Below are 55,126 nucleotides of genomic sequence, written 5' to 3' on the forward strand. Positions count from 1 at the left end.
GTGTAGAAGGGGGTGGGGTCGGGATCGAGGGTGGCGGTCGTGATCAGGGTGGCCAGGTAGGGGTCGCCGTTCTGGGTGAGGGTGGCCTGGGTGACCGTGGTCGTACGGCCGGATTTGAGCGGGGTCAGGTGCACGAGGGCGGGGCCGGGGCGGGCGGAGCGCAGGAACTGGACGCTCGTGGAGACCGGATGCGGGTGCGGGGACGCGTCCACGACCGCGCGGAGCAGGGTGGCCATCAGGTAGCCGCCGTGGAGTGGACCACCGATTAAGTAGCCGTCATCCAGGCACACCTCGTAGGTCGTCGCGTCGACACGCGTGGCCTTCGTCGCCTCGTCGAACCGCGTCATATACCCCCCTCACCGAATGTTGTTCTGGCGGATACCTTAGGCCATATGCCTTCTTGGCCGGGCCATTAGCCATCTGATCAGGGAAAACACGGCATCCACGGGCAGACTCCCATTGGGGGGATGATCTATGTTGGGTGCCCGGGACCTGATCGGCCAATCGGTGTGGGATTCGCGCGGGATCTGGGTCGGCCATGTCGTCGACGTGAAGATGATCCGCGAACGCAGGGGCTGGTTCCGCAAGCCGGAAGAGCCGGAATCGGCGGGATTGCTCGTCTCGCGCAACCGCGCGCCCTTCCTGCTGAGCGTGTACCGCGACGCCAACGGCAAGCTCACCGGCGCCCTCCAGAACTTCACCCGCCTGCTGTACGTCCACAGCAAGGTAGTCCCCTGGGACCTCATCGAATCCAGCCATACCGGCGAAATCCACCTCAAAGGACCAGTCACAGATCTCAAACGGGACTAACATCAAGCACACTGCAAGCGAATCGCAGGCAATGTGGCATATTTTCAAGCTCGCCGAGATAAACCCTCTGATGTGAGTTGAGAAGATGCCTGCCGAGAACCCCCCCGGTTTCCCGTTCCCCGAGAACCAGGACCCGGATCGGACCGTCCACTACCGCACCCCTCAGCCGTCGTACGGGCCCTACGGTCAACCGGAGAGCGACCAGCCGACGCGCATGGCGTACCCCGGACCGGCAGGACAGGATGATCACCCGACCCGGGTGCAGTACCCCAGCCAGGTCCAGCAGCCGCCGTACCCCCAGCAGCAGCCGTATCCCCAGCAGCAGCAGCCGTATGGCGACCAGACCCGGATGGACTACCCCCCGAGCCCCCAGCAGTACCAGCAGTGGCAGCAGCCTGAGGAGCTCGCCTACGGCCTGCCCCCCGTCCAGCTCGGCCCCGAGCCGAGGCGCGGCGGCGGTGGCATCGGCCGCGGCTGGATCATCGCGCTGATCGCGGCCGTGCTCGCCGGCGTCGTCGGCGGTGGCGGTTTCTACCTGGTGAACGCGCTGAGCGGCGGCGGCACCCAGCCGCACGAGGTGCTGCCCGCGAGCGCGTTCGCCTACGTCCGCCTTGACCTCGACCCCGCCGCCAACCAGAAGCTGGCGCTGTTCACCATCGCCCGCAAGTTCAACGCCACCAAGGACGTCTTCAGCGGCGACGACCCGCGCAAGGCGCTGTTCGACTCGCTCCGGGAGAGCAGCCCGAACTTCAAGGACATCGACTACGCCAAGGACGTCGAGCCGTGGCTCGGCAGCCGCGTCGGCGTGGCGTTCTCCCAGCCCGCCAAGGCGAGCGGCGGCGACCCGCAGGCCGCCGTGGGCATCGCGGTCGCCATCCAGACCAGCAACGAGGAGGCCACCCGCGCCTTCATCGACAAGATGGACGCCACGGAGAAGCAGCAGAAGACCGGCTACGTGTTCCGCGACGGCTACGTGATCCTCGCGGAGACCCAGGGCGAGGCCGACAAGTACGCCGCCGCCCCCACGCTGGCCGAGAACGCCGACTTCGCCGGAGACATGGAGGCACTGGGCGAGCCCGGCGTGATGTCCTTCTGGGCCAGCGCCAAGAGCCTGCTGGGCTCGGGGCTCGAGGGCAGCGTGGACAAGGCCCTGGTCGACAAGATCAAGGATGGCCGGTTCGCCGGCGCCCTCCGCTTCGACGGCGACTACGCCGAGATCGCCGGCATCACCCGCGGCGTGGATACCACCATCACCGGCGACCTGGAGCCCACCAGGATCGGCGAGCTGCCGGACAGCACCGCCGCCGCGTTCTCGATCTCCGGCCTGGGCGACGTGCTCAGCGAGCAGTGGAGCGAGATCCTGAAGACGGCGGGCGCCGCGGGCACCGAGGGCGCCTCGTTCAACCAGTTCGTGACCCAGGCCCAGCAGCAGTTCGGCCTGACCCTGCCGGACGACCTGGCCGTGGTCCTCGGCAAGAGCATCACCCTCGCGCTGGACGAGAACGGCCTGGACGGCAACCTGCCCAACGCCGGCACGGTCCTGTCCACCGACCCGGCGAAGGCCCAGCAGGTGCTGGAGAAGGTGGAGCTCGCGCTCGCCAACACCGGCACCCCGCTCCAGCTGATCAAGAAGGCCGGTGACGACAAGCTCGTCGTCGCCACCACCGAGGAGTACGCGGCCAAGCTCGCCGAAACCGGCTCGCTCAAGGACAGCGAGACCTTCCAGCTCGCGATCCCGAACGCGGCCGACGCCAACTTCGCCCTCTATGCCGACCTGGACAAGATCGAGAAGCTCTACCTGGACTCGCTCCAGGGTGAGGAGCGCGCCAACCTGGAGGCCCTGCGCGCGGTCGGCCTGAGCGCCAACTACTCGGGCGCCGAAGCCAGCTTCAGCCTCCGCGTCCTGTTCAACTAACGACCATCCGCGGTGCCCGGCCGGGACACCCACCCATAGACGCCCGGCCGGGCATCATAAGAAACGCCCGTCTCCCCTGAGAGTTGGAGACGGGCGTTTCGTTCGACACTCTACTTACGCCCAAAGCTGACCTTCCAGCCGGTCCTCGGCTTCGCCCAGCGTCCCCTCGTACGCGCCCGTGGACAGATATTTCCACCCGCCGTCCGCGACGATGAATACGATGTCGGCCCGCTCTCCCGCCTGTACGGCCTTGCGTGCCATCCCCAAAGCCGCATGCAGCGCGCACCCGGTGGAGATCCCCGCGAAGATGCCCTCGGCGGCCAGCAGCTCGCGGGTGCGGGCCAGCGCGTCCGCCGACGTCACCGAGTATCGGGTGGTCAGCACGGAGGCGTCGTAAAGCTCGGGGATGAACCCTTCGTCGACGTTGCGCAGCCCGTACACCAGCTCGCCGTACCGCGGCTCGGCGGCCACGATCTGCACGCCGGGAACCCGCTCCCGCAGGAACCGCCCGACGCCCATCAGCGTCCCGGTGGTGCCGAGCCCCGCCACGAAATGCGTGACCGTGGGCAGATCCTCCAGGATCTCCGGCGCGGTGGATTCGTAGTGGGAACGCCAGTTGGCCGGATTCCCGTACTGATAAAGCATGATCCAGTCGGGATGCTCCGCGGCCAGCCCCTTCGCGACCCGGACCGCCTCGTTGGAGCCGCCCGCCGCCGGGGAGGAGATGATCTCGGCACCCCACATGCGCAGCAGCTGCCGCCGCTCCTCCGAGGTGTTCTCCGGCATCACGCAGATCAGCCGATACCCCTTGAGCCGCGCCGACATAGCCAGCGAAATCCCGGTATTTCCGGACGTCGGCTCCAGGATCGTGCAGCCCGGGCGGAGCAGCCCGTCCTTCTCCGCCTGCTCGATCATCCACAGCGCGGGCCGGTCCTTGATCGAACCGGTCGGGTTACGATCCTCCAGCTTGGCCCAGATCCGCACCTCATCCGAGGGCGACAATCTGGGCAATCCCACCAGGGGCGTACGGCCGACCGAATGGATCAGCGAGTCGAAGCGCATCTGCGGTCAGCCACCGGCGACGGCGGGCAGCACGGTCACCGTGTCGCCGTCGGCCACCGGGGTGCCGAGGCCGCCAAGGAAGCGCACGTCCTCGTCGTTGAGGTAGACGTTGACGAAGCGGCGCAGCTTGCCCTCGTCGACCAGGCGGGCCCGCAGCCCCGGATGCCGGGATTCCAGGTCGCCGATCAGCTCCTCCAGCGTGCCGCCGGAGGCGTCGACGGCCTTGGCGCCGTCGGTGTAGGTGCGCAGGATGGTCGGAATGCGAACCTCGATGGCCATCTCGGTCAATCTCCTTGATCAGTTGTCGTACTTAGGAACACAGGGACACGTGCGCGGATTCCTGTGTCAGCGACAGTCGTAGAGGACGACCGATCGAGAATGCGCGAAGAGGAACTTCTGCACCGCCGAGAACATGGCCCCAGTTTAACCGTTCGACTCCAGGATCTTGACTTCCTCCTCCTCGATGACACCGTCCACGATCCGGAAAGACCGGAACTGGTCGAACTCGGTGGAGTAAAGCACGTAGTGCGCGTAGGGCTCGGAGGCGTAACTGACGTCGGTGCGCGACGGGTAGGCCTCGGTGGCGGTGTGCGAGTGGTAGATCACCACCGGCTCCTCGTCCCGATCGTCCATGTCCCGCCAGACCCGGAACTGCTCCATCGAGTCGAATCGGTAGAAGGTCGGCGAGCGTTCCGCGTTCTCCATCCGGACGAAACGCTCCGGCACCCCGTCCCGCCCGGCGATCACGCCGCAGGCTTCGTCCGGGTGGTCCTCGCGGGCGTGCGCCACGATCTGGTCGACCAGCTCCCGTGAGATCGTCAACATGCTGGAGAAGCTACCAAAGGGCGCGAACGAGCGTGTCCTGGAGGTAGGTCAGCCAGTCGTAGGTCACGAACGCGGGGTAGCGCGGATCCTCCTCCGACATGCCCGCGATCTCCTCGTGCACCTCCTCGGTCACCTCCAGCCGCACCCCGAGCATGAGGCGGACGTCGTTCAACGCCCGCATCCAGGCTTCCGCCTGCTCGGTCGTGAGCTCCACCTTGCCGCCGGCGGCGGTGTCGATCAGCGTGACCGCGTCGGCCCGCTTGGCGTCCCGCAGCGTCGCCTCGGTGTAGCGGCGGAACTCCCCCGCGTCCTTCTCGTCCTCATACGCCGAGGGGAACAGCCGGGCGAGGACCGGATCGGTGGGGACCTCGGCCGCGCCGATGCCGAGCGCGCGTTCCAGCGGGTCGTCGCCGGTGGCGCCCGGCTCGACCAGGCCGAGCACGAGCCCGACCAGAGACCGCAAAATCGACGCCTCAGCCGCGTCGAGGCGGATGGAGACGCCGGTTTTACTTGGTTTGAACCCGGTGCTCATCACGAATCCCGCTGGACGGTGGCCCACAGGCCATACGAGTGGAGGATCTGCACGTCGCGTTCCATCTCCTCGCGGGTGCCGCTGGATACCACGGCGCGGCCCTTGTGGTGCACGTCCAGCATGAGCTTCTCGGCCTTCTCCCGGGTGAAACCGAACACGCTCTGGAAGACGTAGGTCACATAGGACATCAGGTTGACCGGGTCATTCCAGACGATGGTCAGCCATGGCAGATCGGGTCGCACGTCGATTGCCGGACGCTCGACCTCCATTGGAGCGGTGCTACCCACATCCCCAATCCTGCCCTACCGCGGTCGTACTCTCGACTCGTGAAGATGACCATGAGCACCGCATTGCTTACGGACCACTACGAGTTGACCATGTTGCAAGCCGCGCTGGCCAGCGGAGCGGCCCATCGGCGCGCGGTTTTCGAGGTTTTCGCGCGGCGGCTGCCCGCCGGGCGGCGTTACGGCATGGTCGCGGGGACCGAACGCATCCTTGACGCAATCCAGAACTTCCAGTTCGGAGACCGGGAGCTGGAGTTTCTCCGCGATGTGATCGACCGTCCCACGCATGACTTCCTCGCTAGATTCCGGTTTTCTGGGGATATATACGGCTATCGGGAGGGTGAGACGTACTATCCGGGGTCGCCGATCCTGGTGGTCGAGGGGCGGTTCGCCGAAGCCGTGCTGCTGGAGACGATCGTCCTGTCGATCCTCAACCACGACTGCGCGATCGCCTCTGCGGCCGCGCGCATGGTGCACGCGGCGGGCGAGCGCCCGATCATCGAAATGGGCACCCGCCGCACCCACGAACGCTCCGCCGTGGCCGCCGCCCGCGCCGCCTACCTGTGCGGATTCGGCTCCACCTCCAACCTCATGGCCGGTCTGGAGTACGGCATCCCCACCGCCGGCACCGCCGCCCACGCCTTCACCCTGCTGCACGACTCCGAGGAAGCCGCCTTCCAGGCTCAGCTCGCGTCTCTGGGCACCGGGACGACCCTGCTCGTGGACACCTACGAAGTGGCGAAAGCCGTACAGACCGCGGTTGACCTGGCCGGACCCGCGCTGGGCGCGGTCCGCATCGACTCCGGCGACCTGGCGACCGCGGCGATCGAGGTACGGCGGCTGCTCGACGACCTGGGCGCCCGCCAGACCCGCATCGTCGTCACCAGCGACCTCGACGAGTTCGCCATCGCCGCCCTGGCCGCCGCCCCCGTGGACGGCTACGGGGTCGGCACCTGCCTGGTCACCGGCTCGGGCGCGCCCACCGCCAACCTGGTCTACAAGCTCGTCACCCGGGAGGACGCCGCAGGCACGCTCAGCCCCGTGGCCAAGAAGTCCGTCGGCAAACCCAGCCGGGGCGGCCGCAAATGGGCCTACCGGGCGCTCCGCGACGGAACCGCCACCGCCGAGATCGTCACCCGCGCCCCCGCCGAGGAGGTGGGCCGCCCCCTGCTCGCCCCGCTCATCCGCGACGGCGAGATCATCGGCCGTGAACCCCTCGCCACGGCCCGCGCCCGGGCACGTGCCTCGATGACAGAACTACCGCCAATCGCGCACAGCCTCTCGCCCGGAGACCCCGCGATACCTACTATCTTTAACTGGTCGTGGGAGACCGGCGCATGAGGACGACGCCGGTCTCCCACGATCTCTTAGGCTGAAACCATGCCTACCGCGCTGGTCATCGTGGACGTGCAGAACGACTTCTGCGAGGGGGGCAGCCTGCCCGTCTCAGGCGGCGCCGAGGTGGCCGCGGCCATCACCGAGCACCTGCGAACCCACCCCTACGACCACGTCGTCGCCACCCGCGACTACCACATCGATCCCGGCCCGCACTTCGCCGCCGTCCCCGACTACGTCAACACCTGGCCGGCCCACTGCGTGGCCGACACCCCCGGCGCCGACTTCCACCCCGCCTTCGACACCACAAAAGTCGAACAAATCTTCAGCAAAGGCGCCCACACCGCCGCCTACAGCGGCTTCGAAGGCGCCACCCCCACCGGCGACACCCTCGACTCCTGGCTCCGCTCCCACGCGATAACCCACCTCGACATCGTCGGCATCGCCACCGACCACTGCATCCGCGCCACCGCCCTGGACGCCCTCCGCCACAACTTCCACACCCACGTCCTGCTCGACCTCACCGCGGGCGTGGCCCAGGTGACGACCACCGCCGCCCTGGCCCAGCTATCCGACGCCGGCGCACACCTCACCGGCGCCCCCATCCTCCGCACCTGACATCAAACGCCATCCGGCCGCTCCCGCGAAGAAAGCGATTCATCCCATTCCCGAAAACGCCCGCGAAGCCGATCGATCTCGCTCTCGGAAAGGCCGTGATAAGCGATTGCCTGATCGGGGATACGGTCCAACGCGGAGAGCGCGACCGAGAACATACCGGTGTCGAACCCCGGATCGGCATTGGCCGCAAGCCTGGTCAGATCATCCGCCGAATAGCGGCCACTCCGTAGCACAGCGTTGACATCGACGAAGTCGCGAACCTCAGCTCTGCTGTACAAGGCGGCGACCTTGTTCCCCACGGTGTCATCCGGATGGAGCACCGGACCGATCTCCAGTGTGACCGGCGGATGGGCGCGCCAATCCACCCCCATCTCGACCCTGACGGAGTGACCGTCCGCGTCGGTGAGGAGCAGACGAGCGAAGCCCGGATTGACCATCGTCGTTTCGGCTGTCAAACCCGCTTGGCGATACGCTTCCAGGGCTGCCACGACCGCCGCGTCAAAGTCTCCGCCGGTCGATGTGAAGAGATCCACATCCTCGGACCGGCGTGTGAGGAAGCCATGAGCTTGCACGGCGTATCCGCCGGCCAACGCGAACCCGAAACGTTGAGTCGCGGCCAGTCCGATCTTGACGGCCTGTTCGTGCAATGGGTCCATTGGTCTTAAGCCGCTCGTGTAAGGGCTCGGAATCGCGCTTCCCACACTTGCCTAGCTTGAATCGGAAGGTACAGCCGACCCCATAGGCGGCAAAGCGTGGCCGCGTTCAGGTAGACACGCAAGTCATCGACGCTGGCGGCTTCACGGATGACACGCTCATACATCAGCCCGGTTTGCCTGTCGTCCGCTAGGTCATAAATACCCTGCTCAGACCAATCAAGGTGAATCGGAAGTTTCACGATCCCTTCCGAAGGTCCTGTCAACTCAGACAAATCATCAGGCGTCAGATATTTCCGGGCAGTCGCATATCGCGAACGAGTATCCATGCTTCGCTCCCTGTAGCTATCCATTCTTCAAGGGTGCGGCCCCCAAAGGAGCCTTGGACTTCCAGCTCGACGAGATCATGACTTCGAACCTGACGATGCAACCCTTCTGAGTGGCTCCGATCTGGCCGCGCGCCGCCCCGTCGAGGACTAGCGCAGTCGCGAGCCCTACCGACGGCGATCAGGGCTCGCCTACAACGATAAGGATCCTTCCCACATTTCAAGATCCGACCAGAGCAACCGTTACTTTCGTTGGCTGGCCCAGCGGCGGATCATGGTGATGCGGTCGCGGATCTGGTCGGCGGAGGCCTGGGCGATGGGAGGGCCGCCGCAGGAGCGGCGGAGGTCGGCGTGGATGACGCCGTGGGGTTGGCCGGTGCGGTGGTTCCAGGCGCCGACGAGGCCGTTGAGTTCCTTGCGGAGTTCGTGGATGACCTCGTGGGGGGCGAGCTGTTCGGGTTCGGGTTTGGGCTGGCGGCGTTTGGCCGCCTGCTGGTCGGCCTGGCGTTTGCGGAGCAGGGAGGCCACCTGGTCGGGCTCCAGGAGGCCGGGCAGGCCCAGGAAGTCCTCTTCCTCGGGGGAGCCCGCCGCGGCGGAGGTGCCGAACTCGCCGCCGTCGAACAGGACTCGGTCGAAGGTGGCGGAGGCTTCCAGGGTCTGGAAGGGGAGCTCGTCGCCCAGGGCGTCGGGGCTCTTCTGCTCGCGCTGGGCCTGTTCGAGGAGGAGGTCGTCCAGCCCGTCCTCATCGCGTTTGCGGTTGAGGACGTGGTCGCGCTCGGTTTCCATCTCCGCGGCGAAGCTCAGGAGTAACGGGACCGAGGGGACGAAGACGGAGGCGGTTTCGCCGCGTTTGCGCATGCGGACGAAGCGGCCGATGGCCTGGGCGAAGAAGAGCGGGGTGGAGATGCTGGTGGCGTAGATGCCGACGGCCAGGCGCGGGATGTCGACGCCTTCGGAGACCATGCGGACGGCGACCAGCCAGCGCTGGGTGGAGGCGCCGAACTCCTTGATCTTCTTGGAGGCGCCGGGGTCGTCGGAGAGCACGACCGTCGCGCCCTCGCCGGTGACCGTGCGCAGGTGCTTGGCGTAGGCGCGGGCGGACTCGTGGTCGGTGGCGATGATCAGGCCGCCCGCGTCGGGCATGCCCCGGCGGACCTCGGTGAGGCGGCGGTCGGCGGCGGTGATGACCTGGCGGATCCAGTCGCCCTTGGGGTCGAGGGCGGCGCGCCAGGCCTGGCCGAGCTGGTCCTTGGTGAGCGGGGTGCCGAGGGTGGCGGTGATCTCGTCACCCGCCCGGGTGCGCCACTTCATCTCGCCGGAGTAGGCCAGGAAGATGACCGGCCGCACCACGCCGTCGGCCAGGGCCGGGCCATAGCCGTAGGAGTAGTCGGAGACGCTGCGCAGGGCGCCGTCCCCGTCCTCGGTGTAGCCGACGAAAGGGATCGGGTTGTCGTCGGAGCGGAACGGCGTGCCGGTGAGCTGGAGCCGCCGGGTGGCCGGTTCGAAGGCCTCGCGGACCCCGTCGCCCCAGGATTTGGCGTCGCCCGCGTGGTGGATCTCGTCGAAGATGACCAGCGTCTTGCGCGCCTCGGTGCGCGCCCGGTGCAGCGCCGGGTGCATGGCGACCTGCGCGTAGGTGATGGCGACCCCGATGTAGTCGCGCGAGGTCGCGCCCTGGCTGTTCTTGAACTCGGGGTCGATGCTGATGCCCACCCGGCCCGCCGCGTCGGCCCACTGCCGTTTGAGGTGCTCGGTGGGCGTGACGACGGTGATCGCCCGGATCACCCCGCGGTTGAGCAGCTCGCTGGCGATGCGCAGCGCGTAGGTGGTCTTCCCGGCCCCGGGCGTCGCCACGGTCAGGAAGTCACGCGGCTCCCGCTGAAAATAGAGGTCGAACGCGTCCTGCTGCCAGGCTCGCAGCTTGGGCGCGGTCCCCCAGGCTGCCCGGTCCGGATAGGACGGCGACAGGTGAGACGCCGCGGACACGCTCATCGCGCCACCGCTTCTCGCTGATCAGCTGAGCGACCGCCGCCATGGCGGTGGATTCGCGTGCTCACCCGGCCTCCCCCGTTCAGTTGTCCACCCGACACATCCCGGCCAGAGTAGCCGCCCCCACCGACAAACACGCCGACCACCGCGGATCCCGTCCCCGAGTCAGCGCACTCCCGCCATGATCAGATCGAGGTCGGCGCGCGAGCGCGGGTCGTCCGGGTGGGCGACGCCGAGCACGACCACGGTCCCGCCGGACGCCGTGGAGAGCAGGGTGACCCGCAGGAAAGCGGGCTGATTCACGACATCTCGATACTCGGCGTGCAACGCGCGGGTATGACCGCTCCGGCCGTTCGTCGTGATCGCTTTGTCCTCGACCACGTCGACCTTGTCCCCGTGCAGGAGCAGCCGAGAATACAGCTCGGTGAGCTCCAGCAGGGCCGGGCGCAGCGCGGCGGGCTCGACCTGCTCGCCGGGGCGGATCATGACGATGGCCAGGTCCTGCTTGGTGGCCACCGAGGTGAAGCCGGTGACCGGCGCCAGGACGCCCTGCCGCCAGCCGGGCGGCAGCGGATAGCTGACCCCCGCGAGGCCGTCGCTGACGGCAACCGTCTCGGGCGGCTCGTCCGGGCCGCCCAGGACCGTCAGGACGACCACGGTGACCACCGCTCCGGCCGTCAGCAGGGCCAGCACGGCGATCAGCAAGGTGAGCGCCCATCGCGGCAACCGGCGTGGAGGCGCGGTCGGCGTGCCGTACCAGCGGGCGGAGGGGGGCAAATCCTGGTCGGGCTCGCCCCGATCGGTGGGCGGCCAGACCCTCCCATCGTCCATTTGAGGAGTAATTCACGCCCGGGCGCCGAAGGTCAATCCGGGTCAGGCTTTTGGTATGCGGTACGCCGTCCACATTTGCCGCATCCGCTCCGCCTGGCCTGCGGTGAACTCGGACATGCAGGTGTCAAAGGAGTAGTCCATGAAATTGTGGACCGAGTCCACGCCGGGGGCGGGGCACGTGTCCTTGACGGCCGTCGGGCAGCCTTCGGTGGGGTGGCCCTGGGGTGGCGTGTCCTCCACCGAGTCGCCGGGCGCCTCGCAGCCGTTCTCGAAGGGGTGCAGCAGGCCGAGCCAGTGGCCGATCTCGTGGACCCCGGTGAAGCCGCGGTTGAAGTTGCGCAACGCTCCGCCGGGCAGGCTGCGCCAGTCGATGACCACGCCGTCGTACCCGGGGGCGTCCTTGTACCAGTGCGGATACGTGGAGTAGCCCAGCACCAGCTGGCTGAGCTGGCCGATGAACAGGTTGAGGGTGTTCGCGCCGCCGCGCCGGAGCTTGGTCTTCATGGGCTGCTCGTAGCTGAGCGGGTCACGGAACCAGTCCGCGTTGCGGGTCCTGGTGATCCCCAGCAGGACGAACCTGATTCCGGTGTCGGCGCCGCCGAACTTGCCGCCGTAGGCCGAGTTAAGGGTCGCGACCTGGCTTTTGACGGCGGCGTCCGGCGCGCCGCGCTGGCCGTCGGTGAGCACGTGCACCCACATCGGCACCTTGATCTCGGCCGCCACCGTGCGGGAGGCCAGCCGTTCCCGCAGCTCCACGTTGACGCGCGCGATCTCGGCGGGATCCGGATCGCCTCCCCTGGCCGCCCCCGCGCGGCAGTCACGATCAGCGAAGGCGATCCCGGGAACCAGGCCCTGCGTGAACAGGCATGCCAAAAAAACGGCGAGTGTACGCCGGGCCATTCGTTTCCCCCGATACGACTGGTCGGTCCAGCCTCCACACGCTAGCCGGATCGGGAACGATCAGCGGGGATCGACACTCAGGCGTCGGGCTCGCCCGGGGGAAGACCGTCGTAGATCTCCTTGCACTCCGGGCAGACCGGATATTTCTTCGGGTCCCGGCTCGGCGTCCAGACCTTGCCGCAGAGCGCGCGCACCGGGATGCCGGTCACATAGCTCTCGGTGATCTTGTTGGCGTCCGCGTAGTGCGAGAACCGCTCGTGATCGCCGTCCCCGTGCGAGAGGTTCGGCGTGACTTCGCTCTCGGGAAGAATCTTCGTACTGCTCATCGCACCGAGTTTAGTCCCCACCACGACGTACGGCTCCCGCCCGCGAAGGCGAGAGCCGTACCCCGAAGAGAGCTCAGCCAATGTGCACCGCGGCGCCCTCGGTCTTGCGGCCGGCCTTGACCAGCAGGGCCAGGACGGCGGCCAGGATCGCCACGCCCATGCTCACCACGAAGCCCAGGTGCAGGCCGTCCATGAAGGACAGGTGGGAGGCGTTGGTGATGACCCCGGCCACCTGTTCCGGCAGTCCGGGCGGGGCCATGCCGACCGAGGCCAGGCCCTTGAGGCCCTCGATCTGGTCCGGCGGGATGGCGGCCGCGGCGGGGCCGAGGTAGCCGACGTACACATCGGAGACCTTGGCGGCCACGACGGCGCCCAGGATGGCGGTGCCGAGGGCGCCGCCGACCTGCATGGCCGAGTTCTGCACGCCGCCGGCGACCCCGGCGAGGGACGGCGGCGCGTTGCCCACGATGATCTCGGTCGCGCCCACGAACACGGGGGACAGGCCGAAGGCGAGCAGGGCGAACGGGATGGCGCTGTCGACGAACTCGGCTTCGATGCTCAACCGGGACATCAGGAACATGGCCGTCGCGGTGATGAGCATGCCGCCCGCGATCGGGATCCGCGGGCCGATCTTGCCGATCAGCAGACCGGCCAGCGGGGACGCGACGATCATGCCCGCGCTCATCGGCAGCATCCGGAGGCCCGACTCCAGCGGGGTGAGCCCGTGCACGCCCTGGAAGAAGAACGTGAGGAAGAACATCGCGCCGAACATGGAGAAGGCCATCAGGATCATCAGGCCGGTGCCGATCGAGAACGACACGTTCCGGAACAGGGTGAGCGGGAGCAGCGGCTCCTTGGCGCGGCTCTGCCAGAACAGGAACGCCGCGCCGACGACCACGGTGACCCCCAGGGAGAGCAGCGTGCCGGTGTCGCCCCAGCCCCATTCGGGCGCCTTGATGATCGCCCAGACCAGCGAGAACATGGTGATCGACAGCAGCACCACGCCCGGCCAGTCGACCCGGGCCAGCAGCTTCGACCGGTTCTCCCGCAGCGCCCACAGGCCCATCGCCAGCGCCACCGCGCCGACGGGCACGTTGATGAAGAACACCGACTGCCAGCTCACGTTCTCCACCAGCAGGCCGCCGACGATCGGCCCGGCCGCGCTGGACAGGCCGATGATGCCACCCCAGGCGCCCATCGCCATGTTCAGCTTGTCACCGGGGAAGGCCAGCCGGAGCAGCGCCAGCGCGGCGGGCTGCAGCAACGCGCCGAACAGGCCCTGCAGCACGCGGAACGCGATCAGGGCCTCGATCGAGGAGGTCAGGCCGATGGCGAGCGAGGTGAGCGCGAAACCGGCCACGCCGATGAGGAAGACCCGCTTGTGCCCGAACAGGTCGCCGAGCTTGCCGGCGGTGATGAGGAAGACCGCCAGGGCCAGCAGGTAACCACTGGTGACCCACTGCAGGTCGGCCAGGCTGGCGTTCAGCTCCTGGCCGATGACCGGGTTGGCGATGGCGACGACGGTGCCGTCCAGCATCACCATGATCACACCGAGCGACACCGCGAGGAGCGTCAGCCAGGGATGTACCTGGCCGGGTTTCTCCGGTGCCTCGGATGGTGCGGCGAGCGCTTGGGCCATGTCGGGATTCCCCCCTGTAGAAGTCAATGCGTCGTAATTTATGTCAGTGAGTGACAGATGACAAATCCTTTTATCCGACATAAGGTGACATCTGGCAGGACGTGAACTTTGGGTTTCAGGGAGGTGACAGGGATGGGTCTGCGCGAGCGCAAGAAGCAGAAGACGCGGCTGGCGTTGATCGACGCGGCCCTCGATCTCTTCCACGATCAGGGGTATGAGGCCACGACCATTGATCAGATCGCGGCGAGCGTCGACGTCTCGCCGCGGACGTTCTTCCGATATTTCGGTTCGAAGGAGGACGTCGCGCTGGCGCTGCCAGCGGATTCCCTGGACATATTTCTAGCGGAGCTGTCCGACCGTCCCGAATCCGAGTCCCCCTTTGTGGCGATGTCGCAGGCCATGCGGCTGACGCTGGGGGCCATGGGCCAGCGCGACGAAGCTGATCATGAGCGGTTCGTGAAGACGCGCAAGCTGCTGGATAACAATCCCGCGTTCATGGCGGGGCAGATGCGCCTGCTGATGGCCAGCGAGCAGCGCCTGCTGGCGGAGATCAGCCGCCGCCGGGGCACCGACGACCTGCACTCGCACTTCGTGCTCGCGCTGTTCACGGCGGTCGCGCGGGTCGGCTTCGAGTACTGCCAGCCCGACGAGGTACGCGATGCGGACGCCTTGGCCAGAAGACTGGACGAGACTCTCGCCATCGCCGAACAGTCACTAGTCCCGGGGTGGGACAAGTAGGACCCTGGCGGGTCGCGGGTCAGTTGAGCTTGGGGTCGTCCGGATATGTCGCGACCAAGGCGAGTTCGCCCGGCTGACGCCTTAACACCGAGCGCCAGAGCGTGGACGGATCCGGATGAAACGTGTCCCCGGGTTCGGAGTCGACGACATACCAGGCGCCCTCCCGGACCTCGTTCTCCAGCTGGCCGCTGGTCCAGCCCGCGTACCCGGCGAAGATCCGCATCTGGGAAATCTCCCCCGCCAGGATCTCGGGGGGCGCGTCGAGGTCGACCGTACCGAGCCGGGAGACGGCCGGGCGGCCGGAGTGCAGGCGCCGCCAGCCCAGCGGTTCCTCACCGCTGAGCACGGCGGCCAGCGCCAGCGCGCTGTCGGTCTGGACCGGGCCGCCCTCGAACAGCACCGAGGGACCGGAGACCAGCGCGTCCCAGACCGGCAGCACCTGGGTGACGGTGATATCGCTCGGCCGGTTGAGCACCACGCCGAGAGTGCCGCCGTCGTCATCGTGCTCCAGGACGAGCACGACACTACGCCGGAAGTTCGGGTCGTCGAGCAGTGGCGTCGCAACGAGCAACCCGCCGACGTAGATCGCGTCCGCCATACCTTCCATCATGGGGCAGGAAGGACTAATCGCGCACGTCACCCAGACTCGATAATCTTCAGGCGCCGATCAGGCCTCGGTGAACCCGCGAACCTTTCCCCCGGCGGACTCGCGCACGGCCGCCGCCACCGCGTTGGCCACGTCGGGATGGAACACGCTGGGCACGATGTAGTTGGGCCCGAGCTCCTCCCCCGTGACCACGGCGGCCAGCGCCCGGGCGGCGGCCAGCAGCATGTCCTGGGTGACCCCGTCGGCCTGCGCGTCCAGCAGCCCGCGGAACACCCCGGGGAAGGCCAGCACGTTGTTGATCTGGTTCGGATAGTCGGACCGCCCGGTCGCGACCACGGCCGCGTGCTCGCGCGCGTCGTCGGGCGACACCTCCGGCTCCGGGTTGGCCAGCGCGAAGACCACCGAGTCCGGCGCCATCGTCGCGATGTCATCGCCAGTGAGGATGCCGGGCGCGGACACCCCGATGAACACGTCGGCGCCCTTCACCGCCCCGCGCAGATCCCCGGAATACCCCTCGGCGTTGGTGTGCTCGGCGATCCACCGCAACGAATCGTCGAGGTCGTCCCGCCCCAGGTGCACCGCGCCCAGGTAGTCACAGACCACCACGTGCCGTGCCCCGGCCGCGAGCAGTAACCGCAGCACGGCGGTTCCGGCCGCGCCCGCGCCCGCCAGCGCGATCCGCACGTCGGCGAGCTCCTTGCGCACCACCCGCAGCGCGTTGGTGAGCGCCGCCAGCACCACGATCGCGGTCCCGTGCTGGTCGTCGTGGAAGACCGGAATGTCCAGCAGCTCACGCAGCCGCCGCTCCACTTCGAAGCAGCGCGGCGCGGAGATGTCCTCCAGGTTGATGCCGCCGAACCCGGGCGCGATGGCCCGCACGATCGTGACGATCTCGTCCACGTCCTGGGTGTCCAGGCAGAGCGGCCAGGCGTCGATCCCGGCGAACCGCTTGAACAGCGCGGCCTTGCCCTCCATCACCGGCAGCGCGGCGGCGGGCCCGATGTTGCCGAGCCCGAGCACGGCCGACCCGTCGGTGACCACGGCCACCGAGTTCCGCTTGATAGTCAGCCGCCGCGCGTCCTCGGGGTTGCGCGCGATGGCCATGCTCACCCGGGCCACACCCGGCGTGTACGCCATGGACAGCTCGTCCCGGTTCCGCAACGGCACCTTCGACTGCATCTCGATCTTGCCGCCGAGGTGCATGAGGAAGGTCCGGTCGGACACCTTGTGGATGACCACGCCCTCGATCGCGCCGAGCCCGTCCACGATCGCCTGCGCGTGGTCGGTGTCGCGGGCCGCGCAGGTCACGTCGATGCGCAGCTTCTCGTGACCGGCGTTGGTCACGTCGAGAGCGGTGACGATCCCGCCGGCGTTCTCCACCGCGTGGGTGAGCAGGCTCACGGCCTTACCCCCGGCGGGCACCTCGAGTCGGACGGTGATCGAATAAGAAACACTTGGCACGGTGGCCACGTCAATCCGCTCCTTTGCGCATTGGGTGTGGACCTATCGTGCCACCTTCAGCAGGGTGCATCAGGCCGAAATATGGAGAGAAGCAGTGTGAAACGCGCCCTATGAGCGCTTTGCCCATCAGGTTTCCGGCCTCCCGGTCAGACCGACGGCGGCGAGACGGCTCTCCAAGAGGACCGGAAGCCGTGACCTACGCCCCAGCGCCCGTCAGAAGAGAGCCGAAGCCAGCCCTCTGCGCGCCTTGGCCACCGCCGGGTCGTCGGCGGGCAGGGTGTCGAAGAGGCCGAGCAGGTGGAGCCGGGTTTTGTCCCGGTCCTCCCCCGCCGTGCGGCGCACCAGGGCGATGAGCCGGGAGAAGGCGGCGTCCACGTCGCCCGCGAGCATCTCCACGTCGGCCGCCTGCGTCTGGGTCTTGACGTCGGCGGGCGCGTCCGCGGCGCGGCGCAGCACCTCCGACGGGTTGAGCCCGGTCGTCCGGCGGACCAGGCCGACCCCGGCGAGCCCGATCTTGGCTTCCTCATCGCCAGGCGAACGGGCCAGCAGGCGGCCGAAGGCGGCCTCGGCCGCGTCCAGGTCACCGTCCTCGATCGCCATGTCGGCGGCCAGCAGGTCGGGGTCGACGGGAGGTTCGGCGGGGCCTTCCTCCCCCGGCGCGGCGGGCGCGCCCAGTTCCACGCCGAGCTGCTCGAACACCTGGGTGAGCGCCTGGCGCAGCTGGGCTTCCGGCAGCGGGCCCTCGAACAGCGGCATCAGCTGCCCCTGCACCGCCAGGTAGACGGTCGGCACCGCGCGCATCCGCAGCGCCTGAGCCAGCTCCGGGTTGGCCTCGACGTCGACCCTGGCCAGCAGCCAGGACCCGCCCGCCTCAGCGGCCAGCTTCTCCATCGCGAGGCTGAACTGCTGGACCTGCTCGGCCCGCGGCACGGTCGCCTCGACGATGATCGGAACGCTCATCGAGCGCTCCACCACATCGGCGGTGAACGTCGCCGCGGTCGGTTCGATGAGCTCGGGGGTCCCGGGCGGCGCGGGGTTCTTGGCCGCGGCCTCGCGCCGCGCCTGCGCCTCCAGGGCCTGCTTGCGCGCGCCGAGATCCACGGCGCCGTAGAGCGATCCAGGTCGAGAGAAGTCCGCTGCCATACTCCTAATCCTGCCGCATCCCCGGAGGGCACTGTTCCATCCCCTCCGGAATTGGCTTGGCCGCGACTGTGTCTGGACTGAGGAACGCAGGTCGCGAAGCGGCCGGAGTGACGAGGGAAGACACAGGCTGAAGGCGGCCAAGCCCGCCGATCCGGAGGATCGGCCATAAACACGGTCAGAATCGCGGCGGTTCTGTGTATGTGCCCCATTCTTCGCGGAGCACATCGCAGATTTCACCCAGCGTCGCCTCGGCCCGGGCGGCCACCAGCATCGGTTCGATCATGTTCTGGTCGGTACGCGCCGCATCCACCAGAACGGCCAGCGCCGCGTCCACCGCGCTCTGATCCCGCTTGGCCCGGCGTTCGGCCAGCACCCGCCGCTGCTCGGCCTCCACCTCGTGGCTGACCCGCAGGATCTCCAGCGGCTGCTCGGTGGTCCCGGTGTGACAGTTCACCCCCACCACGCGCTTGTCGCCCTTCTCCAGCTGCCGCTGGTAGTCGAAGGCGGCTTCGGCGATCTCGGCCATGAACCAGCCGTCCTCGATGCCGCGCAGCAGCCCGGAGGTGATGTCACCGGTCCCCATCTCCCGGATCTTCGCGAAGATCTCCTCCGCCTCGGCCTCCAGCCGGTCCGTGAGCGCCTCCACATACCAGGAGCCGCCGAGCGGGTCGACGACGTTGACCACCTCGGTCTCCTCCATGATCACCTGCTGGGTGCGCAGCGCGATCTCGGCGGCCTTCTCCGACGGCAGCGCCAGCACCTCGTCCAGCGCGTTGGTGTGCAGCGACTGGGTGCCGCCCAGCACCGCGGCCAGCGCTTCCACGGCGGTTCTGACGATGTTGTTGTCGGGCTGCTGGGCGGTGAGCGAGACCCCGGCGGTCTGGGTGTGAAAGCGCAGCCACTGCGCCTTCTCGGTGCGCGCGCCGTACACCTCGCGCATCCAGCGGGCCCAGATGCGGCGGGCGGCGCGGAACTTGGCGATCTCCTCGAAGAAGTCGATGTGCGCGTCGAAGAAGAAGGACAGGCCGGGGGCGAAGACGTCCACGTCCAGGCCGCGGGACAGGCCCAGCTCGACGTAGCCGAAGCCGTCGGCGAGGGTGAAGGCCAGCTCCTGGGCGGCCGTGGAGCCGGCCTCCCTGATGTGGTAGCCGGAGACCGACAGCGGCTTGTAGGCGGGCACCTCGGCGGCGCAGAACTCCATCAGGTCGCCGATCAACCGCAGATGCGGCTCGGGCGCGAACAGCCACTCCTTCTGCGCGATGTACTCCTTGAAGATGTCGGTCTGCAACGTCCCGTTCAAAGCCCGCAGCGGTACGCCCTGACGCTCAGCCGCCACCACGTACATACAGAAGATCGGCACCGCGGGTCCGCTGATCGTCATCGAGGTGGTCACCTCGCCCAGCGGGATGCCGTCGAAGAGCAGGTCCATGTCGAGCGCCGAGTCGATGGCCACCCCGCAGTGCCCGACCTCGCCGAGCGAGTGCGCGTCATCGGAGTCACGCCCCATCAGCGTCGGCATGTCGAACGCGACCGAGAGCCCGCCCCCGCCCGCGCCCAGAATCATCTTGTAGCGCTCGTTGGTCTGCCGCGCGTTCCCGAACCCGGCGAACTGCCGGATCGTCCACGGCCGCCCCCGATAGCCGGTCGCGTGCAGGCCGCGCGTGAACGGATACTCCCCCGGCCACCCGATCCGCTCGAACCGGGGATCGGCGGCCTGCGGCCCGTAAACGGGATCGACCGGCAGGCCGGACAGCGTCTTGAACTCGCGGTTCCGCTTGCTCGCCGCGTCGTATCTGGCCTGCCAGCGGGCACGCCCAGCCTCGGTCTCGTCCATAGCCAAGATACTAGGACGTCCTACTAAAAACTGCCACCGTCCTTCTCGGTGAAGTCGCCCGCCGCCACCCGGAGGGTTCTGAGCAGGTCGAACATGGCGGTGAGGTCGGGCTCGCCGTACATGCCCAGGCCGAAGTCGGCGGCCATCAGATCGGCGGTGGCGGCCCGGACGGCGGCGCGGCCCTCGTCGGTGATCTCGGCCAGCACGCCCCGGCCGTCGTTCGGGTTCCGTCTGCGGATCACCAGACCCGCCCGCTCCAGCCGGTCCACCGTGTTGGTCACACTGGTCGGGTGCACCATCAGCCGCTCCCCGATCTTGGAAAGCGGCAGCGCCCCGGCCCGGCTGAAGGTCAGCAGCACCAGCGCCTCGTACCTGGCGAAGGTCAGATCGTACGGCTTGAGCAGCGTGTCCAGTTGCGCGAGCAAGATCTGGTGCGCTCTCATGATCGAGGTGACGGCGGCCATGGCGGACGAGGGCCCGAAGCGCTCCCGCCAGGTCCCGGCGGCGCGCTCGATGGGATCGAACGGCAGGTTGAGAGGCACAGCGTTACGGTAGCGCGGCGATCGTCCAGATTCGCACTTCACGTAGCGTGACCAAACTCAGTCCTTGACCCAAGAATCGGCCCACCAAACATCACGCTCCGTTATGGTTGTCACGTCAAACAGTGAGGCGACGGCAAACTCGCCCCGCGCCACGGGGAAACGGGCGCGGCCGGGCGGGTGGCGGCGTCTACACAGGCACGGGGGGTGCTTGATGGGCAGCACATTGACATGGGCAGGTCGTGCGTGAGCATAGGGGCGTTTCACGCGAGGAGCTGAAGCACAGCGCGGTCGTCACGGTGACCGTGCTGATGGTGCTCGGCCTGGTGGCGGCGTGGAGCGTCCTCATTCCCGGCGTGATGGTGTGGGACAACATCGTCGTCGCCGTCATCGGCTCGCTCCGGCTGACCGGCCCGGTCGCGGCCGCGTTCGCCGCCTGGGTGGCCGTCAGGAAGCGCCGGGCGACCCGGGGCGAACGGACCATCCGGCAGGCGTTGAAGGCGCCGCTGGCGATCCTCGCCGTCGTGATCGGCTCCTTCGGAGCGACCGTGCTGGTGCTGACGCTGCGCGCGGTGCTCAGCGAGCAGGCCGGGGCGCTGCTGCCGAGCGGCCTGGCCATGGGCGCGGCCGGTCTCGCCCTCTACGTCGTGCTGGGGTGGATGCTCGGCTGGGGTGTGCCGTACGCGATCACGCCGATGCTGGCCGGGCTGGCGACCTACGCGCTGTTCACCTGGATCGCCGAGGGATCCGGCTGGGCCGATCGGCTGGCGCCGGCCCCACCCGAGCCGTACGACCTGTTCCAGGGCCTGAGCGACGGAGCCTTCCTCGACCAGACGATCTGGCTGCTGGGCATCAGCGCCGCGTTGCTGCTCAGCTGGGCGGCCGCGGTCACGCGGCAGCCGCTCGCCCTGGCGGCGGCGATGCTCGCGGTGCTGGCGGCGGGCACCGGAGTGGCCCGCCTGGTGTCAGAACCCGATGCCCTGTCCAGCGCCCAGAAGATCGTCTACAGCTGCCAGGAATGGCCGATCACGGTCTGCGTCCACCCGGGCATGCGCGGCGGCCTCACCGAACTGGGCAGCGCGTTCACCGGCATCGCGGCCCGCCTGTCCGGCACCCCGGCCGCCTTCCAGCGAGTCGAGCAGCGCTCCCGCCTGACCGCGGGCGCCGAGGACGCCGCCCGCGGCGTGATCCCCATCCACGTCGACGACCTGGACACCGGCTACGCCGACCGCGCGGCAGCCGAGTTCGTGGAACGCCTCTCCCGCCCCTGCACCGAACCCGTCTCCGCCGGCTACCGGGCCATCGTGGCCGCATGGCTGCGCGGCGAACCGCTCCCCGCCGGACCACTACTAGAGCACCAGAACGCCTCCGCGTGGTTCTCCGGCCTGAGCGAGGAACAACGGCGCGAGTGGCTACGCATGTTCTACGCCGATTTCGCCAACTGCCGCCTAAGCGTCAACCACTTCGGCGGCCTCGCCTACGCCCCACGACCAAGCCCAACCCCCCTGATGCCCGTCCCCCTGATGCCCGCATCACCACCCCCGGGCGGAATGCCCTCCCCCGCAATGTGATTGCCGCGTATTAGCGGGAAGATGTCCCTTCGTGAACCGCCAGACACGCGCTCCCCTGACCGAGCCGACCCCCGTCACGCGCACGTCCCGCCGTGGCTGGCGACGCCTGGCCGCAGCCCTCTTCGTCACCCTGCTGCTGGTCGTGGGCGCACGCCTGGCCTGGTCCTGGCTGGACCCTTTCCGCGAAACCACCATCGACCGCTCCCAGCCAGTCCTCCTGCAGTCAATCCACAACCTGAGCCGCTTCGAAGCCGCCACCGGCAACTTCCAGGTCGTCGTAGACCTGGAGAAAGACGCCGCCTTCCTCCCCGACGCCATCAAGGGCACCCGCACCCTCTTCGTCGGAGCCGGCAACGTCGACGCCTACGTAGAGTTCGGCGACCTAGCCAAAGACGCGATCACCGTCTCCCCCGACCGCACCTCCGTAACGGTACGGCTCCCGCGCGCCCAACTAGAAAAGCCCAACCTGGACAACAAACGCTCCTACGTCTACCACCAGGAACGCGGCATCCTCGACCGCGTCGGCGAGTTCCTCTCCGACGCCCCCGGCAACCAGCAAGAGCTCTACATCCTCGCCGAACAAAAAATCACCGAAGCCGCCATAACAAGCGACCTCCGCGCCCGCGCCGACGCCAACACCAAGTCAATGCTCGAAAACATGCTCAAAGCCCTCGGCTTCACCAAAATCACCATCACCTACACCGACGAGCCCTAGAGACATTCGGCTCTTAAAGACCGACGCGAAGTACGGCGGGTCACCCCGCGGGTGGGCAGGGCGGACACGTAGGCCGACATAAGACCGTGCCAGAGACCACCGCGCCCGCGATGGCCGCTGACCAGCGGCTAACGAGAGGCTAGCTATCACGGTCGGCCGGAGTGTCCGCCCTGCCCACCCGCTACGGACCTCAACCGTTGACACAACCCCAAAGGCTAGAGATAACCCCATTTGGCACACATTTCCCGCATCTCCTCAGGAACTTCATCAGGCTCGGGAAGCGCACGACCAGGCTGGACCGTACCGGTCTGGATTTTGTCGCGCCAGTCGCCAATGCCCTTGACGAACGTCCCGTGGTCGTGGTCTCCATAGCGGAGAACGCCCGGTTCCCACGGAACGCTGAGCCGGTCGCAGATCGCGCGGAGTTCGGCCTCTGGGTTGGTTGTCAGCCTTTCGTAGGTGACCGTGAGGCCTCCCACCTTCTGGCGGGCTTCTTCGAGGTATGTGGCGTACCTGAGCGCGTGCGGGATGGCCTCCTCCATCGGCCGGGCCTCGGGGTCGGCCTCATGCCAGGAGGTGGCGATCGACAGCGGATGCCGGATCAGATAGACGAACCGCGCGTCCGGCCAGCAGGTGGAGATCCGCTTCCACGCGAAGACGTTGCTGGGAGTCTTCTCCACCAGGATCTTCTTGCCACTGCGCAGGAGCTCCCGATGCAGCATCCGATCCCACAGGATGTGCTCGACATCGCTGTGCGTGTGCCCGAGCGCGGTCAGCGCCTGCTGGAGCGGGTCGGTGGGCAGGTTGACGGTCATCCGCCGGAAATGGGTCTCGTGCGGAGCGTGCAGGTGGGAGTGGCTGTTCAGCATCACCCGCAGCAACGTCGACCCGGAACGCACGGAAGCCAGCAGGAATACGGGCTCGCGCAGCAACCGGTCCGCCGCCGGGTCGACCGGCCCCCTGATCACGTCGTCCGGCATGCGCGGCGGCAACGGCGGCAAGGGCTTGGGCGGGAGGCGTACACGCTTGATGGCGTAGCCGGTGACCCCTTCCAGGGTCGAGTTCACAACCTGCTTCCACTTCATGTCGCGAACGTAAAGAGCTGGGGTTACGCGAGGGTGAACAAGGCCTGGGAAAAGCTAGAGCGATGCGATGAGTTCATCGGCGGCCGTGTAGGGATCGGTCTCCCCCGCCAGCGCGCGCTCCGCGAGCACGTCCAGCCGCCGGTCACCGTGAATCGGCCCGCCGATCCGCGCCCGCAGCCCCGCCAGCACGATCGCCTCGATCTCGTCCCGAGCCCGCGCCAGCTTGCGTACCCGGCCCTGACCTGATTTTTCGAGGTACTCCGCGTGCGCGTCCAGCGCGGCCACGACATCGTCCACACCCTCGCCGCGCACGGCCACCGTGGACACGATCGGCGGCCGCCACGACGCGCCGGAAAGAGCGATCATGTTCCGCAACTCCCGGATCGTCGCCTGCGCCCCCTCCCGGTCGGCCTTGTTCACCACGAACACATCGGCGATCTCCAGAATGCCCGCCTTCGCCGCCTGCACGCCGTCGCCCATCCCCGGCGCGAGCAGCACGATCGTGGAATCGGCCAGCGAGGCGATGTCCACCTCCGCCTGCCCGACACCGACGGTCTCCACCAGGATCAGGTCGAATCCGGCCGCGTCCAGCACCCGGATCGCCTGCGGCACCGCCCAGGAAAGACCCCCCAGATGCCCGCGCGTCGCCATGGACCGGATGAACACTCCCGAATCTGTCGCGTGCTCCTGCATCCGCACCCGATCACCCAGCAGCGCTCCCCCGGTGAACGGCGACGACGGATCCACCGCCAGCACGCCGACCTTCTCGCCGCGCTTACGCGCCGCCTCGATCAGGGTTCCGGTCGAGGTGGACTTCCCCACCCCGGGCGATCCGGTCAAACCCACCACCCGGGCCCGGTACGGCTGTCGCGTGCCGATCGCCGCGATGAGGTCACGCAGGGCCGTACCGGCGTTCTCGACCAGGGAGATGGCCCGCGCGATGGCCCGCGGCCGACCGGCCAGAACGTCGTCGGCGAGAGGCGTCACGCGGGAACGCGGATGATCAGGGCGTCACCCTGGCCGCCACCGCCGCACAGCCCCGCCGCGCCGAGCCCGCCGCCGCGACGGCGCAACTCGTGAGCGAGAGTGAGCACGATCCGCGCACCCGACGCGCCGATCGGATGGCCGAGCGCGATACCGCCACCATTGACGTTGATCTTGTCGAGCGGCACCCCGAGCTCCTTCGCCGACTGCAGCACGACCTGCGCGAACGCCTCGTTGATCTCGACCAGGTCGAGATCGGCCGCGGTCAGTCCCTGCTTGCCGAGCGCATGCTTGATCGCGTTGGCGGGCTGGGACTGCAGCGAGTTGTCCGGACCGGCCACGTTGCCGTGGGCGCCGATCTCGGCCAGCCAGTCGAGCCCGAGTTCCTCCGCTTTGGCCTCGGACATCACCACGACCGCGCACGCGCCGTCGGAGATCTGCGAAGCCGAGGCGGCCGTGATCGTGCCGTCCTTCGTGAAGGCCGGCCGCAGGGTGGCCAGCGTCTCCACGGTGGTCTCGGGCCGTACGCCCTCGTCGGCAGTGAACTGGGCGCCCTTGGGAAGCGGGACCGGGACGATCTCGGCGTCGAAGACGCCGTTCTTGGCCGCGGCGGCGGCCAGCTGATGCGACCGCGCGGCCAGAGCGTCCTGATCTTCGCGGGTGAGCCCGAAGCGGGCGTTGTGCCGCTCGGTCGACTCCCCCATCGACACCTGATCGAAGGCATCGGTGAGGCCGTCCAGCGCAGTCGCGTCCAGGATCTCGGTGGAGCCGTACTTGACGCCCTTGCGGAGACGCGGGATCAGGTGCGGCGCGTTGGTCATGGACTCCATGCCACCCGCGACCACGATCTCGAACTCCCCCGCCCGGATCAGCTGGTCGGCCAGCGCGATCGCGTCGAGCCCCGACAAGCAGACCTTGTTGATCGTCAGCGACGGCACGGTCATCGGGATCCCCGCCAGCACCGCCGCCTGCCGCGACGGGATCTGGCCCGCCCCCGCCTGGAGCACCTGGCCCATGATCACATACTGCACGTCGGCCGGGGCCACGCCCGCGCGCTCCAGCGCGGCCTTGATGGCGATCCCGCCGAGTTCGACGGCGGACTGCCCGGCCAACGCGCCGAGCAATCGTCCGATGGGGGTACGAGCTCCGGCGACAATGACGGAACGGGACATGGGCGGGGCCTCCTCGATCGACCAGGGGCGACGGTGTCACGATACCTAGAGGCGGTCGGACGATCGCCAAGGAGGGTGGGCTCAAATGTTGCTGCGGATCGACCATGTGGGCATCGCGTGTCACAACCTGGAGGAGAAGATCGAATTCTATGAGTCGACGTTCGGTCTGGTGGTCGTGAGCCGGGAGGTGAACGAGGAGCAGGGCGTGCGGGAGGCCATGCTCCACGTGGCCGACGGCGACAGCGGAGCCTCCTACATCCAATTGCTCGAACCCCTTCACCCCGACAGCGCCGTGGGGAAGTATTTGAGCAAGCGCGGCGAGGGCGTGCACCACATTGGATACGGCGTGCCAGACGTGGCCAAGGCCATGGCGGACATCGGCGCCAAGGGGGTGCGTCTCATCGACGAACGCCCACGTCACGGCTCTATGGGTGCCTCAATTGCGTTTCTACACCCCAAGGATGTGGGAGGAGTCCTAACGGAGCTGGTAGAGACATCGAGGCATTGAGCAAACGCAAGAAAGGTTCATACGTAACAAGTCGCGCAGAAAGTCCGAGGAGGCCTCCAACACGGCAGCACCGGAGTACGCTGGCCTACCACCGGACGTGGATCCCGCAATGGGCTCCTCGCCTCGGATGTCCGAAACCCCCCCGTCCGGCCCGTGTAGCCGTCTCGACAACCCAGGATCGAGCCTCATGCAGTCCGACATCGACGCCCAGTTGAACAATTTCTTTGAAGACGCCCCCTCCCGGGAATTCGACGTGGTGCTCCGCGGCTATGACCGGCACCAGGTCCACGACCACCTGAAGACGCTGGACACAGACCTGCGTCAGGCCCGGGAGCAGGTCACCGCCCTTCAGCGTGACCTTTCCGACTCCCAGCGCCAGCTGCAGGAGCAGGAGCGCCCGACCTATTCCGGGCTGGGCGCCCGCATTGAGCAACTGCTGCGTCTGGCGGAGGAGCAGGCCACCGAGCTGGTCCAGGCCGCCCGGTCGGAAGCCAACGAGATCAAGGCCGCCGCCAAGGTGGACGCCGCCGACGTCCGCGCCGCCGCCGAGAACGAGGCCGCCGAGAAGCGCGCGCTCGCCACCCGCGAGGCCGACGAGATGCGCACCACCGCCGAGCGGGACGCGGAGGAGATCCGCTCCACCGCCAAGCGCGAGTCGGACGAACTGACCAACACCACCGAGCGTGAGGTCGCCAAGCTCCGCGCCACCGCCGACCACGAGGTCGCCGAGAAGCGCGCCGACGCCGAGCGTGAGATCGCCAAGCTGCGCACCACCACCGAGCGTGAGGTCGCCCAGCTGCGCGCGTCCACCAAGCGCGAGCGCGACGAGGTGCTGACCACCGCCAAGCGCCAGGCCGACGAGATGCGCGCCCAGGCCCAGCGGGTCCTGGAGGAGTCCGAGGCCAAGCGCGCCCAGGACGAGGCCGAGTTCGAGATCCAGCTGGCCGCCCGCCGCGAGGAGTCCGAGCGCCAGGAGTCCGAGCGTCACGCCACCGCGCAGGCCAACACGCAGAAGCTGGTCGCCGAGGCCGAGCAGCGCGCCGCCACCGCGGAACAGCGCGCCACCAAGGCCACCCAGCAGGCCGACCAGACCCGCCGCGAGGCCGACACCCACGCCAAGCAGCTCCTGGCCAATGCCCGCAAGAACGCCGACCAGCTGGTCGCCGAATCCAAGTCCAGCGCTGAGTCGATAGTGAGTGACGCCAAGGCCGAGGCCGAGCGCACCCGCTCCAACATGCAGCGCCAGGTCGACGAACTGACTCGCCAGCGGGACAGCATCACCAGCCACCTGGCCCAGCTCCGCCAGCTCCTCGGCGGCGCCGCCCTGCCCGGCATGGACCCCGAGCCCGCCCCCGTGGTGGCCGCTCCCATCAAGCCGGCCTTGTCCGCCGCGCCCAGCGTCAACGACAAGCCCACCCCGAAGCCCGCTCCGCCCGCCCCCAAGGCGGACGACGACGCCGAATGGTGGCAGGAGTAGGACTCACTTTCCTCGGGGCGACGGCTACACACACTGATAAAAGCCCGGCGAAACTTCCGTTTCGCCGGGCTTTGTCACGTTCCGTTTCTGTTGCGGCGGCTCGGGGGTGTTTGTAGCCGCTTCTCACACGGCAGAGCACTGACAAGCATCAAGCCTGGTGATCGTGGTGATCACCAGGCTCGACAGACGGCTTCAGAAAGCCGGACACTTGTCTCCGACGGGTACGCCATTGGGATACGTCTCCGGCTCGGGCATGTCCAGGTCCTTAATCCTGTGGTCGCACCAGTTGGGGTCGGGGTTGGCCACCACGGCATTGGCCACCGAGGTCTGCGCCAGCACCATGACGCCACTCGCGGCGATCGAGAAACCTATTGCCAGAACCATCTTGCCCAGAAATTTCATGCGCTGCTCACCCCTAGCAGGGACTTCTTTACAGTAGGTCCCGCCGAGCGTAAGTTAGCGTCACGACCTCTCGACAGATCAGCGCAAGTAACCCACTAACGGACGATGACCTGCAGATTCACTAAATAGACGCCGGTACTAACCTCTGAGCGGTTGAATCCGGTCCGCAAAGGATGGGCATGCCCTTGTGTGCACTGTCTCTGGCGGCGCCTACGGCTCCCGCGCATCATCCGTGACCTACGGGAGAATAGCTCGGAGGACACCGTGGCGGCGCGGATGGCCGAGCTCGGATCGACCGCCCGGGTGCGTCCCAAGCCACGTTTCGCTGACCTGCCGGAGTCGGTGGGCGGCGGCGACCGCTGCCATATGCTGAGGGCATGACCGCCTTGCCCGACTGGATGGTGCTGTCGCCCGAAGGGCTCAGTGCCGAGGCCTACGAAGGGCTGCCCGAGGACATCTCCAGGCGCATTGAGATCGTGGACGGAGCCATCGTCGTGAACGCCGCCCCCCGCCGCGCGCACCAGATCCTCGCCCGCCGCCTGGCAAACGCAATCGAGTACGTCTGCGGCGATCACCTGGCTGTCTCCACCGACATCGACTTGAGACTTCGTGACATCCCGCTGCTCAACCGGCGTCCTGATATCGCCGTCTACGATGCGTCCCTCCCCGACGAGGAGATTCTGCGCCCTGGACACTGCTTGATGGTCGTCGAGGTCATGTCGCCCGCGTCGGTCACTGCGGATCAGAAGGACAAGCCTGCGGAGTACGCCGCTGCGGGGATCAAGCACTATTGGCGAGTCGAACTTGACGATCATGATCACGGACCAGCGGTGTTCCGCTATCGGCTGGACCCCACCACCGGCCTCTACGCTTCTGCCGGCGTGGATACCGACAAACTCAAGGTGTCAGATCCGCTACCCCTAGAAGTCGACCTCATCGAACTGATCTGACCCGCCCGTCCTCACTTGTGGCTCCGTAAGAGTCGAGCACTCCCAGAGATGTCTCCCCGAGCGACCATCAGACATTCAATCCGTCAACTGAGCGCAGACAGCCAGGATGACGTTAAGAGGTGGGCACCTCTGGAGAACGGCTAGATCCAGCCCTTTCGGGCGGCCTGTACGCCTGCCTGGAAGCGGCCCGTGGCGCCGAGGCGGTCGAAGAGGGAGGCGATGCGGCGGCGGAGGGTGCGTTCGGAGATGCCTAGTTGGCGGAGGATGGATTCGTCTTTCATGCCGACGGCCAGGAGTTCGAGGATTTGCTGGTCCACGCCGTCGCCGGGGGCTGCGGCGGAGGCGCCCCAGACGGGGGACGATTCTCGCCAGAGGGTTTCGAAGAGGGCGACGAGGGCGTTGGTGAGGGCGCTGCGGCCTACCACGATCGAGGTGAAGCGGGCGCCTTCCTCGTGGTCGGTGAGGGGGAGGAGGGCGGTGCGGCCGTCTACCAGGATCAGCTTGATCGGGACTCGGGAGCGAACTCGGGCCTGTTCCCCTAAGCCGGTCATGCGGCGGATCTCGTCGAGTTTCTGGGGGAGGTCCAGGACGATCGACGAGTAGATGGCGCGGCAGCGTACGCCACGGGCCAAGGCCGCCTCCTCGGCGCCCAGGGACGTGCCCGTCGCGGCGTACGGCGGGGCGTCCAGGGCGAGCACCTCGCGGGTCGCTCCGGCGAGCAGTTCCTCGACCCGGCGTCCGGCCGCCGCAGATCCCTCGACGACTTCGATCACACGGCCGGGGTCAGCACGGAGCAAACCCTCCTGGAAGTCGGTGGCGAGTTCCTCGGCCGTCATCGCAAGACGGTCCAACTCGGCCCGGCGGCGCCGTATGGCTGAAGACAAGGCGATTCTCGGGTCCGCCGGACGGTATCCGTAGGGTCCGGCTGATTCAAGCAGGCCGAACTCCTGGAGCCGGTCCAGAGCGGCCCGAACTTCATCGTGTGAGGAGTCCAGCCGCCGGGTTGACTCCTCGGGGGAAATCTTGGGATCGCGCAGCAGAAGGCGGTACAGCCGCTCCTCCAGTCCGGACAAGCCGATCGCTTCCCACATACCTCTACCTTGGCAGATTCCGGCCACTGACCGGTACCGGCCAGCCCAATCGGTACATCACACGCCAGATCCACGTCATCGTTGAGATGTCTTTCAAGGCAACACCTTGAGGGAGGAAGACCTACGGCCGGCGTTGAGGGAGGCGCCGGCCGTTGTCTGTCGTACGGCCGATCCTCCGGTTCGGCGAGCTCAGCCGCTCTTTAGCCTTGGCCCGCGGCGTACGCTGCCGCGTCATCTATTTGTCGATCGTCTTGGACTTCCCCCAGAAACTCGACGAGATCCGCCGCATGACCGGCCTGCGTGCCTTCCCTCGTCTCTCCGGTCACTTCGCTCCTTCCGGAGGGACCCGAATGCTGGGTTTGGATCCCTTATCAGACGCGATCTTCGGTTGACCTGGTTGAAGGAGTCGAAGGATGGCGAGGGCGCGCCGTCCGCGAGCGTCGTTCCGGGAGAAGAGGGCGACCAGTCCGGCGAGCAACCGAAGCAGGGCATCCGGGCCGCGGCGGAGCACGACGATCACCACGAGGACGGAGGTGGGGATGGCTGCCAGGATGGCCGCGATGCCGGACATAGCGATGTTCTCCTACGGCTTGAGAAACATCGCTGTGCGCCATCCAGGAGGTACGGTGACGTCGGCGCGAACGCAACCGTATCCCTGGACAAACGCGCGGCGGAACCTGTTCTCTCCATCATGCAAGGTGATCCCAAACCCTCAAAGCAAGGTGAGCTGAATCTCACTGCCTGGTGTGACCCGGTTGCCTCTGGCTTTACCACGGAGAGCTGTGGCCCCCGCCATTGGGGCTTCTCCCACATATTTTCGTCTCTGGCTGGGCATGGAATTGAGGCTCACCGAGCCGTTCGGGGCCAATTGGCTCTGGTTGAGGGCTATCGAACGAGTGAACGGACGTCGGAATTGTTCCGTTGACCTGGGGTAGCCGGAAGGGGCTACCGTGGGTGGATGCGATTGTCTTTTCGTGAGGCCGGTCAGGGCATTCCGGTGGTGCTCCTCCATGCTTTTCCGTTTTCGTCGGCTATGTGGCTGGGGCAGCGGGAGGGACTGGCGAGCCGGTGCCGGGTGATCACTCCGGATATGCGAGGGTTCGGTGGGTCGCAGCTCGGGGATGACGATCCGTCCATGGATGTGATGGCCGATGACGTGGCCGAGCTGCTTGATGGTGAAGGGATCGAGCGTGCTGTTATAGGTGGTCAGTCCATGGGTGGGTATGTGACCATGGCTTTCTGCCGCCGTCATCCGGACCGCGTACAGGCGGTCGTTCTGGCCGATACCAAGGCGGCACCGGACACGCTTGAAGCCGCCGCCAACCGCGAACGAGCCGCCCAACGTGTGCTGTCCGGGGGTGACCTCACCGACACGATCCCCAGTCTGGTGGGACCCACGACGCTGACCGATCGGGCCATGGTTCTCGGCCGTGTCCGTGGTCTGGTGCAGTCGGCGCCGCCCGCCGCCGTCGCTTGGGCACTCCGAGCCATGGCCATCAGACCGGACTCCTTCGACACTCTCCGCGCTCTGAAGATCCCGGCCCTGATCCTGGTAGGCGAAGAAGACGAGTTGACCCCACTCACCGAGGCCAAGGCCATGACGGAAGCCGCTCCTGACGCTCATCTCGAAGTCCTGCCGAATGCCGGTCATCTGTCGGCGATAGAAACCCCTGAGGCCTTCAACAAAGCGGTAGCGGCGTTCCTCGCGAAACTGTGACCCATTCTCGTGCCGATACAGGAAAGAAGTATGGACCCAGCCATGCCAGGGACGGCCACGCCTTTCGAAAACATGTGTCATAATGCCAGCGCGGCGCTGTCGTCGTGTGTGGGCTATCTCGTTCATCGGATGTCGTTTGACATCGTAAATGACCGCGATGCACTGGAGATCAGCCTCAGACGAGGCCCGGAGTGGCCAGATATCACCATCTCGTTGGAGGGCCTGTATCACTTGTCGGTCAGCAAGCTTCCCGAGTCCTCGGTCTGCTTCGTCGACGAGATCTTAGTGCGCCACCTTCCAGAATTACCGCACCCGTGGCCTGACGGGCCCACCAGCGTCCGACGATTCCCTGGACAAACCGAACTGGTCTGGCTGCGAGTGGTAGGCCCGATGGAGATCGAAGTCGTCGCGTCGATCCTGACGGTCCTTACCGCGATGAGCGACGAGCTGGCCGCTACTGCTCCCGACGGTGTGAGGACCGAACACGAGGATTGAAGCCCCTCCTGCGGTATGGGCGAGCATTCTCATCGAGTGGGTCTGTTGTCATGAGAAGCTATCGTGCCGCCGTGACCGGCTCTGCGCAGCGTCCGCTGCTCTTCCTCGATGTCGATGGACCACTTATTCCGTTCGGCGCCGCACCGCAGCAGTATCCGGACGGATACTCGACTTATCGAACGAGCAGCGAACCACGAAAGGCTGACTCGAATCCGCTTCTGGCCAGGATTGATCCCGCGCACGGGCCCCGGTTGGTGGCGCTGCCGTGCGATCTGGTCTGGGCCACGGCATGGATGGACGACGCGAATGAGTGCATTGCGCCGCGGATCGGGCTGCCGCGGTTGCCGGTGGTGACGTGGCCGGAGCCGTCCGAGGTTGATGAACAGGACGAGCGGGATGGGATGCACTGGAAGACTCGGGCGCTCGTCGACTGGGCGGCAGGGCGTCCGTTTGCCTGGGTTGACGATGAGGTCACTGACATAGATCGAGCCTGGGTGTCCGTGCACCACCGGGGGCAAGCCCTGCTCCATCGTGTCGACCCCGGTCGGGGTCTCGGCGACGCCGACTACGCTGCTCTGGATGAGTGGTTTCGTGGTCACGGAACGCTGTCGTCGCATGGTTGAAACTGTTCGAGAGTCTGGGCAGCCGCGACACGTCGGGGATCCATCGACAGACTCTCGCGGTCGCTGCGGGCCAGCCGACGTCTAGCTCCGACCGGCGTTCCCCGCTGTCGACAATTAGGGAAGTACGTATTAAAGTAGTGCTTCATCATGAAGGACGTACATAAATCATTCGAACGTGATCCCGATGGTTCCCTCTTCGACCCCCAGGCCAGGGCCGCTATGACCCGGTTCGCTGCGGGAGATGACACCCTTGCCCTTGAGGCCGCTACTGCGGTCCGCACCGCCTTTCACGCCGTCGAGCGAATGCGTGCGCACGGGGCCGAGGGGCGTGGGCTGAGCTCGGGGGCGCTTGACGTCCTGATTCGCTTGAGCGCCGGAGCCGAAGATGGGCTCAGTATCGGTGAGCTGGCCCAGTCAGCGGGGGTGAGCTCCCGCAATGTGACCGGGCTGGTCGACACGCTCGAACGTGACGGGCTGGTGCAGCGGGTTCCTGATCGGCGTGACCGGCGCTCGGTTCTGGCGCGGATCACGCCCGATGGGCAGGCGTGGATCGAAGCCTTTCGCCGGCCCACCCAGGCCGCCATGGCGGCGATCTTCCGGGGCTTCACGTCCGCCGAGCTGACCCAGTTTCGGCACCTGTGCCTGCTGCTCGCCGACAACCAGCACCGGGTCTCGGAGCACCTCAGGCAAGCCGATGGCGTGGAAGGCCCACAGCAGTAAAGCCGTCACCGCTTCCCGAACAGACGACCTGTCAGTGCCGCAGGTCACCGCCCCCTGGACACGCGCGACGACATCGATGAAGCACTCGGACAGGAGATCGAAATGGCTTCCATTCACACTGAAGTCGTGATTAATTCCCGGCCGGAGCAGGTGTGGGCGGCGATACGTGACGTGGGGGCGGTGCACTTACGCCTTCTGCCGGACCGCGTTGTCGACACCCGCCTGGAGGGCGATGTCAGGATTCTCGTTCTCCCCGATGGCAGAACCATTCGCGAGCTGATCGTCGATGTCGACGACACGGCTCGTCGTCTGGCCTATGCCGTGGTCGAAGGAGCACGACCGCCCATCACTCACCACCACGCTTCGTTCCAGGTCTTTCCCGAAGGTTCAGACCGCAGTCGGCTCGTGTGGATCACCGACCTGCTGCCGGATGCGCTGGCGACCGAAACCCGCGCTCGTGTCGAACGCGGAGCGCAGGACATGAAACGGACGCTGGAGGATGCCGCAATCGCTTAGCGCACCAATCGGGAACGTCGCGGGGGCGTCGACGAGGGGTACACACCTGCCCTGTAGCCGTTCGATGTAATCACGGGCGTACGGCGGCGGTGAAGGCGTCAAGGAGGTTGTCGGGTTTGTACGCCGTGGCGTTCGGGTTCCATGACGTTGGTCAGCAGGACGAAGCACGCGTCCAAGTCCGGATAAATCCAGTCCTGTCGAGACCGCCGATGGCCACCCGCTGTGCGCTCGCCCGATCCAAAGCGAACTACCGCGGCGGCAGGCCCAGCAACCATACGATGCGAAGAACTCCAATCACGAAGAACAAGCCAGGGATTATCCAGGATGCCTTGGACCTTCTCCGGACCACCACGCCGCCGAGCAGCAAGGCTAAGCCGATACTGGTGACCAGAATTCCGGCGCCGATCCTATCCGGATCAATCTGGGGGGAATCTGTTAACTCGTACTTGTGAACTCCTATGACAAGGCTATAGGAGACCGCCAGCACGCCACCTAGGGCATAGGCCCAGTAGGTCAGACGTTCGCGGAGGCGGGCCGCCGACCGATCCATTCTCTCGGCCAGCTCCGAATTACTCATCTCAGTAGCCTTTCAAAGCATCTTCTGATTGGCGATGATCCTGAGGGTCTCTTCAAAGTTTTAGCCATTGACTCCGCATGGAACTTCATATCTACAGTGACCTCTTAAGCACTCCTGGCACAATTGAATAACCCTCGGTGACTATGCACCGCTATACGACACATACAGACCATCGGCGACCACCTCAATCAACAGTCGCAAATCGCCGAATTCTATGACTATTCCGGAACACTTGTGGCCCATTTGCTCGATAACCGAATGCACCCCCGACACTTCCCTGCCAATCATTTCCCGATATGGATCTTCGACACTGACATCAAATGCCGAATACTTCCCGTGCGTTCTAATGTACTCCTCGTTCTCGATGCTATGTGGAGGGGCGAACGGATCAACCCAGGGACCTTCCCTCGTTGCCAGCGATTCACCATCGGCACCCACATCGAAACGCACGGAAACTCCGTCGGAAAACGAGAGCTCGATCAACCCTTCGTCTCTTTCTACGGTTCCCTCAAATTCATAGAAAGCGCGCCTGACCTGGATCAGCCGTTTGCCGACCAACCCGCTCTTAGTCAGCTCATCTTCTTGGCCTGATTCCACCAGTTGTTACCTGTCGTTGGGAATGCGGTGACGAACTGTCCGTCTGGTCTGAGGACCACGAGCACGTTGCCCTTTCGGTAAAACCAATATCCCTCTCCTCCTCCACGCCCAGGATTCCATGGCCCTCGTCGGACCTCATCGGGGTTCTTGTACGTATTGTTGATCTGATCCATGAACCACTTGCGCGCATTGGGATCGCCCGCGTCGAGGCCAAAATCCTCAGCGTGCTTCCCCCATTTATGTCCGAATTGTTTTCCGGAAATAGTTAGGGGAGGCCCCACGAAACAAGAACTCGCATTGTGGACGAGGGCGTCGATGGACCCTGCCTGAACATAATAGCTGTGGACATCGGCGATCGTCAGGTTGTGGACACGCTGGTTCGGTTCGGCTCTTACGGCAGTCGCAATGATCTGAGCGCGCGTTCCCCTGCTGGTTTGGAGCCACATGCCTGGCGATGTTTGTGCGGCGTTGAACCAGCGATTGTGTGTCGAGACCCACAAGGGGTGGGTTGCAGTGGCTACGATCACGCCGGTCTGCTCACCGATGCTGCCATCGGTGTCGATGGTGATGTCAACTAAATATTTCTCACCCTGTGTGGTGATCAAGTTGATTACGGGCCGAGGTTCGGTTTGGCCGGTTATTGGGTCGGTGGCGATGACGTAATCACCGACCTCGATCTCTTCAATGGGTTTGTAGCTGCCGTCGGCGAGTAGCACCCTTGTTCCAGGCGTGAAACTGCTGCAAGCCTTGGCCACCGCTTTCCAGAGTCCTTGAACACCTTCGAGTATATCGTCGGAATAGCGTGCTAGTTTAAATCCAGGGATGAACCCAGCGGCGAGCAGAGCACATGAGCCGTAGTCGCCTGCTGCGCAATTGCTGGCGTCTTGGACGAAGAACTCCAAGACCGCAGTCAGAAATTTCTGGGCGTCGGTATCCTCGTGTTCGAATATGTTGAAGCCAAGCAGTTCATACATGCCTTGGATGCAACTGGGATTGAGGTGACACCAAGGATAGGTGCGCAGAATGTGCAACGCTTTCTGGATTCGCGTTGTAGCCGCCGCGGCCGCTGACGCCGCATCCGCTCGCCATTCGTCACATTTCTTCTTGGTATTCTTATCCTTGCACAACTCGTAGCTAAAGATCTCCTTGCATCGTTCGGTTCTGCGGTCGGCCGCCGTCTGGCAACCATCGTCGGGAGCGAGTCCGCTTGGGTCGGACAGGTCGATGGGGTTGTTACCCGCGTATGCGTAGGGGTTGGCCCATTGGGGTTTGCGAAGATCGAGGAGGGGGTCGGTGGAGATGAACTTGGCGATGCCGGGGTCGTAGTAGCGAGCCGACAGGTAGGTGAGCCCGGTGGAGTCGTCCTCAACTTTTCCGAGGAAGCCGTGGTCGGTGAAGGGAAGGTCGTCGCCGCCGCGGCGTTGGCCGAAGGGCAGGTAGCGTTCGCGGCTGATCTGGCCGGTGACATCGTCGATGGCCACTTGGGTGGTGCCGTGCAGGCCAGAGGTCAGCCACTTGATGCCGCCGGTCTGGCCGTCGCTGGTGGATCGCATGGCGACGGTGGCACCGTCCGGGCTGGTGTAGTAGCGGGTTGCGGTGATCTGCTCGCCAACCACTTGGACTTCCATGGAGCCGAGGTAGAGGGTGACGGTTCCGTTGGGTTCGCGGCGGATGAGGCGTTCGCCGTCGGCGTCGTAGACCATCGTGGTGTCGTCGCCGTCGATGGTGGCCTTCTCCAACTGGCCGAGTTGGTTCCAGGTGAAGGTGCCGTCCTTGCCAGCAACGGTGCGGGTGGCCAGTTGTCCAGCGTTGTCGTAGGTGTAGGTGTCGGTTCCGTCTGGTGTCGGGGGTGGCGTTGGAGTGGGTGACGGGCTCGGGGTCGGAGAAGGCGACGGGCTCGGTGAGGGAGAAGGAGACGGTGAGGGGGAAGGGCTCGGTGACGGAGAAGGGCTCGGTGAGGGGGATGGTGACGGGACGGGGGTGATGGGAGTGTTCATGTCGGCGCTGATCTGCTGCTGGGTCAGTGCGTAGTTGTAGATGCGCAGTTCGTCGATCAGGCCGTCGTAGAACTCGCCCCATGTTGAGCTGCCGCCGATCCGCAGCGGTCTGTTGCTGGACTCGACGACCATCGACACTGCCCTGCTTGCGATCAGGGTGCCGTTGACGTAGAGGGCGGCGGTGGTGCCGTTGTAGGTGAAGGCCAGGTGGCTCCACTGGCCGGCGGGCAGCGCGGTGTTGCTCCAGACACCATCGACTTCGTCGGCATTGGCGTCCAGCAGCCCGGCGCTGGGCCCGATGCCGTCCCCGGCGGTCCAGACGGAGTAGGCGAGTATGCCGTCGAGTTCTTTCTGGACCAGCGTGCGGTAGCCGGTGCTGGTGTCGGGTTTGACCCATGCTTCGATGGTCATCGGCCCGGTCAGATCCAGGGATGCGGAGTCGGCGACGGTGACCCAGCTGGTGCTGCCGTTGAAGTTGAGGGCCTGACCGTACTTGCCTGCCGTCCAGGTAGTGCTGCGGGTGGTGCCGTTGTTGTTCTTGCCGGAGGTGTCGGCGACGGTGCTGCCGGTGCCGGCGTCCATGGCGTAGGCGGCGACCAGTTCGGGCGCGGCTTGTACGGTCAGCCGTTCGGGCCGGGCGGCGGAGGCGGGAAGAGCGGGGGCAGTCCCGGCTGATCCGGCCGCGTCTTCACCGTCATCGGTCCGGGACTCGGCGGCTGGGACGGTGTCGGCGGTCGTGGCCTCTGGGGTGGCCTTGTAGGCGGTCCAGTGGGGAGTCGCCTGGGTCGTTTGGCCTGCGTTGGCCTGGGATTGGCCACCACCGGAGAGACCGGAAGGGGTGGTGCGAGTGATGGAGGTGACCGCGTTCGGGCGGACGGAAGCTGCACCGGAGGCGGGGTAGGTATAGGCGGCGGTCTGGTCGCCGTCGGTCAGCGTGGTGATATTGCCGACCCCGTCGTAGGCGAACGTCTGCCGGTAGGGGTCGATGCCCAGGTTGTCGGCGCCTGCCGTGCAGGCCGCGCCAGTGGTGGTGAAACCGGCGGACAGGCGATGCAGTCCGTCGTAGGCAAAACATTCGGATTGGCCAGGGCTACCGCCGATGGCGGTAGTGATGTCGAGAATTCGGCTGATCTTGCCGGAGATGTCGTAGGTGTAGCGGTCGTCTTGGGCGGTGACAGGGCTAGCGGTGTCAGCGGCGGTCTGGGTTGTGACGCGGTTAAGCCAGCCGGTTCCGTTGTCCCATTCCAGGGTGCGTTTGATCTTGCCGCCCACACCGTAGCCGCGCTGGGAGACGCCGACAACGGCAACATCTGACATTGCCCATGTCAGGAACCAAGCGCCAGCCGAGCGTGCGGCGATCAGAACAGTGTTGGGTTCTCGGGTTCGATGCCGCGCAATGCCGCGTAGTCGAGGGTGACGCAGTCGATGCCGCGGTCGGTGGCTAGGACGCGGGCCTGGGGTTTGATTTCCTGGGCGGCGAAGATGCCGCGGACCGGGGCCAGCAGTGGGTCGCGGTTGAGGAGTTCCAGGTAGCGGGTGAGTTGTTCGACGCCGTCTATTTCGCCGCGGCGTTTGATTTCGATGGCGACGGCGGCGCCGGTGTGGTCGCGGCAGAGGATGTCGACCGGGCCGATGGCGGTCATGTACTCGCGGCGGACCAGGGTCCAGCCGGCGCCCAGGGTGGTGATGTGTTCGGCGAGTAATTCCTGCAGGTGGGCTTCGACGCCGTCTTTCTGGAGGCCGGGGTCGACGCCGAGTTCGTGGCTGGAGTCGTGCAGGATCTCGTCGATGGTGAGGATGAGTTTCTCGCCGGTCTTGCCCTGGGTGACCGTCCACTGGCCCTCTTCCTCGCGGACCTTGCAGGGTGGGTTCATCCAGTTCAGGGGCTTGAAGGCGCGGTCGTCGCAGTGGATCGACACGGAGCCGTCCGCCTTCATGAGGATCAGCCGGGGCGCCATCGGGAGATGGGCCGTCAGTCTTCCCACGTAATCCACGCTGCATCGCGCGATGACCAGCCGCATGACCCGCAACCCTACCCGCGCGCGTGGCCGTACCAGGACACTCTGGGAGACTACTGAGGAGTAACCGAGGAGGGCGCGCGGTGGAGACTGTTGGGGTTGTCGGGCTGGGGATCATGGGCGCGGGGATCGCGGAAGTGTTCGCCCGGGCGGGGTTGCGGGTTATCGGTGTGGATATCGATGAAGGTGCGGTGAGCCGGGGGCGCGGGCATCTTGAATTGTCCACAGGGAAGGCGGTCGAGCGGGGGCGGCTCGGCGCTGAGGAGCGGGCGGCGATTCTGGGGCGGATCTCGCTCACCGATAAGAGGGACGAGCTGGCCGACGCGGATCTGGTGATCGAGGCGGTTCCTGAGGTGATGGAGCTGAAGCGGGCGCTGTTCGCGGATCTGGATCGCATCTGCAAGCCGTCGGCCGTGCTGGCGACCAACACCTCCTCGCTGTCCGTGACGACGATCGCGGCGAAAACCTCCCGGCCTGAGCGGGTCGTCGGGATGCACTTCTTCAATCCCGCGCCGGTCATGAAGCTGGTCGAAGTGGTCACCACCGTGCTGACCGAGGACGGGCTGGGCGGGGAGATCGCCGAGCTGGCCACCCGGCTGGGGAAGACGCCGATCATCGTCGGGGATCGGGCCGGGTTCGTGGCCAACCGGCTGTTGCTCGGTTATCTCAACCAGGCCTGCCGGATGCTGGAGGAGGGTGTCGCGTCCCGGGACGGCATCGACACCGCGATGCGGGTGGGCGCGGGGCTGCCGATGGGGCCGTTCCAGCTGCTCGACCTCATCGGTCTGGACACCTCGTACGAGATCTGCGAGGTGCTCTTCTACGAGACCAAGGATCGCCGCCACGCCCCCTCCCCGCTCTTGCGGGAGCTGGTCACCGCTGGAATGCACGGCCGCAAATCCGGTCAGGGCTTCCATCCCCGTACGGCCACGCCAACCGCTCCCCCGTCCTCCGGGCCGAAGCTGACCGTGACCACGATCGGGGTCGTCGGTGACGGGGCGGACGCGGAGCTGCTCCGGGAGCGGCTGGACACGGCGGGCTTCAAGACCGTCGACGGGCACCAGGACGCCGACGTGGTGCTCGCGGTGACCGCCCCGCCGGTGGTGGATGGCGCAGTACGGCTGCCGAATCCGGAATGTGTGGTGGGCATGCACCTGGTCGGAGCGGAGGTGGCCGAGGTGGTCCGCACGGTCCTGACCGCGCCGGAGATCGCCACGGTCGCGCAGGATCTGGCCCGGGTGATGGGGCGAACCCCGGTGGCGTGCGCGGATCGGGCGGGGCTCGTGGTGAACGCGCTGCTCTTCCCGTACCTGAATGACGCCGTTCGGATGGTCGAGTCGGGTTACGCGTCCTTCGCGGACGTGGACACCGCGATGAAGCTGGGCTGTGGTTATCCGCAGGGGCCGTTCGAGATGCTCGAGGCGTTCGGGCTGGAGACCGTACGGGATGGGTTGCGGGCGCTTTATGCCGAATACCGGGAGCCGTCGTTCGCGCCCGCGCCGCTGCTGGAGCGGCTGGTCGCGGCGGGGGTGAAGGACGTTAAAGGGTGAAAAAAGGGAATACGCTCGATGGTGTGGAGGAGAGATGAGCCCGCGCCGGGCCAAACGGCAGGACCAGGATCTCGGATTCGTCGGGCGGTTCGGCATCGGCGAGGTCGAGGAGTGGCCGGACGGTGAGTGGCAGGTGCGGCGGATCGTCGGCGGCGCGGCCGATAAGGTCTACCGGTGCCCGGGCTGCGATCAGGAGATCCGGGTAGGTATGGCGCATCTGGTCAGCTGGCCCAACTGGTCCGGCGGCGAGGGCGAGCGGCGGCACTGGCACACGGCCTGCTGGCGAAACCGGATCAAACGAGGACCGGGCCGCAGCAGGTACTGAAAGGAACTCATGGAGATCAGGGCGTCCACGGTGCTTCCGGCGAAACGGGAGAACATCGAGCTGCAGACGGGCGACGGCCTGACTCTGGTGGGCGAGTTGGCGCTCCCCCACAACGACCCGGTCGCCACGCTGGTCTGCCTGCATCCGCTGCCCACGCACGGCGGCATGATGGACAGCCACGTCATGCGCAAGGCCTCCTACCGTTTGCCCGCGCTGGCCGACCTGGCCGTGCTCCGCTTCAACACCCGGGGCACGACCTCGGAGCGCGGCACCTCCGACGGCGTGTTCGAGGACGGTGTCGGCGAGCGCTTGGACGTGGCCGCCGCCCTGGAATATGCCGAATTTCATGATCTACCGCATCCGTGGCTGCTGGGCTGGTCGTTCGGGACCGAACTGGCGCTCAGATGGGGCCGCGACCCGCTCGTCGAAGGCGCGATCCTGCTCTCTCCTCCGCTGAAGCGCGCCACCGACGAGGACCTGGACGCCTGGGCCGCCTTCGGCCGCCCGCTGACCGCGCTGGTCCCCGAATTCGACGACTACCTGCGGCCGGATGAGGCCGTCAAACGTTTCGCCCGGGTTCCCCAGGCCGAGGTGGTCGGCGTTGAGGGCGCAAAGCACCTGTGGGTCGGCGAGCCGTATGTCCGGATTGTGCTCACCGAGATCGTCAAGCGCGTCAACCCCGAAGCCCTTCCCCTTCCCACAGAGGTATAAATGACGGCATTTGATCTTTCCGGGCAGAAGGCGTTCGTCACCGGAGCCTCGCGCGGCATCGGGCGGGCCATCGCGCTCGCGTACGCGGAGGCGGGGGCCGACGTGGCGCTCGTCTCGCGCTCCGCGGAGACGCTCGGCGAGGTCGCCAAGGAGGTCGAGGCCTTCGGCCGCCAGGCCGCGGTCATCCCGTGCGACGTCATGGACCGCGATTCCATCCCCGCCGCCGTACAAGCGGGCATCGACGCGCTCGGCCACCTCGACATCGTGGTCAACAACGCCGGGGGATCCAACTTCCTGGTCGAGTTCAAGGACCTGCGGCTGTCCGGCTGGGACAAGCTCATGCGGCTCAACCTCGACTCCGCCATGGCGGTCAGCCACGCGGTCGCCGGGCACCTGCTGGAGCGCGGCAGCGGCACGCTCATCAACGTCGCCTCCGTCGCCGCCAAGGGCGCGCCCTTCCTCACCGCGTACGCCGCCGCCAAGGCCGGCGTGGTCGCGCTGACCAAGTCACTCGCCCTGGAATGGGCGTCTCGCGGCGTACGGGTGAACTGCCTGTGTCCCGGCTGGACGGCCACCGACCTCAACCGCACCCTCTGGCAGAACCCGAACGACACCACGACGGCGTCGGTGCCGATGGGCCGCTGGGGCACCCCTGAAGAGATCGCCGCCCCGGCGGTGTTCCTGGCGAGCCCCGCCGCCGTGTACATGACCGGCCAGGTCCTCTACGTGGACGGCGGCCTCACGACCACGGCTTAATCCCGTGTCCTCCGGAAGGAGGACAATCGGGTCGGTCGGCCGATGGTGCCGCAGGAGGCGTACAGACCCGACGCTGGAGCCATGACAACAGCGATACATGTACGGGGGCTCACCAAACGCTACGGCGACGTGCAGGCCGTCGGAGGGCTGGACCTGGAGATCCAGAAGGGGGAGGTCTTCGCCATCCTCGGGCCGAACGGGGCCGGCAAGTCGACCACCGTCGAGATCTTGGAGGGCTACCGGAAGCGGGACTCGGGCGAGGTCCGCGTGCTCGGGATCGATCCGCAGAAACCGACCCGGGAGTGGCGGGCCAAGCTCGGCATCGTCCTGCAGACCGCCAACGACGCGGCCGAGCTGACGGTGCGCGAGACGATCCGTCACTTCGCGGCCTACTACCCGATGGCGCGCGACCCCGAGGAGGTCATCGCCAAGGTCGGGCTGACCGAGAAGGCCGACGTCCGGATCAGGAAGCTCTCCGGCGGCCAGCGGCGCCGGGTGGACGTGGCGCTCGGCGTGATCGGCAACCCGGAGCTGCTCTTCCTGGACGAGCCGACGACCGGCTTCGACCCGGAGGCGCGCCGCCAGTTCTGGGACCTGATCAAGGGCCTGGCCGCCGAGGGCACCACGATCGTGCTCACCACCCACTACCTGGACGAGGCCGAGGCGCTGGCCAAGCGGGTGGCCGTGATCGCGCGCGGGCGGATCGTGGCCGCGGGCGACCCGGCCACGCTCGGCGGCCGGGCCACCGCGAAGGCCAAGGTGACCTGGGCCGACGGCCTGGTCGAGACCGACACGCCGACCCGGACGGTGCTGGAGCTGTCCCGCCGCTACGACGGCGAGGTCCCCGGCCTGGCCATCACCCGCCCCACCCTTGAGGACATCTACCTGACGCTGATCGAGGCCCCCGAATGACGACGACCGCCGCCGAGAAGGCGACCCACACCGCTCCCCTGCCCTCCGCGCTCGCCCTCGGCTTATCCCGGGCGGCGGTGGAGACCCGGATGTTCTTCCGCGAGAAGGACGCCGTCATCTTCACGTTCTCCTTCCCGATCATCCTGCTGGTGCTGTTCGGATCGATCTTCTCCGACCAGTTCAAAGGCACCGGCATCACCGTCTCCCAGGTCTACACGGCCGGTCTGATCGGCGCGGGCGTGATGGGCGCCGCCTTCCAGAACCTCGGCATCGGCATCGCCATCGACCGGGAGGACGGCACCCTCAAACGCCTGGCGGGCACGCCCATGCCGCGCAGCGCGTACTTCGTCGGCAAGATGCTCAGCTCGCTGGTGATCGCCCTGCTGGAAGTGCTCATCCTGCTGGCCATCGGCGTCTTCCTGTACGAGCTGGAGCTCCCCACCGACGTCTCCGCCTGGGTCACCCTGACCTGGGTGCTCGTGCTCGGCATGGCCGGGGCGGCGCTGCTCGGCATCGCGGCCAGCAGCATCCCCCGCTCGGCCAAGAGCGCGGCGGCCGTGATCTCGATGCCGTTCGTGGTGCTGCAGTTCATCTCCGGCGTCTACATCCCGTTCACCGAGCTGCCGCCGTGGCTGATCAACATCTCCTCGGTGTTCCCGCTGAAGTGGATGTGCCAGGGCCTGCGTTCGGTCTTCCTGGGCGAGGAGGGCGCGCGGCTGGAGCTGACCGGTTCGTACGAGCTGGGCAGGGTTGCCCTGGTTCTGGGAGCCTGGGTCATCGGAGGCTTGGTGCTATGCCTGATGACGTTCAGATGGAAGGGCCGCAGGGACGGATGACCGCCTTCCACGGCCGGAACCAGCTGCCCCGGGTCGCGCCTGCCGAGGGCAACGCGTGGGATTCCTTCCGGGGCTGGGAGACCCTGTTCGCGCTGGGCTGGACGGTCTCCATGATCTTCGTCCTGGTGGCCGACGACACCCCGGCCGCCGCCCGGGCGGCCACGATCGGGCTGATGTTGCTGTGCGCGGCCGGGTATCTGCTTCTCGGCCGCCCGGCGATCATGGAAGACGAGGACAACAGCCGCCGCGCGGTCGGCTACGTGGTGCTGATCTCGGTCGCCTTCCTGCCCTCCTCGCTGCTGGTCTCCGAAGCCACCTTCGGCCTGTTCGCGCTCTGCCCGCAGATCTTCATGCTGCTCAGCGGCTGGCGTGCGGTGAGCGCGGTGCTCTTCCTGAATCTGTCCCCGGCCGTGCGGTTCCTCACTCTGCCCGGGACCGACGCCGGCGACATGGTGCTCTTCTTCGGGGTGACGCTGATCATGGTCACCTTCGCGCTGGTCTTCGGGCCGTGGATCGCCGCGATCATCCACCAGAGCCAGGACCGCGCCAACCTCATCGCCGAGCTGGAGGCCAGCCGCGCCGAAGTGGCCCGGCTGTCGGCCGAGAGCGGCGCGCTGGCCGAGCGGGAACGACTGGCCGGGGAGATCCACGACACCCTGGCCCAAGGGTTCACCAGCATCATCATGCTCATCCAGGCCGCCCAGTCGCGGCCGGACCCGTCCCGGCACCTGGAGCTGGCCGTACAGACCGCGCGGGAGAACCTGGCCGAGGCGCGCGGGCTGATCGCGGCGCTCGCCCCCGCGCAGCTGGACGGCTCCACCCTGGACGACGCGCTGCGCCGCCTGACCGAGCGGCTCGGCGAGGAGACCGGCCTCACCGTCGCCTGCACGGTGGAGGGTGAGTCCCGCCCGCTCCCGCCCAGCACCGAGGTGGTCCTGCTCAGAACCGCCCAGGAGGGCCTGGCCAACGTCCGCAGGCACGCGGCCGCCTCCGCCGCCCGCCTCTCCCTGCGGTACGCCCCTGACCAGGTGGCCCTCACGATCGAGGACGACGGCACCGGCTTCGATCCCGCCGCCTCCACCGGGTACGGCTTGCGCGGCATGCGTACCCGGATCGAGCAGCAGGGCGGCACCCTCACCGTGACCAGCGCCCCCGGCGCGGGCACCAGCCTGCGCATCACCCACCCAGGGAAGATCTGATGATTCGCGTGATGATCGTGGACGATCACCCGGTGGTCCGGGAGGGACTGCGCGGCATGCTCGATTCCGAGGTGTCGGTGATCGGTGAGGCGGGGTCCGGCGACGAGGCCGTGGTCCGCGCCCGCGATCTGCGGCCCGATGTGATCCTGATGGATCTGCGCATGCCTGGCGGGGACGGCGTCGGCGCGATCACCCGCATCCTCGCCGATCGGCCGGAGTCCCGGGTGATCGTGCTCACCACCTACGAGAGCGACCAGGACATCGTTCGCGCCGTGGAAGCGGGCGCCGCCGGCTACCTCCTCAAGGACACCTCCCGCGCCGACCTCCTCAGCGCCATCGCCGCCGCCGCCCGCGGCGAAACCGTCCTGTCCCCGTCGGTCGCCACCAAGCTGGTGACCCGCCTGCGCGCGCCGGTGGCGGACTCCCTGTCCCCGCGCGAAACCGAGGTCCTCTCCCTGGTGGCCCGTGGCCTGACCAACGCCGAGATCGGCCGCGAACTGTTCATCAGCGAGACCACGGTCAAGACGCACTTGCTCCGCGTCTTCGGCAAACTCGGCGTCTCAGACCGCACCGCGGCCGTCACCACGGCACTGGGGCGCGGCCTGTTGTGAGTTCAGACGACCGGGGGTTCGAAGTCGACTTCGAGTCGGCGGTGCTGGGTGGCCGTGACGAAGTCAGGATGTGTTGGCCCGAGCGTTCGGCCGAGGCGGTTGATCACATCGTCACGCAGTTCCTCGGCGAATAAATGGCGAACATACGCTCACCGTGTTCGTGGGCCTCCGGGTAGCGGCCGAGCAGGCACAAGTCACGAGCGATGGCGGCGCCGCTGAGCGCGACGCTTGGATGGACCTCGGTGCCGTAGTGGTCGCGGCGGATAACGTAACTCCGCTGGTCACGGCGTAACGCATCCTCATATTCCGTGGCGGGCACCTTGTCGATGACCAGATTGCTCAGCGCCTCCTCGGTGTTCATGTGGTTGGCGATCGTAGAAGGCTCTGAGCAATTTCAGGGCACCGCGAACCGAGGCGGCAGAGGGCATTTCGCGCACGAAATACAACCGCCTCCCGCCCTCGCCTTCGCTGGTTCGGCCGATGGGTCGGTGCTGTTGTAAGTGCGGGATTACGCGCGTTATCGTGCCCGCAGGAGGAATACCGACATGTCGCTCACTGAGCTGGAAACCTTCGAGTCGTTCGATCCGGCGACCGGCGAGGTGCTCGCCTCGTATCCGCGGCACGACGCGGCGGCCGTACACGCCGCTGTAGAGCGCGCTACGGAGGCGGCGCGGTGGTGGGCAGAGTTGGGCTTCCAGGAGCGGAAGCGGCGGCTGCTGGACTACAAGGCGGTGCTGACGCGGAATCTGCCGCGGGTGGTCGCCATGGTGTCTCAGGAGACCGGGAAGCCGGAGGGCGACGCCATCCTGGAGACGGCGCTGGCGATCACGCATCTGGACTGGGCCGCCAGGAAGGCCGCCAAGGTGCTCGGGCGGCGGCGGGTGGCGAGCGGGCTGGTGGCGATGAACATGGCCGCCACGCTGGAGTATCTGCCGCTGGGCGTGATCGGGGTGATCGGGCCGTGGAACTACCCGGTGTTCACGCCCATGGGCTCGATCGGGTACGCGCTGGCGGCGGGGAACGCCGTGGTGTTCAAGCCCAGCGAATACACCCCCGGCGTCGGCGTCCTGCTGGCCGAGTTGTTCGCCGAGGCGGTGCCGGAGCAGCCGGTGTTCCAGGTCGTGACCGGGCTCGGCGAGACGGGCGCGGCGCTGGCCGGTGACCCGGGGGTCAAGAAGATCGCGTTCACCGGGTCAGCGGCGACCGCGCGCAAGGTGATGGCGGCCTGCGCGCAGAACCTCACCCCGATGGTGGCCGAGTGCGGTGGCAAGGACGCGTTCATCGTGGACGCGGGCGCGGACCTGGGCGCCGCCGCCGACGCCGCCCTGTGGGGGGCGATGTCCAACTCCGGGCAGACCTGCGTGGGCGTGGAGCGGGTGTACGCGGTGGACTCGGTGTACGACGAGTTCCTGCGCGAGCTCACCGAACGGGCACAACGGGTGAAAGCCGGGGAGCACTACGGGCCGATCACCATGCCCGGACAGCTGGACATCATCCGGCGGCACATCGACGACGCCACCGGAAGCGGGAAGGCGGTCGTGGGCGGCCCTGAGTCGGTGCGTGCCCCGTTCGTGGACCCGGTGATCGTGACAGACGTGCCGGAGGACTCGCGCGCGGTCCGGGAGGAGACGTTCGGCCCCACGGTGACCGTCAAGCGGGTCGCCGACGTGGCGGAGGCACTGGAGAAGGCCAACGCCTCCGCGTACGGCCTGGCGGGGACGATCTTCTCCGGGGACCGGAAGCGCGCGATGGAACTGGCGCGGCGGATGCTCACCGGAATGACCGCCATCAACTCGATCATCTCGTTCGCCGGGGTGCCCGCGTTGCCGTTCGGCGGGGTGGGCGAGTCGGGGTTCGGGCGGATCCACGGCGCGGACGGCCTGCGCGAGTTCACCAGGCCGAAAGCGGTGTCCCGGCAGCGCTTCGCCATGCCCGGCATGAACCTGACCTCGTTCGCGCGAACACCAGCCGAACTTGACCGGCTTGTCAAGCTCGTGACCTTACTTCATGGTCGCAGAAGAGGCTAATTTCCCGATACTTCCACAAAAAAGATCTTGCGTCCATAATGGTGGCTTCTGGGGGGCCTGACGGCGTGAGGTGAAAATTTTGGCGGGACGGGACTATCGGGGGATGACGGCTGAGGAACGGTTGGCCGATCGGCGAGAACGGCTGATCCTGGCTGCGTACGCACTGTTCGCGAGTCCAGGGTTTCACGCGACGACGATCGAGCGGCTCTGCGCGACCGCGCGGATCTCCAACCGGGCCTTCTATGAGTGCTTCTCGGGGAGGGAGGCACTCATGCGCGCGGTCTACGACCGCTGCGTGGAGGAGACGCTGCAATCGATCACCAAGGCGATCGATCAAGCACCGGCTAATTTGGACGCCCGAATAGTGGCGGGGATCACGGAGTATGTCAGATTTGTGACCGCAGACGAGCGGCGTGCGCGGATCATGCACCTGGAGGTGCGCCGGGCCGGTGACGTGCTGAGCGGCTCCCGGCAGCGCGCGGTCACGGAATTCACCAAGATCATCGAATTCTCGGTCGGCGATCTGCCCGTGCAGTTACCCTCCGAGCTGCACCTGCTGGCCATAGCCTTGATCGGCGCGATCACCGAGCTTCTGATCGAGTGGGTGGTGTCGGAGGATCCGCCGTCCACCGAGGTGATCATCAAGTCCGCTGTGCACGTGTTCCGCCGGTCGTTCACGCGCTGAGTTCTTGGCCCGCCTTCGGAAGAAGGCGGGCCACATATATGAAGGCCCGAAACCTAGGCCCGGGCTCAGATCCCGCAAGGACGGCAACACACGCGAAAAGCGCGCAACTGCCTGATGGCATGCGTCCCTTCAGCGAAGCCTGCTATCACGCTCCGTAATCGCACAATGGCACACGAGAGGGCCGGACCGGAGCCCTCCGCCAACGTGGCGCGCCAAGAACTCGTTAGATCCAGCCCATGTCCTGGGCGGCGCGGATGGCGGTGATGCGGTTGCCCGCGCCGAGTTTGGTGATGGCGTTGGAGAGATAGTTCCGGACCGTGCCCTCGGTGAGGTGGAGGGCGGTGGCGATCTCGCTGACGGCGGCGCCCCGGGCGGCCAGGGCGAGGGCGTCGCGCTCGCGGTCGGTCAGCGGGCTCTCGCCGGCCATCATGGCGGAGGCGGCCATCTCGGGGTCCAGGTAGCGGCCGCCGGCGTGCACCCTGCGGATGGCGGCGGCGAGCTCGTCCGCGGAGGCGTCCTTGGGGATGAAGCCGCGCACCCCGGCGGCCAGGGCGCGGCGGAGGTAGCCGGGGCGGCCGAAGCTGGTGAGGATGAGCATGGCCTGGCCGGGGAGGGACTCGGCCACGGTGAGGCCGTCCATGCCGGGCATTTCCACATCCAGGATGACGACATCGGGGCGGTGCTCCGTGACAGCGGGCTTGACCTGGTCGCCGCGCCCGACCTGGGCGACGACTTCGATGTCGCCTTCCAGGCCGAGGAGGGTGGCGATGGCCTGCCGTACCAGATGTTCGTCGTCGGCGAGGAGCACGCGGATCATGCGGGGACCCCGGCCAGGACGGGGGCGACGGCGCGCAGGGTGAACTGGCCGGAGCCGTTCGGGCGGGCGGTGAGCGTGCCGCCGACGGCGGCGAGGCGTTCGGTCAGGCCCGCCAGGCCGGTGCCCAGGTCCTCGATCGGTTTGGGGGTGACGCCGTCGTTGCGTACCTCCAGGATGGCTTCCTCGTCGGTGAAACGAACCGTGATGTCGCAGACCGAGGCGGTGCTGTGGCGGAGCACGTTGGTGACGGCCTCCCTGATCACCCAGGCGAAGACCGGGGCCACCTCGGCAGGCACATCCCGGTACGGCAGGTGCAGGCGGCAGTCCACCCCGGCCGCCTCCAGGACGGCGCGCACGCTGCCCAGCTCGGCCACCAGGTCGAGTTCCCGATAGCCGCGCACGGCCTCGCGGAGCTCCCGCAACGCCTTCCTGGCCAGGGACCTGACCTCGGCCATCTCGGCCGCGGCGGCGTCGGGGTCGGCGGCCAGGCGGGCCGCCAGCTCGCTCTTGACCGCGATCGCGGAAAGCTGGTGGCCGACCAGGTCGTGCAGGTCGCGGGCGAAGCGCAGGCGTTCCTCGGCGACCGCCAGGCGGGACTGGGCCTCCTTGCCGACGTGCGCCTGCTCGGCGAGCTGCCAGATCCAGACCCAGAGCCGGTTGGCCCACGGGAGGGTCGCGGCCAGCAGCACGTTGTAGACCAGCACCCCGACGACGAGCCCGGCCACCGAGCCCTCCTCGTTGACCCCGGCCGGATCCTGGCCGCTGAGCATGGCCAGGATCACGATGGGCGAGGTCACGAGGGCGGTGCCGACGCCGAGCAGAATCGCGTTCCTGCGGCTCAGCCCGACGGCCGCCACCGAGAGCCAGCCCAGCGGGACGAAGCCCCAGCCGGTCGGGCTGGCGCCGCCGAGCGCGGCGAGGGCGAGGGCCAGGATCCCGGACAGCACGACCTCGCGGGTCGCGTAGGAGCGGTTCAGGATCGCGCGGGTGATGCGCAGGAACAGCCAGCTGAACACCACCAGGCCGATCAGCGAGAGAGCCGCCCGCACCAGGGAGATGGTCTCCAGTCCCACGTTGACCACAATGGCGAGCAGGACCACGAGCCACACGACCGCGAGCGTCATGTTCAGCATCCACTGAACGATGCGCCGCGCCCGAGTGATTCCCTTGTCTCCCATTTCCGGCATTTTACGGCTTGTTGCCCGTGACGACCTCGGCCAGCCGCACCCGGGCGCCGGTCCGCAGCACGGCCCGCTGGTAGATCCTGGCCCCCAGCGCCAGCATCCCGGCCACCGCCGCCACCATCAGGGCGCCGGAGAGGGCGACCTCCCAGAGCGGAACCTCGGCGGCGGCCGTACGCACCGGCATGACCATCGAGGAGAACGGCGGGATCAGCGACAGCACGGACGCGATGGGCGCGGTCGGGTCGGCGGAGGCGTAGAAGGAGACGCCGTAGCTGGCCACCAGCAGCAGGGTCATCGGCTGGAGCACGTTGCCGACCTCCTCCTGCCGGGAGACCAGCGAGGCCAGCGCGCCGGCGAAGGCGGCGAAGAACGCGTAGCCCAGGATGAACCAGACCAGCGCGCCGATCACGATGCCGGTCATGCCGGGCGGGAAGTCGGCGGCCACGCCGGACACCAGCGCCGCGCCCAGACCGGCGACCACGATCGCGGCCATGTTGATCAGGCCGACCACGCCGAGCCCGAGGATCTTGCCGCCGAGCAGCTGCCAGGGCCGGATCGAGGTGAGCAGGATCTCCACGATCCGGCTGCCCTTCTCCTCGACCACGCCCATGGCGACCATCATCACCGAGCCGATGATCATGAAGAACAGCACCAGCACGAGCACGGTGGCGACGCCCCGGCGAGCGCCCTCATAGCGGGTGTCCGCGCCAACCGACTCCATGGCGAGCGGCGTGATCGTCACCCCGGACGCCCCGATCTGGGCTTCCCGGTTGGCGCTCTGCAGCAGCAGCCCGAGCTCGTTGTCGATCTCCCCGTCGGTGAGCACCCGATTCCCCGCGACCAGGGCCGCGTCCAGGTCACCGTCCAGCACGGCGGCCTTGGCGGCCGCCTCGTCCGGGAACTGCCGCCACTCGACCTCTATATCCGGCGCGAAGGTGGTCAGCTGCAGCTCCGGCACCTGCACCCGCCCCAGCGTGTACGAATCCGGCCCGCCCAGCAGCTTCGGCGCGAACGCGAGACCCCCCACGAGCAGCACCGAGACGATCAGACCGATCACGAACGCCTTGGTCCGCACCTGGGCCCGAATCTCCCGCCCAGCAACCAGGAAAAGGTGATTTTTCATGACACGGCCTCCTTGAAGATCTCGGTGATGCTGGGACGCTCGGTCCCGAAGTGCTCGACCCGCCCCGCCTGTACGGCCGCCCGCAGGATCTCCTGATCGTCGCCCCCGGTCACGACCAGCGTCTCCCGATCCCCGGCCACGGTCAGCGTGCCGGGCAGCTCGTCGGCCCAGCCGGGCTTGGCGTCCCGCACCACGACCCGCAGCCGCTGCCCTTCGGCCGAACGCAGCTCGTCCACGGTCCCGCTGGCCACCATGCGCCCGGCCGAGATGATCCCGATCGAGTCGCAGAGCCTTTCGACCAGCTCCAGCTGGTGGCTGGAGAAGATCACCGGGACCCCGCCCCTGGCCCGCTCCTGCAGCACCTCGGCCAGCGCGTCCACCGCCAGCGGGTCGAGCCCGGAGAAGGGCTCGTCCAGCACCAGCACCTCCGGGTCGTGCACCAGCGCCACCGCCAGCTGCACCCGCTGCTGGTTGCCCAGCGACAGCGCCTCGACGGTGTCGCCGCGCCGCTCGGTCAGCCCCAGCCGCTCCACCAGCTCGGTGGTCGCCTTCGCCGCGTCGGCTTGGGACAGGCCGTGCAGCCGCCCGAAGTAGTCGATCTGCTCGCCGACCTTCATCTTCTGGTAGAGCCCGCGCTCCTCCGGCATGTAGCCGAACCGCCGCCGCTCGGCGAACCCGAGGGGGCGGCCCTGCCAGGACACCTGGCCGGCGTCCGGGCTGAGCACCCCCATGACGATCCGCATGGTGGTCGTCTTCCCGGCGCCGTTCGCCCCGACGAACCCGAACATCTCCCCGGGCCGTACGGCGAAGCTCACCCCGTCGAGAGCGACCTTTTCCTGAAAGGTCTTGCGCAATCCAGTGATGTCCAACATGTCATCGATCATTTCTTGGTTGGGTTCTTGTGCGGTAGACGCGGATATCAAGGCGTTGAGATGGCTTTCACCCGTCCGCGAGGTGACAGATGTCATCTCGTACGCTGAGCGGCATGACACGTGGGGACAACGACCAGCCGGTAGTGCTTTCCAAGATCTACACGCGGACCGGGGACGACGGCACGACCGGGCTCGGGGACATGAGCCGGACCAGGAAGACCGATCCGCGCCTGGCCGCGTACGCGGACGTGGAGGAGGCGAACGCGGCCGTCGGGGTGGCGCTGGCCACCGGCGGGTTGCCGGTCGAGATCGCCGAGACGCTCACGCTCATCCAGAACGAGCTGTTCGACGTGGGCGCCGACCTCTGCACCCCAGTCACGAAAAATCCGGAATTTCCGCCGTTGCGGGTGACGCAGGCGTACATCGACCGGCTGGAGGCGCAGTGCGATCGGTTCAACGCCGATCTCAAGCCGCTGCGCAGCTTCATCCTCCCCGGCGGCGACCAGGCCACCGCGCAGCTGCACGTCGCCCGCACGGTCGTCCGCCGCGCCGAACGCACCACGTGGTCGGCCCTGGAGGCCCACGACGACGTGAACCCGCTGACCGCGACCTACCTCAACCGGCTCAGCGACCTGATGTTCATCCTCTGCCGGGTCTCCGCGGCGGGCGCCGAAATCCTCTGGAAGCCGGGCGCGACCCGCTTGGCCGCGCCTGCGTCTGGACTGAGGAACGCAGGTCGCGAAGCGGCCGGAGAGACGAGGGAAGACGCAGGCTGAAGGCGGCCAAGCCGCCGTGCCGGAGGCGCGGCCATAGACACAGCTAAGCGGGATCGAGATGGGCGCTGGGGGGCGCCGACTCCAGCCAGGCCAGGAAGCCGGTCAGCGCGTCCTCGCTCATGGCCAGCGCGATCGGACCCGCCTCCACCATCCAGTAGCCCTCCGGGCCCTCGCCCGCGTCCAGCGGGCGGCGCCGGGAAACGATGAGGCCGCGCCTCGCGATCGCGTGGCGCGGCCTCAGTCGCAGTCCTAGAAAGGGCACCCAGTGGAGCTCTCCGCCGGCATACCGGGCGACCCCGGATTGCCAGCCCCGCTCCCCTGTCCGTACGCTGCAGGCGACCGTGCCCCGGCGTACGTGCAGGGCCACGGCCCTGATACAGAACAGGGCGGCGAGCACCGCGATCCCCGCGATAATCTCCATCGCCGCCCCTCCTGAACCTGTTGGCTATACGTCTTCCCCGGCCGCGCGCAGCCGGGCCCGGTTGCGCTGGGCCTCGACCCGGGCGTCCGCGTCGTCCTGGTTCGCCTCGATGGACGCCTGCGCCCGCTCCAGCGCGTCCTTCGCCTTCGCCACGTCGACCTCGGAGCCGAGCTCCGCCGCCTCCGCGAGGATCGACACGTCGTTGTCGGCGACCGAGATGAACCCGCCGTGCACCGCGGCCACCAGGTCACTCTGGGAGTCGCGCTTGACGCGCAGCACGCCGCCCTCGACCAGGACGCCGAGAACAGGGGCGTGACTCGGCATAATACCGATCTCGCCGTCCACGGTCTTGGCAATCACCATGTCGGCCTCGCCGGACCAGATCTCACGCTCCGGCGAGACCACGCCTACTCGAAGCTTTGCCACACATACCTCCCGACCGCCGACCCGGCGCGAACCAGGCCGGCGGTTCACATTTAGCGGGCCAGTTCCTTGGCCTTGGCGATGGCCTGCTCGATGCCGCCGACCATGAAGAACGCCTGCTCGGGCAGGTGGTCGTACTCACCCGCGCAGAGGCCCTTGAAGGAGGCGATGGTCTCGTCCAGCGACACGAACTCGCCCGGCTGCCCGGTGAACGCCTCGGCGGCGTACATCGGGTGGGAGAGGAAACGCTCGATCCGGCGCGCCCGCTGGACGGTGACCTTGTCGTCCTCGGAGAGCTCGTCGATGCCCAGGATGG

The 55,126-nt window shown here is 67.3% G+C and carries 60 protein-coding genes (1 of these 60 running past the window's edge); 26 read left to right on the plus strand and 34 right to left on the minus strand.

All coding sequences use genetic code 11. The annotated features are described in order from the left end of the window. On the minus strand, positions 1-347 hold a 347-nt coding region (locus tag Amac_RS17250), incomplete at its 3' end, for an acyl-CoA thioesterase domain-containing protein (RefSeq protein WP_174900178.1). Between the two features lie 127 nt (positions 348-474). Between Amac_RS17250 and Amac_RS17255 the strand changes: the two genes are divergently transcribed. Both Amac_RS17255 and Amac_RS17260 read left to right on the plus strand, forming a co-directional pair. Further along, positions 475-810 carry a hypothetical protein gene (locus Amac_RS17255; protein ID WP_155355415.1) on the plus strand — a complete coding sequence of 112 codons (336 nt, stop codon included), beginning with the start codon at positions 475-477 and terminating at the stop codon, positions 808-810. Positions 811-895: 85 nt separating this feature from the next. After that, the gene (locus tag Amac_RS17260) at positions 896-2,725 is read left to right on the plus strand and encodes a DUF3352 domain-containing protein (protein WP_155355416.1); all 1,830 of its coding nucleotides are present in this window, start codon (positions 896-898) and stop codon (positions 2,723-2,725) included. A 114-nt stretch (positions 2,726-2,839) separates the two neighbouring features. Here Amac_RS17260 and Amac_RS17265 read toward each other — a convergent pair whose 3' ends face one another. From Amac_RS17265 to clpS, 5 genes are all read right to left on the minus strand, one after another. Next, a complete protein-coding gene (locus tag Amac_RS17265) occupies positions 2,840-3,787 on the minus strand; it encodes a PLP-dependent cysteine synthase family protein (RefSeq protein ID WP_155355417.1) in 948 nt (315 codons plus the stop codon). Positions 3,788-3,793: 6 nt separating this feature from the next. Beyond that, entirely contained in the window at positions 3,794-4,066 is a 273-nt protein-coding gene (locus Amac_RS17270; RefSeq protein ID WP_155347378.1) for a MoaD/ThiS family protein, read from the minus strand. 144 nt (positions 4,067-4,210) lie between these two features. After that, entirely contained in the window at positions 4,211-4,612 is a 402-nt protein-coding gene (locus Amac_RS17275) for a M67 family metallopeptidase (RefSeq protein WP_155347377.1), read from the minus strand. Between the two features lie 10 nt (positions 4,613-4,622). Continuing rightward, positions 4,623-5,144, minus strand: a complete 522-nt coding sequence (locus tag Amac_RS17280; protein ID WP_155355418.1) for a DUF2017 domain-containing protein — start codon at positions 5,142-5,144, stop codon at positions 4,623-4,625. Then, complete coding sequence (gene clpS, locus Amac_RS17285; protein ID WP_373869632.1) at positions 5,144-5,413, minus strand: ATP-dependent Clp protease adapter ClpS; 270 nt, start codon at positions 5,411-5,413, stop codon at positions 5,144-5,146. Before clpS ends, Amac_RS17280 begins: the two co-directional genes overlap by 1 nt. A 57-nt stretch (positions 5,414-5,470) precedes the next feature. Between clpS and Amac_RS17290 the strand changes: the two genes are divergently transcribed. Continuing rightward, complete coding sequence (locus Amac_RS17290) at positions 5,471-6,769, plus strand: nicotinate phosphoribosyltransferase (RefSeq protein WP_373869822.1); 1,299 nt, start codon at positions 5,471-5,473, stop codon at positions 6,767-6,769. Between the two features lie 39 nt (positions 6,770-6,808). Beyond that, positions 6,809-7,381, plus strand: coding sequence for an isochorismatase family protein (locus Amac_RS17295; RefSeq protein ID WP_155355419.1), 573 nt, complete (start codon positions 6,809-6,811; stop codon positions 7,379-7,381). Between the two features lie 2 nt (positions 7,382-7,383). Here Amac_RS17295 and Amac_RS17300 read toward each other — a convergent pair whose 3' ends face one another. The 6 genes from Amac_RS17300 to Amac_RS17325 form a co-directional block, all read right to left on the minus strand. Further along, complete coding sequence (locus Amac_RS17300; RefSeq protein ID WP_155355420.1) at positions 7,384-8,037, minus strand: nucleotidyl transferase AbiEii/AbiGii toxin family protein; 654 nt, start codon at positions 8,035-8,037, stop codon at positions 7,384-7,386. Between the two features lie 566 nt (positions 8,038-8,603). Further along, positions 8,604-10,352 carry a DEAD/DEAH box helicase gene (locus tag Amac_RS17305; protein WP_155355421.1) on the minus strand — a complete coding sequence of 583 codons (1,749 nt, stop codon included), beginning with the start codon at positions 10,350-10,352 and terminating at the stop codon, positions 8,604-8,606. A 162-nt stretch (positions 10,353-10,514) separates the two neighbouring features. Further along, positions 10,515-11,180 carry a hypothetical protein gene (locus tag Amac_RS17310; protein WP_155355422.1) on the minus strand — a complete coding sequence of 222 codons (666 nt, stop codon included), beginning with the start codon at positions 11,178-11,180 and terminating at the stop codon, positions 10,515-10,517. A gap of 42 nt (positions 11,181-11,222) precedes the next feature. Next, a complete protein-coding gene (locus tag Amac_RS17315) occupies positions 11,223-12,053 on the minus strand; it encodes a zinc metalloprotease (protein ID WP_246268406.1) in 831 nt (276 codons plus the stop codon). A gap of 104 nt (positions 12,054-12,157) precedes the next feature. Then, positions 12,158-12,406 (minus strand): DUF3039 domain-containing protein, encoded by a 249-nt coding sequence (locus Amac_RS17320; RefSeq protein ID WP_155355424.1) that lies wholly within the window; start codon positions 12,404-12,406, stop codon positions 12,158-12,160. 73 nt (positions 12,407-12,479) lie between these two features. Continuing rightward, positions 12,480-14,045: a DHA2 family efflux MFS transporter permease subunit gene (locus tag Amac_RS17325; RefSeq protein WP_155355425.1), complete on the minus strand. Its 1,566-nt coding sequence runs from the start codon at positions 14,043-14,045 to the stop codon at positions 12,480-12,482. Positions 14,046-14,177: 132 nt separating this feature from the next. On the opposite strand from Amac_RS17325, the gene Amac_RS17330 reads away from it, so the two are divergent. Next, on the plus strand, positions 14,178-14,783 hold the full coding sequence (locus Amac_RS17330; protein ID WP_155355426.1) for a TetR/AcrR family transcriptional regulator: 606 nt from the start codon (positions 14,178-14,180) through the stop codon (positions 14,781-14,783). Positions 14,784-14,802: 19 nt separating this feature from the next. On the opposite strand, the gene Amac_RS17335 is transcribed toward Amac_RS17330, so the two are convergent. The 5 genes from Amac_RS17335 to Amac_RS17355 form a co-directional block, all read right to left on the minus strand. Further along, positions 14,803-15,381, minus strand: coding sequence for a YqgE/AlgH family protein (locus tag Amac_RS17335; RefSeq protein WP_155347365.1), 579 nt, complete (start codon positions 15,379-15,381; stop codon positions 14,803-14,805). Between the two features lie 69 nt (positions 15,382-15,450). Then, positions 15,451-16,860, minus strand: a complete 1,410-nt coding sequence (locus tag Amac_RS17340; protein ID WP_155355427.1) for an NAD-dependent malic enzyme — start codon at positions 16,858-16,860, stop codon at positions 15,451-15,453. A 204-nt stretch (positions 16,861-17,064) separates the two neighbouring features. Then, the gene (locus tag Amac_RS17345; protein WP_155355428.1) at positions 17,065-17,994 is read right to left on the minus strand and encodes a tetratricopeptide repeat protein; all 930 of its coding nucleotides are present in this window, start codon (positions 17,992-17,994) and stop codon (positions 17,065-17,067) included. A gap of 175 nt (positions 17,995-18,169) precedes the next feature. After that, positions 18,170-19,828 (minus strand): coenzyme B12-dependent isobutyryl-CoA mutase large subunit, encoded by a 1,659-nt coding sequence (gene icmA / locus Amac_RS17350; RefSeq protein WP_155355429.1) that lies wholly within the window; start codon positions 19,826-19,828, stop codon positions 18,170-18,172. Positions 19,829-19,851: 23 nt separating this feature from the next. Then, complete coding sequence (locus Amac_RS17355) at positions 19,852-20,370, minus strand: MarR family winged helix-turn-helix transcriptional regulator (RefSeq protein WP_155347361.1); 519 nt, start codon at positions 20,368-20,370, stop codon at positions 19,852-19,854. Between the two features lie 239 nt (positions 20,371-20,609). Here Amac_RS17355 and Amac_RS17360 point away from each other — a divergent pair, with 239 nt between their 5' ends. Beyond that, a complete protein-coding gene (locus tag Amac_RS17360) occupies positions 20,610-21,938 on the plus strand; it encodes a hypothetical protein (protein ID WP_155355430.1) in 1,329 nt (442 codons plus the stop codon). A gap of 31 nt (positions 21,939-21,969) precedes the next feature. Next, entirely contained in the window at positions 21,970-22,653 is a 684-nt protein-coding gene (locus Amac_RS17365) for a DUF4230 domain-containing protein (protein ID WP_246268409.1), read from the plus strand. A 215-nt stretch (positions 22,654-22,868) separates the two neighbouring features. On the opposite strand, the gene Amac_RS17370 is transcribed toward Amac_RS17365, so the two are convergent. From Amac_RS17370 to Amac_RS17380, 3 genes are read right to left on the minus strand one after another with little or no spacing between them, the layout of a single operon-like run. After that, the gene (locus Amac_RS17370) at positions 22,869-23,738 is read right to left on the minus strand and encodes a sulfotransferase family protein (protein WP_155355431.1); all 870 of its coding nucleotides are present in this window, start codon (positions 23,736-23,738) and stop codon (positions 22,869-22,871) included. Positions 23,739-23,792: 54 nt separating this feature from the next. Beyond that, the gene (gene meaB / locus Amac_RS17375) at positions 23,793-24,725 is read right to left on the minus strand and encodes a methylmalonyl Co-A mutase-associated GTPase MeaB (protein WP_155355432.1); all 933 of its coding nucleotides are present in this window, start codon (positions 24,723-24,725) and stop codon (positions 23,793-23,795) included. Beyond that, on the minus strand, positions 24,722-25,894 hold the full coding sequence (locus Amac_RS17380; protein ID WP_155355433.1) for an acetyl-CoA C-acetyltransferase: 1,173 nt from the start codon (positions 25,892-25,894) through the stop codon (positions 24,722-24,724). Before Amac_RS17380 ends, meaB begins: the two co-directional genes overlap by 4 nt. Positions 25,895-25,979: 85 nt before the next feature. Between Amac_RS17380 and mce the strand changes: the two genes are divergently transcribed. Together mce and Amac_RS17390 are read left to right on the plus strand one after the other, a co-directional pair. Next, on the plus strand, positions 25,980-26,402 hold the full coding sequence (mce, locus tag Amac_RS17385; RefSeq protein WP_155355434.1) for a methylmalonyl-CoA epimerase: 423 nt from the start codon (positions 25,980-25,982) through the stop codon (positions 26,400-26,402). A 187-nt stretch (positions 26,403-26,589) separates the two neighbouring features. Next, on the plus strand, positions 26,590-27,879 hold the full coding sequence (locus Amac_RS17390; RefSeq protein WP_155355435.1) for a DivIVA domain-containing protein: 1,290 nt from the start codon (positions 26,590-26,592) through the stop codon (positions 27,877-27,879). A 192-nt stretch (positions 27,880-28,071) separates the two neighbouring features. Here Amac_RS17390 and Amac_RS17395 read toward each other — a convergent pair whose 3' ends face one another. After that, entirely contained in the window at positions 28,072-28,281 is a 210-nt protein-coding gene (locus Amac_RS17395) for a hypothetical protein (protein WP_155355436.1), read from the minus strand. Positions 28,282-28,658: 377 nt separating this feature from the next. On the opposite strand from Amac_RS17395, the gene Amac_RS17400 reads away from it, so the two are divergent. Next, positions 28,659-29,231 (plus strand): Uma2 family endonuclease, encoded by a 573-nt coding sequence (locus Amac_RS17400; protein ID WP_155355437.1) that lies wholly within the window; start codon positions 28,659-28,661, stop codon positions 29,229-29,231. A gap of 140 nt (positions 29,232-29,371) precedes the next feature. Here the strand turns inward: Amac_RS17400 and Amac_RS17405 are convergent, their stop codons facing one another. Further along, on the minus strand, positions 29,372-30,322 hold the full coding sequence (locus Amac_RS17405; RefSeq protein WP_155355438.1) for a LuxR C-terminal-related transcriptional regulator: 951 nt from the start codon (positions 30,320-30,322) through the stop codon (positions 29,372-29,374). Between the two features lie 958 nt (positions 30,323-31,280). On the opposite strand from Amac_RS17405, the gene Amac_RS17410 reads away from it, so the two are divergent. The 5 genes from Amac_RS17410 to Amac_RS17430 all read left to right on the plus strand — a co-directional run bounded on the left by Amac_RS17410 (position 31,281) and on the right by Amac_RS17430 (position 34,393). After that, positions 31,281-32,039: an alpha/beta fold hydrolase gene (locus Amac_RS17410; protein WP_155355439.1), complete on the plus strand. Its 759-nt coding sequence runs from the start codon at positions 31,281-31,283 to the stop codon at positions 32,037-32,039. A 30-nt stretch (positions 32,040-32,069) separates the two neighbouring features. After that, entirely contained in the window at positions 32,070-32,534 is a 465-nt protein-coding gene (locus Amac_RS17415; protein WP_218041137.1) for a hypothetical protein, read from the plus strand. 71 nt (positions 32,535-32,605) lie between these two features. After that, complete coding sequence (locus Amac_RS17420) at positions 32,606-33,157, plus strand: HAD domain-containing protein (RefSeq protein ID WP_155355440.1); 552 nt, start codon at positions 32,606-32,608, stop codon at positions 33,155-33,157. 303 nt (positions 33,158-33,460) lie between these two features. Beyond that, positions 33,461-33,877, plus strand: a complete 417-nt coding sequence (locus tag Amac_RS17425) for a MarR family winged helix-turn-helix transcriptional regulator (protein WP_246268434.1) — start codon at positions 33,461-33,463, stop codon at positions 33,875-33,877. A 102-nt stretch (positions 33,878-33,979) separates the two neighbouring features. Continuing rightward, complete coding sequence (locus Amac_RS17430; RefSeq protein ID WP_155355442.1) at positions 33,980-34,393, plus strand: SRPBCC family protein; 414 nt, start codon at positions 33,980-33,982, stop codon at positions 34,391-34,393. Between the two features lie 247 nt (positions 34,394-34,640). Here Amac_RS17430 and Amac_RS17435 read toward each other — a convergent pair whose 3' ends face one another. The 4 genes from Amac_RS17435 to nucS all read right to left on the minus strand — a co-directional run bounded on the left by Amac_RS17435 (position 34,641) and on the right by nucS (position 39,585). Then, a complete protein-coding gene (locus tag Amac_RS17435; RefSeq protein WP_155355443.1) occupies positions 34,641-34,970 on the minus strand; it encodes a hypothetical protein in 330 nt (109 codons plus the stop codon). Between the two features lie 141 nt (positions 34,971-35,111). Further along, positions 35,112-35,567 carry a hypothetical protein gene (locus Amac_RS17440; RefSeq protein ID WP_155355444.1) on the minus strand — a complete coding sequence of 152 codons (456 nt, stop codon included), beginning with the start codon at positions 35,565-35,567 and terminating at the stop codon, positions 35,112-35,114. Next, positions 35,540-38,881, minus strand: a complete 3,342-nt coding sequence (locus Amac_RS58380) for a LamG-like jellyroll fold domain-containing protein (protein ID WP_174900179.1) — start codon at positions 38,879-38,881, stop codon at positions 35,540-35,542. The genes Amac_RS17440 and Amac_RS58380 overlap by 28 nt, the downstream gene beginning before the upstream one ends. A gap of 41 nt (positions 38,882-38,922) precedes the next feature. Further along, positions 38,923-39,585 carry an endonuclease NucS gene (nucS, locus tag Amac_RS17455; RefSeq protein ID WP_155347344.1) on the minus strand — a complete coding sequence of 221 codons (663 nt, stop codon included), beginning with the start codon at positions 39,583-39,585 and terminating at the stop codon, positions 38,923-38,925. Between the two features lie 80 nt (positions 39,586-39,665). On the opposite strand from nucS, the gene Amac_RS17460 reads away from it, so the two are divergent. The 8 genes from Amac_RS17460 to Amac_RS17495 all read left to right on the plus strand — a co-directional run bounded on the left by Amac_RS17460 (position 39,666) and on the right by Amac_RS17495 (position 46,482). Further along, positions 39,666-41,132: a 3-hydroxyacyl-CoA dehydrogenase family protein gene (locus Amac_RS17460; protein WP_246268411.1), complete on the plus strand. Its 1,467-nt coding sequence runs from the start codon at positions 39,666-39,668 to the stop codon at positions 41,130-41,132. A gap of 34 nt (positions 41,133-41,166) precedes the next feature. Continuing rightward, complete coding sequence (locus Amac_RS17465) at positions 41,167-41,457, plus strand: Rv1322 family protein (RefSeq protein ID WP_155355446.1); 291 nt, start codon at positions 41,167-41,169, stop codon at positions 41,455-41,457. Positions 41,458-41,466: 9 nt separating this feature from the next. Continuing rightward, positions 41,467-42,168, plus strand: coding sequence for an alpha/beta hydrolase (locus Amac_RS17470; protein ID WP_155355447.1), 702 nt, complete (start codon positions 41,467-41,469; stop codon positions 42,166-42,168). Next, positions 42,169-42,924: an SDR family NAD(P)-dependent oxidoreductase gene (locus Amac_RS17475; RefSeq protein ID WP_155355448.1), complete on the plus strand. Its 756-nt coding sequence runs from the start codon at positions 42,169-42,171 to the stop codon at positions 42,922-42,924. Positions 42,925-43,005: 81 nt separating this feature from the next. Continuing rightward, positions 43,006-43,836, plus strand: coding sequence for an ABC transporter ATP-binding protein (locus Amac_RS17480; protein WP_155355449.1), 831 nt, complete (start codon positions 43,006-43,008; stop codon positions 43,834-43,836). Then, complete coding sequence (locus Amac_RS17485) at positions 43,833-44,672, plus strand: ABC transporter permease (protein WP_155355450.1); 840 nt, start codon at positions 43,833-43,835, stop codon at positions 44,670-44,672. Before Amac_RS17480 ends, Amac_RS17485 begins: the two co-directional genes overlap by 4 nt. Continuing rightward, positions 44,630-45,871, plus strand: a complete 1,242-nt coding sequence (locus Amac_RS17490) for a sensor histidine kinase (protein WP_155355451.1) — start codon at positions 44,630-44,632, stop codon at positions 45,869-45,871. Before Amac_RS17485 ends, Amac_RS17490 begins: the two co-directional genes overlap by 43 nt. Then, entirely contained in the window at positions 45,871-46,482 is a 612-nt protein-coding gene (locus tag Amac_RS17495; RefSeq protein WP_155355452.1) for a response regulator, read from the plus strand. The genes Amac_RS17490 and Amac_RS17495 overlap by 1 nt, the downstream gene beginning before the upstream one ends. 103 nt (positions 46,483-46,585) lie before the next feature. Here the strand turns inward: Amac_RS17495 and Amac_RS17500 are convergent, their stop codons facing one another. Next, complete coding sequence (locus Amac_RS17500) at positions 46,586-46,843, minus strand: tetratricopeptide repeat protein (protein ID WP_155355453.1); 258 nt, start codon at positions 46,841-46,843, stop codon at positions 46,586-46,588. A gap of 184 nt (positions 46,844-47,027) precedes the next feature. On the opposite strand from Amac_RS17500, the gene Amac_RS17505 reads away from it, so the two are divergent. Together Amac_RS17505 and Amac_RS17510 are read left to right on the plus strand one after the other, a co-directional pair. Further along, complete coding sequence (locus tag Amac_RS17505) at positions 47,028-48,509, plus strand: aldehyde dehydrogenase family protein (protein WP_155355454.1); 1,482 nt, start codon at positions 47,028-47,030, stop codon at positions 48,507-48,509. Between the two features lie 103 nt (positions 48,510-48,612). After that, a complete protein-coding gene (locus tag Amac_RS17510; RefSeq protein WP_155355455.1) occupies positions 48,613-49,194 on the plus strand; it encodes a TetR/AcrR family transcriptional regulator in 582 nt (193 codons plus the stop codon). 223 nt (positions 49,195-49,417) lie between these two features. Here Amac_RS17510 and Amac_RS17515 read toward each other — a convergent pair whose 3' ends face one another. The 4 genes from Amac_RS17515 to Amac_RS17530 are packed head-to-tail and all read right to left on the minus strand — an operon-like array spanning position 49,418 to position 53,190. Further along, entirely contained in the window at positions 49,418-50,011 is a 594-nt protein-coding gene (locus Amac_RS17515; protein ID WP_155355456.1) for a response regulator transcription factor, read from the minus strand. Continuing rightward, entirely contained in the window at positions 50,008-51,189 is a 1,182-nt protein-coding gene (locus Amac_RS17520) for a sensor histidine kinase (protein ID WP_155355457.1), read from the minus strand. Before Amac_RS17520 ends, Amac_RS17515 begins: the two co-directional genes overlap by 4 nt. A 10-nt stretch (positions 51,190-51,199) precedes the next feature. After that, entirely contained in the window at positions 51,200-52,318 is a 1,119-nt protein-coding gene (locus Amac_RS17525; protein WP_155355458.1) for an ABC transporter permease, read from the minus strand. Next, complete coding sequence (locus Amac_RS17530; RefSeq protein WP_155355459.1) at positions 52,315-53,190, minus strand: ABC transporter ATP-binding protein; 876 nt, start codon at positions 53,188-53,190, stop codon at positions 52,315-52,317. Before Amac_RS17530 ends, Amac_RS17525 begins: the two co-directional genes overlap by 4 nt. A gap of 113 nt (positions 53,191-53,303) precedes the next feature. Between Amac_RS17530 and Amac_RS17535 the strand changes: the two genes are divergently transcribed. Next, complete coding sequence (locus Amac_RS17535; RefSeq protein WP_155355460.1) at positions 53,304-53,966, plus strand: cob(I)yrinic acid a,c-diamide adenosyltransferase; 663 nt, start codon at positions 53,304-53,306, stop codon at positions 53,964-53,966. 43 nt (positions 53,967-54,009) lie between these two features. Here the strand turns inward: Amac_RS17535 and Amac_RS17540 are convergent, their stop codons facing one another. The 3 genes in view from Amac_RS17540 to atpD are tightly spaced (at most 50 nt apart) and all read right to left on the minus strand, a layout consistent with a single transcriptional unit that may run on beyond the window. After that, positions 54,010-54,387, minus strand: a complete 378-nt coding sequence (locus Amac_RS17540) for a DUF2550 domain-containing protein (protein WP_155355461.1) — start codon at positions 54,385-54,387, stop codon at positions 54,010-54,012. A 24-nt stretch (positions 54,388-54,411) separates the two neighbouring features. Further along, the gene (locus tag Amac_RS17545) at positions 54,412-54,813 is read right to left on the minus strand and encodes a F0F1 ATP synthase subunit epsilon (protein WP_155347325.1); all 402 of its coding nucleotides are present in this window, start codon (positions 54,811-54,813) and stop codon (positions 54,412-54,414) included. Positions 54,814-54,863: 50 nt separating this feature from the next. After that, on the minus strand, positions 54,864-55,126 hold the 3' portion of the coding sequence (atpD, locus tag Amac_RS17550; protein ID WP_155355462.1) for a F0F1 ATP synthase subunit beta. Its footprint extends 1,177 nt past the window's final position; 263 of the gene's 1,440 nt are visible here — the last part of the coding sequence; the start codon falls outside the window, past its right edge — the gene reads right to left on this strand; its stop codon occupies positions 54,864-54,866.

The organism is Acrocarpospora macrocephala (assembly GCF_009687865.1).
GTDB classification, from domain to species: domain Bacteria; phylum Actinomycetota; class Actinomycetes; order Streptosporangiales; family Streptosporangiaceae; genus Acrocarpospora; species Acrocarpospora macrocephala.

Bases quoted from the DNA above. Each gene is read 5' to 3' on its own strand.
- Amac_RS17255 (WP_155355415.1), top strand. From the start codon at position 475: ATGTTGGGTGCCCGGGACCTGATCGGCCAATCGGTGTGGGATTCGCGC.
- Amac_RS17260 (WP_155355416.1), top strand. From the start codon at position 896: ATGCCTGCCGAGAACCCCCCCGGTTTCCCGTTCCCCGAGAACCAGGAC.
- Amac_RS17265 (WP_155355417.1), bottom strand. From the start codon at position 3,787: ATGCGCTTCGACTCGCTGATCCATTCGGTCGGCCGTACGCCCCTGGTG.
- Amac_RS17270 (WP_155347378.1), bottom strand. From the start codon at position 4,066: ATGGCCATCGAGGTTCGCATTCCGACCATCCTGCGCACCTACACCGAC.
- Amac_RS17275 (WP_155347377.1), bottom strand. From the start codon at position 4,612: ATGTTGACGATCTCACGGGAGCTGGTCGACCAGATCGTGGCGCACGCC.
- Amac_RS17280 (WP_155355418.1), bottom strand. From the start codon at position 5,144: ATGAGCACCGGGTTCAAACCAAGTAAAACCGGCGTCTCCATCCGCCTC.
- clpS (WP_373869632.1), bottom strand. From the start codon at position 5,413: ATGGAGGTCGAGCGTCCGGCAATCGACGTGCGACCCGATCTGCCATGG.
- Amac_RS17295 (WP_155355419.1), top strand. From the start codon at position 6,809: ATGCCTACCGCGCTGGTCATCGTGGACGTGCAGAACGACTTCTGCGAG.
- Amac_RS17300 (WP_155355420.1), bottom strand. From the start codon at position 8,037: ATGGACCCATTGCACGAACAGGCCGTCAAGATCGGACTGGCCGCGACT.
- Amac_RS17305 (WP_155355421.1), bottom strand. From the start codon at position 10,352: ATGAGCGTGTCCGCGGCGTCTCACCTGTCGCCGTCCTATCCGGACCGG.
- Amac_RS17310 (WP_155355422.1), bottom strand. From the start codon at position 11,180: ATGGACGATGGGAGGGTCTGGCCGCCCACCGATCGGGGCGAGCCCGAC.
- Amac_RS17320 (WP_155355424.1), bottom strand. From the start codon at position 12,406: ATGAGCAGTACGAAGATTCTTCCCGAGAGCGAAGTCACGCCGAACCTC.
- Amac_RS17325 (WP_155355425.1), bottom strand. From the start codon at position 14,045: ATGGCCCAAGCGCTCGCCGCACCATCCGAGGCACCGGAGAAACCCGGC.
- Amac_RS17330 (WP_155355426.1), top strand. From the start codon at position 14,178: ATGGGTCTGCGCGAGCGCAAGAAGCAGAAGACGCGGCTGGCGTTGATC.
- Amac_RS17335 (WP_155347365.1), bottom strand. From the start codon at position 15,381: ATGGCGGACGCGATCTACGTCGGCGGGTTGCTCGTTGCGACGCCACTG.
- Amac_RS17345 (WP_155355428.1), bottom strand. From the start codon at position 17,994: ATGGCAGCGGACTTCTCTCGACCTGGATCGCTCTACGGCGCCGTGGAT.
- icmA (WP_155355429.1), bottom strand. From the start codon at position 19,828: ATGGACGAGACCGAGGCTGGGCGTGCCCGCTGGCAGGCCAGATACGAC.
- Amac_RS17370 (WP_155355431.1), bottom strand. From the start codon at position 23,738: ATGAAGTGGAAGCAGGTTGTGAACTCGACCCTGGAAGGGGTCACCGGC.
- Amac_RS17380 (WP_155355433.1), bottom strand. From the start codon at position 25,894: ATGTCCCGTTCCGTCATTGTCGCCGGAGCTCGTACCCCCATCGGACGA.
- mce (WP_155355434.1), top strand. From the start codon at position 25,980: ATGTTGCTGCGGATCGACCATGTGGGCATCGCGTGTCACAACCTGGAG.
- Amac_RS17390 (WP_155355435.1), top strand. From the start codon at position 26,590: ATGCAGTCCGACATCGACGCCCAGTTGAACAATTTCTTTGAAGACGCC.
- Amac_RS17395 (WP_155355436.1), bottom strand. From the start codon at position 28,281: ATGAAATTTCTGGGCAAGATGGTTCTGGCAATAGGTTTCTCGATCGCC.
- Amac_RS17400 (WP_155355437.1), top strand. From the start codon at position 28,659: ATGACCGCCTTGCCCGACTGGATGGTGCTGTCGCCCGAAGGGCTCAGT.
- Amac_RS17405 (WP_155355438.1), bottom strand. From the start codon at position 30,322: ATGTGGGAAGCGATCGGCTTGTCCGGACTGGAGGAGCGGCTGTACCGC.
- Amac_RS17410 (WP_155355439.1), top strand. From the start codon at position 31,281: ATGCGATTGTCTTTTCGTGAGGCCGGTCAGGGCATTCCGGTGGTGCTC.
- Amac_RS17415 (WP_218041137.1), top strand. From the start codon at position 32,070: ATGGACCCAGCCATGCCAGGGACGGCCACGCCTTTCGAAAACATGTGT.
- Amac_RS17425 (WP_246268434.1), top strand. From the start codon at position 33,461: ATGCGTGCGCACGGGGCCGAGGGGCGTGGGCTGAGCTCGGGGGCGCTT.
- Amac_RS17430 (WP_155355442.1), top strand. From the start codon at position 33,980: ATGGCTTCCATTCACACTGAAGTCGTGATTAATTCCCGGCCGGAGCAG.
- Amac_RS17435 (WP_155355443.1), bottom strand. From the start codon at position 34,970: ATGAGTAATTCGGAGCTGGCCGAGAGAATGGATCGGTCGGCGGCCCGC.
- Amac_RS58380 (WP_174900179.1), bottom strand. From the start codon at position 38,881: ATGTCAGATGTTGCCGTTGTCGGCGTCTCCCAGCGCGGCTACGGTGTG.
- nucS (WP_155347344.1), bottom strand. From the start codon at position 39,585: ATGCGGCTGGTCATCGCGCGATGCAGCGTGGATTACGTGGGAAGACTG.
- Amac_RS17465 (WP_155355446.1), top strand. From the start codon at position 41,167: ATGAGCCCGCGCCGGGCCAAACGGCAGGACCAGGATCTCGGATTCGTC.
- Amac_RS17470 (WP_155355447.1), top strand. From the start codon at position 41,467: ATGGAGATCAGGGCGTCCACGGTGCTTCCGGCGAAACGGGAGAACATC.
- Amac_RS17475 (WP_155355448.1), top strand. From the start codon at position 42,169: ATGACGGCATTTGATCTTTCCGGGCAGAAGGCGTTCGTCACCGGAGCC.
- Amac_RS17480 (WP_155355449.1), top strand. From the start codon at position 43,006: ATGACAACAGCGATACATGTACGGGGGCTCACCAAACGCTACGGCGAC.
- Amac_RS17485 (WP_155355450.1), top strand. From the start codon at position 43,833: ATGACGACGACCGCCGCCGAGAAGGCGACCCACACCGCTCCCCTGCCC.
- Amac_RS17490 (WP_155355451.1), top strand. From the start codon at position 44,630: ATGCCTGATGACGTTCAGATGGAAGGGCCGCAGGGACGGATGACCGCC.
- Amac_RS17495 (WP_155355452.1), top strand. From the start codon at position 45,871: ATGATTCGCGTGATGATCGTGGACGATCACCCGGTGGTCCGGGAGGGA.
- Amac_RS17500 (WP_155355453.1), bottom strand. From the start codon at position 46,843: ATGAACACCGAGGAGGCGCTGAGCAATCTGGTCATCGACAAGGTGCCC.
- Amac_RS17505 (WP_155355454.1), top strand. From the start codon at position 47,028: ATGTCGCTCACTGAGCTGGAAACCTTCGAGTCGTTCGATCCGGCGACC.
- Amac_RS17510 (WP_155355455.1), top strand. From the start codon at position 48,613: ATGACGGCTGAGGAACGGTTGGCCGATCGGCGAGAACGGCTGATCCTG.
- Amac_RS17515 (WP_155355456.1), bottom strand. From the start codon at position 50,011: ATGATCCGCGTGCTCCTCGCCGACGACGAACATCTGGTACGGCAGGCC.
- Amac_RS17520 (WP_155355457.1), bottom strand. From the start codon at position 51,189: ATGGGAGACAAGGGAATCACTCGGGCGCGGCGCATCGTTCAGTGGATG.
- Amac_RS17525 (WP_155355458.1), bottom strand. From the start codon at position 52,318: ATGAAAAATCACCTTTTCCTGGTTGCTGGGCGGGAGATTCGGGCCCAG.
- Amac_RS17530 (WP_155355459.1), bottom strand. From the start codon at position 53,190: ATGTTGGACATCACTGGATTGCGCAAGACCTTTCAGGAAAAGGTCGCT.
- Amac_RS17535 (WP_155355460.1), top strand. From the start codon at position 53,304: ATGACACGTGGGGACAACGACCAGCCGGTAGTGCTTTCCAAGATCTAC.
- Amac_RS17540 (WP_155355461.1), bottom strand. From the start codon at position 54,387: ATGGAGATTATCGCGGGGATCGCGGTGCTCGCCGCCCTGTTCTGTATC.